Annotated in this window: 39 protein-coding genes and 1 pseudogene; 27 read left to right on the top strand and 13 right to left on the bottom strand. The window is 62.3% G+C overall.

Annotated features, from left to right (window positions below; genetic code table 11):
* Window positions 1-924 precede the first annotated feature (924 nt).
* Window positions 925-1,959 (bottom strand): LacI family DNA-binding transcriptional regulator, encoded by a 1,035-nt coding sequence (locus ACFRAU_RS11280; RefSeq protein ID WP_377999967.1) that lies wholly within the window; start codon window positions 1,957-1,959, stop codon window positions 925-927.
* Between the two features lie 329 nt (window positions 1,960-2,288).
* Between ACFRAU_RS11280 and iolG the strand changes: the two genes are divergently transcribed.
* The 17 genes and pseudogenes from iolG to ACFRAU_RS11195 all read left to right on the top strand — a co-directional run bounded on the left by iolG (window position 2,289) and on the right by ACFRAU_RS11195 (window position 24,425).
* Window positions 2,289-3,308 (top strand): inositol 2-dehydrogenase, encoded by a 1,020-nt coding sequence (iolG, locus tag ACFRAU_RS11275; RefSeq protein WP_377999966.1) that lies wholly within the window; start codon window positions 2,289-2,291, stop codon window positions 3,306-3,308.
* Complete coding sequence (locus ACFRAU_RS11270) at window positions 3,295-4,080, top strand: SDR family oxidoreductase (protein WP_377999965.1); 786 nt, start codon at window positions 3,295-3,297, stop codon at window positions 4,078-4,080. Before iolG ends, ACFRAU_RS11270 begins: the two co-directional genes overlap by 14 nt.
* The gene (locus ACFRAU_RS11265; RefSeq protein ID WP_377999964.1) at window positions 4,077-4,964 is read left to right on the top strand and encodes a TIM barrel protein; all 888 of its coding nucleotides are present in this window, start codon (window positions 4,077-4,079) and stop codon (window positions 4,962-4,964) included. The genes ACFRAU_RS11270 and ACFRAU_RS11265 overlap by 4 nt, the downstream gene beginning before the upstream one ends.
* Window positions 4,961-5,980: a Gfo/Idh/MocA family protein gene (locus ACFRAU_RS11260; protein WP_377999963.1), complete on the top strand. Its 1,020-nt coding sequence runs from the start codon at window positions 4,961-4,963 to the stop codon at window positions 5,978-5,980. Before ACFRAU_RS11265 ends, ACFRAU_RS11260 begins: the two co-directional genes overlap by 4 nt.
* Window positions 5,977-6,981, top strand: a complete 1,005-nt coding sequence (locus ACFRAU_RS11255) for a Gfo/Idh/MocA family oxidoreductase (protein ID WP_377999962.1) — start codon at window positions 5,977-5,979, stop codon at window positions 6,979-6,981. Before ACFRAU_RS11260 ends, ACFRAU_RS11255 begins: the two co-directional genes overlap by 4 nt.
* A 305-nt stretch (window positions 6,982-7,286) precedes the next feature.
* Complete coding sequence (locus ACFRAU_RS11250) at window positions 7,287-8,258, top strand: sugar ABC transporter substrate-binding protein (RefSeq protein WP_378000034.1); 972 nt, start codon at window positions 7,287-7,289, stop codon at window positions 8,256-8,258.
* A complete protein-coding gene (locus ACFRAU_RS11245) occupies window positions 8,252-9,787 on the top strand; it encodes a sugar ABC transporter ATP-binding protein (protein WP_377999961.1) in 1,536 nt (511 codons plus the stop codon). The genes ACFRAU_RS11250 and ACFRAU_RS11245 overlap by 7 nt, the downstream gene beginning before the upstream one ends.
* 1 nt (window position 9,788) lies before the next feature.
* On the top strand, window positions 9,789-10,775 hold the full coding sequence (locus tag ACFRAU_RS11240) for an ABC transporter permease (protein WP_377999960.1): 987 nt from the start codon (window positions 9,789-9,791) through the stop codon (window positions 10,773-10,775).
* A 124-nt stretch (window positions 10,776-10,899) separates the two neighbouring features.
* Window positions 10,900-12,054 carry a Gfo/Idh/MocA family protein gene (locus ACFRAU_RS11235; protein ID WP_377999959.1) on the top strand — a complete coding sequence of 385 codons (1,155 nt, stop codon included), beginning with the start codon at window positions 10,900-10,902 and terminating at the stop codon, window positions 12,052-12,054.
* Window positions 12,055-12,591: 537 nt separating this feature from the next.
* On the top strand, window positions 12,592-14,022 hold the full coding sequence (locus ACFRAU_RS11230; protein ID WP_377999958.1) for an aldehyde dehydrogenase family protein: 1,431 nt from the start codon (window positions 12,592-12,594) through the stop codon (window positions 14,020-14,022).
* A gap of 24 nt (window positions 14,023-14,046) precedes the next feature.
* Window positions 14,047-15,996 (top strand): 3D-(3,5/4)-trihydroxycyclohexane-1,2-dione acylhydrolase (decyclizing), encoded by a 1,950-nt coding sequence (gene iolD, locus ACFRAU_RS11225; RefSeq protein WP_377999957.1) that lies wholly within the window; start codon window positions 14,047-14,049, stop codon window positions 15,994-15,996.
* Window positions 15,993-16,766 carry an HpcH/HpaI aldolase/citrate lyase family protein gene (locus ACFRAU_RS11220; RefSeq protein ID WP_377999956.1) on the top strand — a complete coding sequence of 258 codons (774 nt, stop codon included), beginning with the start codon at window positions 15,993-15,995 and terminating at the stop codon, window positions 16,764-16,766. The genes iolD and ACFRAU_RS11220 overlap by 4 nt, the downstream gene beginning before the upstream one ends.
* A gap of 68 nt (window positions 16,767-16,834) precedes the next feature.
* Window positions 16,835-17,761 (top strand): NAD(P)-dependent oxidoreductase, encoded by a 927-nt coding sequence (locus ACFRAU_RS11215; RefSeq protein ID WP_377999955.1) that lies wholly within the window; start codon window positions 16,835-16,837, stop codon window positions 17,759-17,761.
* A gap of 62 nt (window positions 17,762-17,823) precedes the next feature.
* A pseudogene (locus ACFRAU_RS11210) lies at window positions 17,824-19,314 on the top strand (CoA-acylating methylmalonate-semialdehyde dehydrogenase); the annotation flags it as partial.
* A gap of 509 nt (window positions 19,315-19,823) precedes the next feature.
* On the top strand, window positions 19,824-20,852 hold the full coding sequence (locus ACFRAU_RS11205) for a Gfo/Idh/MocA family protein (protein ID WP_377999954.1): 1,029 nt from the start codon (window positions 19,824-19,826) through the stop codon (window positions 20,850-20,852).
* 327 nt (window positions 20,853-21,179) lie between these two features.
* Window positions 21,180-23,582 (top strand): phosphoenolpyruvate synthase, encoded by a 2,403-nt coding sequence (gene ppsA / locus ACFRAU_RS11200; RefSeq protein ID WP_377999953.1) that lies wholly within the window; start codon window positions 21,180-21,182, stop codon window positions 23,580-23,582.
* On the top strand, window positions 23,583-24,425 hold the full coding sequence (locus ACFRAU_RS11195; protein ID WP_377999952.1) for a pyruvate, water dikinase regulatory protein: 843 nt from the start codon (window positions 23,583-23,585) through the stop codon (window positions 24,423-24,425).
* Between the two features lie 57 nt (window positions 24,426-24,482).
* Here ACFRAU_RS11195 and ACFRAU_RS11190 read toward each other — a convergent pair whose 3' ends face one another.
* Together ACFRAU_RS11190 and ACFRAU_RS11185 are read right to left on the bottom strand one after the other, a co-directional pair.
* Window positions 24,483-24,902 (bottom strand): Gfo/Idh/MocA family protein, encoded by a 420-nt coding sequence (locus ACFRAU_RS11190; protein WP_378000033.1) that lies wholly within the window; start codon window positions 24,900-24,902, stop codon window positions 24,483-24,485.
* A gap of 77 nt (window positions 24,903-24,979) precedes the next feature.
* Window positions 24,980-25,936 (bottom strand): LacI family DNA-binding transcriptional regulator, encoded by a 957-nt coding sequence (locus ACFRAU_RS11185; RefSeq protein WP_377999951.1) that lies wholly within the window; start codon window positions 25,934-25,936, stop codon window positions 24,980-24,982.
* Between the two features lie 294 nt (window positions 25,937-26,230).
* Between ACFRAU_RS11185 and ACFRAU_RS11180 the strand changes: the two genes are divergently transcribed.
* From ACFRAU_RS11180 to ACFRAU_RS11150, 7 genes are all read left to right on the top strand, one after another.
* On the top strand, window positions 26,231-28,660 hold the full coding sequence (locus ACFRAU_RS11180; RefSeq protein ID WP_377999950.1) for a glycoside hydrolase family 2 TIM barrel-domain containing protein: 2,430 nt from the start codon (window positions 26,231-26,233) through the stop codon (window positions 28,658-28,660).
* A gap of 92 nt (window positions 28,661-28,752) precedes the next feature.
* Window positions 28,753-30,093, top strand: coding sequence for an MFS transporter (locus ACFRAU_RS11175; protein ID WP_377999949.1), 1,341 nt, complete (start codon window positions 28,753-28,755; stop codon window positions 30,091-30,093).
* Window positions 30,094-30,167: 74 nt separating this feature from the next.
* Window positions 30,168-32,414: a glycoside hydrolase family 3 C-terminal domain-containing protein gene (locus tag ACFRAU_RS11170; RefSeq protein ID WP_377999948.1), complete on the top strand. Its 2,247-nt coding sequence runs from the start codon at window positions 30,168-30,170 to the stop codon at window positions 32,412-32,414.
* Window positions 32,415-32,434: 20 nt separating this feature from the next.
* Entirely contained in the window at window positions 32,435-34,213 is a 1,779-nt protein-coding gene (locus ACFRAU_RS11165; RefSeq protein WP_377999947.1) for a family 43 glycosylhydrolase, read from the top strand.
* Window positions 34,214-34,224: 11 nt separating this feature from the next.
* Window positions 34,225-35,472 (top strand): glycoside hydrolase family 1 protein, encoded by a 1,248-nt coding sequence (locus ACFRAU_RS11160; protein WP_377999946.1) that lies wholly within the window; start codon window positions 34,225-34,227, stop codon window positions 35,470-35,472.
* Between the two features lie 32 nt (window positions 35,473-35,504).
* Entirely contained in the window at window positions 35,505-36,272 is a 768-nt protein-coding gene (locus ACFRAU_RS11155; protein ID WP_377999945.1) for an SDR family NAD(P)-dependent oxidoreductase, read from the top strand.
* 183 nt (window positions 36,273-36,455) lie between these two features.
* Window positions 36,456-39,077 (top strand): glycosyl hydrolase, encoded by a 2,622-nt coding sequence (locus ACFRAU_RS11150; protein ID WP_377999944.1) that lies wholly within the window; start codon window positions 36,456-36,458, stop codon window positions 39,075-39,077.
* 128 nt (window positions 39,078-39,205) lie between these two features.
* On the opposite strand, the gene ACFRAU_RS11145 is transcribed toward ACFRAU_RS11150, so the two are convergent.
* The 8 genes from ACFRAU_RS11145 to ACFRAU_RS11110 all read right to left on the bottom strand — a co-directional run bounded on the left by ACFRAU_RS11145 (window position 39,206) and on the right by ACFRAU_RS11110 (window position 49,172).
* On the bottom strand, window positions 39,206-40,006 hold the full coding sequence (locus ACFRAU_RS11145) for a coniferyl-alcohol dehydrogenase (protein ID WP_377999943.1): 801 nt from the start codon (window positions 40,004-40,006) through the stop codon (window positions 39,206-39,208).
* 1,423 nt (window positions 40,007-41,429) lie between these two features.
* Complete coding sequence (locus ACFRAU_RS11140) at window positions 41,430-42,473, bottom strand: TniB family NTP-binding protein (protein ID WP_377999942.1); 1,044 nt, start codon at window positions 42,471-42,473, stop codon at window positions 41,430-41,432.
* Window positions 42,474-42,476: 3 nt separating this feature from the next.
* A complete protein-coding gene (locus ACFRAU_RS11135) occupies window positions 42,477-44,489 on the bottom strand; it encodes a Mu transposase C-terminal domain-containing protein (RefSeq protein ID WP_377999941.1) in 2,013 nt (670 codons plus the stop codon).
* Window positions 44,486-45,286, bottom strand: coding sequence for a TnsA-like heteromeric transposase endonuclease subunit (locus tag ACFRAU_RS11130; RefSeq protein WP_377999940.1), 801 nt, complete (start codon window positions 45,284-45,286; stop codon window positions 44,486-44,488). The genes ACFRAU_RS11135 and ACFRAU_RS11130 overlap by 4 nt, the downstream gene beginning before the upstream one ends.
* 411 nt (window positions 45,287-45,697) lie before the next feature.
* A complete protein-coding gene (locus tag ACFRAU_RS11125) occupies window positions 45,698-46,678 on the bottom strand; it encodes a hypothetical protein (RefSeq protein WP_377999939.1) in 981 nt (326 codons plus the stop codon).
* A gap of 357 nt (window positions 46,679-47,035) precedes the next feature.
* On the bottom strand, window positions 47,036-48,469 hold the full coding sequence (locus ACFRAU_RS11120) for a HesA/MoeB/ThiF family protein (protein WP_377999938.1): 1,434 nt from the start codon (window positions 48,467-48,469) through the stop codon (window positions 47,036-47,038).
* Window positions 48,466-48,864, bottom strand: a complete 399-nt coding sequence (locus tag ACFRAU_RS11115; RefSeq protein WP_377999937.1) for a hypothetical protein — start codon at window positions 48,862-48,864, stop codon at window positions 48,466-48,468. The genes ACFRAU_RS11120 and ACFRAU_RS11115 overlap by 4 nt, the downstream gene beginning before the upstream one ends.
* Window positions 48,865-48,872: 8 nt before the next feature.
* Complete coding sequence (locus tag ACFRAU_RS11110) at window positions 48,873-49,172, bottom strand: multiubiquitin domain-containing protein (RefSeq protein ID WP_377999936.1); 300 nt, start codon at window positions 49,170-49,172, stop codon at window positions 48,873-48,875.
* Between the two features lie 503 nt (window positions 49,173-49,675).
* Between ACFRAU_RS11110 and ACFRAU_RS11105 the strand changes: the two genes are divergently transcribed.
* From ACFRAU_RS11105 to ACFRAU_RS11095, 3 genes are all read left to right on the top strand, one after another.
* Complete coding sequence (locus tag ACFRAU_RS11105; protein ID WP_377999935.1) at window positions 49,676-50,788, top strand: HigA family addiction module antitoxin; 1,113 nt, start codon at window positions 49,676-49,678, stop codon at window positions 50,786-50,788.
* A gap of 465 nt (window positions 50,789-51,253) precedes the next feature.
* Window positions 51,254-51,637, top strand: a complete 384-nt coding sequence (locus tag ACFRAU_RS11100) for a hypothetical protein (RefSeq protein ID WP_377999934.1) — start codon at window positions 51,254-51,256, stop codon at window positions 51,635-51,637.
* A complete protein-coding gene (locus ACFRAU_RS11095) occupies window positions 51,634-52,398 on the top strand; it encodes a hypothetical protein (RefSeq protein WP_377999933.1) in 765 nt (254 codons plus the stop codon). Before ACFRAU_RS11100 ends, ACFRAU_RS11095 begins: the two co-directional genes overlap by 4 nt.
* Before the next feature lie 92 nt (window positions 52,399-52,490).
* Here the strand turns inward: ACFRAU_RS11095 and ACFRAU_RS11090 are convergent, their stop codons facing one another.
* A complete protein-coding gene (locus ACFRAU_RS11090; RefSeq protein ID WP_377999932.1) occupies window positions 52,491-52,679 on the bottom strand; it encodes a hypothetical protein in 189 nt (62 codons plus the stop codon).
* Window positions 52,680-52,730: 51 nt separating this feature from the next.
* Window positions 52,731-57,203, bottom strand: a complete 4,473-nt coding sequence (mobF, locus tag ACFRAU_RS11085) for a MobF family relaxase (protein WP_378000032.1) — start codon at window positions 57,201-57,203, stop codon at window positions 52,731-52,733.
* Window positions 57,204-57,671: the final 468 nt, after the last annotated feature.

Below are 57,671 nucleotides of genomic sequence, written 5' to 3'. Positions count from 1 at the left end.
ACGTCGGCGGTTCACCTTAGCGTCAGATTGGCACGAAATTTCGTTTACTTGACAGTGACCCGAGGCTCCTCTCAGATTCCATCCTGACAATGCAGGGGCAGGAAACCGAAGGTGCGACAGCCCGCTAATCATCGAAATAGTCCGAAAAATCCTGGCTAGATGAGTTCGATTGGCCAAGGCTCAGCGATGTCCCCTGTTACGGCTCGGCAGGTGTTTGAGAACGCGAGCACAGCTCCGCCGACAGTCGAATCCTCCCTTGTCAGGCGGCCCGGACGTCAGGTTGAGGTGTACTTCACTGGCGCAGTGATCGTCGGTCGGAAGTAGGGTGCGTCGCCCGGAGTGGCGCTGAGATCTGGTCCAACGGCTGGCCGCCTGCCATAGGAGTAGGGGCGGCGCACTGGCACCACCCCTACCATCTCTTCCCTCTTGGTTTAGAGCCATGCCTACTTAATCTGCTGCAAGGACTCGGCCTTAGAGGTTTCTTCGAACTCCTCGGGGCTGCGTACCCCCTGTTTCAGGGAGAAATTTGACGCTGAAGGCGATGGCAAAAACTCCGATCGCTGCGAATACGAGGAAGGTCCCGAATCGGGGAACTACTTCGATTTCAATACCGCTGCGGACCAACTCACCACACGCTGAGCAGAAGCGCCTGTTATTCGTCTGCCTGCCGCCGACACCCGTCGCGGCAGGCGGACCCGTCTACGTCGTGGTCTACGGCATTCACGTCCGCCCGTGAACAGTCAGCAGCGCAGATACCTCAAACGCCTGTGAGATTCCCTCAACCAAGCGACCCGCTACATGATCCATGTGTCCCCTGGGCGAACCCATGACCGGAGTCGACATCGCAAAGCAAACATCAGAGGGCTATGCGACCACATGGGCGCTCCCACCCGGCAGGCTCATGAAGCAGCAGGCCAAGAACTCTCAGGCGGCAGGATCTTGCCGCGCGCTGGAGGAGCGCACGACGAGATAAGGGGCGATTATTTCGCTGCGGCGGTCGAGGTCTGATCCGTTCAGCCGTTGCACCAGGAAATCGGCCGCCCGGGCTCCCATGGTGCTGCTCTGGGGATCGACAGTCGTCAGGCCGATACGGGGGAGGGACGCGATTTCGATGTTGTCGTAGCCTGTGACGGCGACAGGAATGCCAAGGTCGTCAGCGGCACGCATGGCTCCCAAGGCAGCCAGGTCGTTGACGCACGCTAGTGCGGTTGGCCGATGGACCTTCCGTACGGCCAGAAGATCGGTGGCTGCCCGGTAACCGGCCTCCGCGGAGAAGTCCGCGGACCGAACGCTGATCCTGTCTGCGAGGCCGTGAGACCGCATTGAATTTTCGTAGCCGAGCTGGCGGCCGGCCGCAACAACGCCGCCGTGTCCGCCTATGTGGGCGATGCGCTTGTGCCCCCGACCCACAAGATGATCAATGACCATGGACATCCCGAGTTCGTCATCGCTTCGCACGGCGTCATACCGACCACCAGTGGGTTCCCAGCCAGCGAATACCACATAGTCAGAGTTGACGGTTGAGACAAACGCGTCTCCGTCTGGTACTGATCCGGCCGCAAGAATGCCGGCTACGCCGATGTCCCGCAAAACTTCCAAGGATGTGAAGTCGGTGCGGTGTGAGGAATCCGAGGAAGACAGCACGCTGAGCAGCACCTTGTAACCGGCGGCTTCGAAAACTGGGCGGGCGCCGTCGACGAGGTCGGAAGCCCAGGGCTGGCGGAGATCTCGTATGACGAGGCCGACGATCGAGTTCCGTGAGGGATCTGCTTTCAGGGAGCGCGCGGCCCAGTTGAGGTTGTAGCCCAACTCCTGCGCTGAGCTAAGCACTCGTTCGCGCCGTTCCTCGCTAACACGTGGCGATCCCTGGAAGACCATGGCTGCCAGGGACTTCGACACCCCCGCGTGCTGCGCGACGTCCCGGATGGTTGGTCGTCGTTGGTCGTCACTAGGCGTCACGAGCGGGCTCCGATCTAGGGTCATGACAACGAGAATATGCGTATTTCCGCCCCGTCTTCCCGGCCGGCTGGCCTGACAACGGCTGTCGTCTCGTTAGCGACGAGGCACTCGAGCATGTTGCATGGATCACGTTGGCGTCCTACACTAAACGAATGGACCGGTCCATTCTATCGTGGTTCGGGCGCAATATCCAGAACCAACATCCTCCCGGGAGTCATGCAAAGTTTTGAAATTGTGGGGCGCATGCCACCTTGGGCCCTTCATGTAGAAGACGGCTTATCGGACCGGTCCAATAACAATGATCGTACTTATTACCGGAAGGTGAATTCATGCAGGAGAAGCTCAGGGTTGCGCTTTTCGGGGCGGGCAGGATCGGACAGATCCACGGACGAAACATAGCCGCTCATCCCGGGCTGGAATTGGTTGCAGTGTGCGATCCGTTCGGGGATGCTGCTGAGAAGCTGGCCGCTTCCATTGGCGGGTTGGCCACTACCGACACGTCTAAGGCGTTCGCCCAGGACCTGGACGCCGTAGTTATCGGAACGCCCAACAGCACACATATCGACCTGATGTTGCAGGCCTCGGAAAAGGGTCTGGCTGTCTTGTGCGAAAAGCCCATCGACCTCAGTCTTGACCGTGTCAGGTCTGCCTGGCAGCAGTTGCAAACTTCGCAGGCACCGCTGATGCTCGGTTTCAACCGGCGCTATGATCCGAACTTCGCGGCCGTTCACTCACGGACTCAGGCAGGGGAAATCGGGAGGCTCGAACAGCTGACTATCACCAGCCGGGATCCTGCGCCGTCGCCGAAAGAGTACGTGGCTACCTCGGGTGGGATCTTCCGGGACATGACGATCCACGATTTTGATATGGCCCGGTTCTTTGTGCCGGACATTGTTGAGGTTCATGCATACGGAGGAAACGCGTTCTCCGACTACACCAAGGAACTCGGCGACTTCGACCAGGCGGTAGTAACGCTGAGAGGCGCGGGGGACGAGCTGGTGACCATCATCAATTCGCGGCATAGTGCCTACGGCTACGATCAGCGGGTGGAGGCATTCGGCAGCGAAGGCATGCTTCAGGCGGGCAACGTTCTGCCCACGACAGTGCAGTGCTCCACTGGACGCGGTACGGGCCAGGGTGACCCGAACCTCAACTTCTTCCTCGAACGGTATGCCGACGCATACCGCGCCGAGCTGGATGCCTTCGTTGATTTTGTCATCAGTGGTGTCGAGCCGTCTCCGAGCTACCTGGACGGAATGCGGGCCCTTGAGCTTGCGGTGGCGGCAGCCGAATCGGCCAAGACCGGACGCAGCGTTGGGATCGAATGGGGCGCCAATGTTCGGGCGTGAGCTCCTGAAGGACAAGGTCGTTCTGGTAAGCGGTGCTACCCAGGGACTGGGTGCTGAGATCGCCCGTGCGGCAGCACGCGAAGGTGCCGCCGGTGTCGCTATCACCGGGCGTTCCGACCGCGGCAAGTCGGTCGCCGTCGAATTGGAAGAGCTCGGTGTCAAGGCGGCTTTTTACCGCACTGACCTCGCTGATGTCTCCAGCGCGATCGATTCGGTGCGCCGTACGATCACTGACTTTGGACGGGTGGATTGTGTTGTGAACGCCGGGGGGCTGACGTCCCGCGGTTCGATGCTGGACACCACCCCGGAAGTCTTTGACCAGCACATGGCTATCAACGTGCGGGCACCGTTCTTCATCATGTCCGAGACAATCAAGCACTTGGTTGACTCAGGCCGGCCGGGCACGATCGTGAACATCATCTCGACCGCAGAGCTGGGCGGCGCCCCGTATCTCGCACCATATTCAGTGGCCAAGGCCGGCTTGGCCTGTGCAACCCGAAACGCCGCCCATGCGCATCGATGGGACCGGATCCGGATCAACGGAATCGACATCGGCTGGACGGAGACCGAGGGCGAAGCGGAGACCCAGAAGAAATTTCACGGCGCCGCCGACGACTGGGTGGAGAAGGCCAATGCATCGGTACCCATGGGCAAGCTCGGCCAGATCGATGAGATCGCCGAGTTCGTTGTATTTCTGCTGTCTGAGCGCAGCGGAGTAGTCACCGGCTCAGTCATTGACTGGGACCAGAACGTTCAAGGAGGAGCGGATTGAGCAACATCATCTCGCGGCTGGCGGCCGCACCCATCTCGTGGGGCCTGGTGGAAGTCGAAGGATGGGGTTACCAACTCGAGCCAGCCGTGGTTCTGGACGCCATAAAGGACCTTGGGTTCAAGGCCACTGAATTCGGCCCCCTCGGATTCCTGCCCACAACCCCGGACGAGCGGCGGGACTTCCTGTCGGGGCAGGGCCTGCACGGCATTGGCGGATTCTTTCCCGTCGTCCTGCACGACCCCGAGACCGACCCACTTCTGGCGATCAAGCCTGAACTGCAGGCATACGAGGCTTCCGGTGCAACGACACTCGTCCTCGCCGCAGCAACAGGCTTGCCGGACTACGACTTCAAGCCGGTACTGGACGAGACCGGCTGGAAAGTGTTGTGCAGCAATCTTGAGGCCGTCAACGAACTGGCCGCAGAACATGGGATCACCGTCGTGGTGCACCCCCACATCGGCTGCATGATTGAGACGGCGGCAGACGTGGACCGTATCGTGGCCGACACCACGGTGGCGATCTGCCTGGACACTGGCCATCTGCATTCGGCGGGGGCTGACACACTTGCCTTCACTGAACAGCACATCGGTCGCATCAAGCACACCCACCTGAAAGACGTCGACCGTGAGCTGGGCGAGCAGTTCTCCGCCGGGGACTTCAACTTCACCGAAGGAGTGCGTCGCAGGATGTTCGTCCCGTTGGGCGACGGCGCGATCCCCGTGCGCGAAATCATCACCGCGTTGGTACGAAACGGCTACGACGGGTGGTTCACCCTCGAACAGGACACCATGCTGACCGGGCCGGAGGACGCCGTCAAGGCCACCGCGGACGTGAAACGTTCCGTGGAGTTCCTGCGGGAACTGGAACGGGAGCTCGGGCAGTGACCCTGCGTTGGGGCATCCTGTCGACCGCCCGGATCGGGATCAGGCGCTTCCTGCCCGCAGTCCGGGCGGTGGGCGGGGAGGTCGTCGCCATTTCGAGCAGGCGCGAAAGCGTCACGTCTGTAGCCCGGGACCACGCCATCAGCCGCAGTTACATAGGCCACGCGGCGCTGCTCGAGGATCCGGACATTGATGCCGTATACATCCCGCTGCCGAACGCGCTGCACGCCGAATGGATCGGCCGTGCCGCTGCGGCCGGCAAGCATGTGCTGTGCGAGAAGCCCATCGTTGGATCGCGAGAAGAACTCGATGAAGCAAGCTCCGCCTGCGAAAATGCGGGCGTGGCGCTGATGGAGGGATTCATGTACCGCCATCATCCTCAACAAGCCCGGCTGCGGGTACTGATCGGGTCAGGGGCTGTTGGCGAGCTAAAGGCGCTCAGAGGACGATTCCACTTCGCCATCGACCGCGACCGCGAAGACATCCGATTCGACCCTGACCTCGGCGGCGGCAGCCTGAACGACGTCGGCTGCTACCCGGTCGACGCGATAGTCTCGCTGCTCGGGCAGGCCCCCAACAGTGCCCAGGCCGCCGGCCATTTCGAGCGGGGCGTGGATACGTATACCTCGGGTGTTCTGGGGTTCGACAACGTCGCAGCGAGTTTCGACTGCGGATTTGATGGACCCTTGGTCAATCGGCTCGAAGTCCTGGGCACCGGCGGTCGGATCGAACTGGACAAGGCATTCGACCCGCTGCCGCACGAGGCGGCAACAGTCACCGTCTGGGGCCGCGACGACGAATTGGTCTCGCGGGAGACGTTCGTAACAGACCAGTTTGCGGACGGCATCGCGGCGTTCCAGGCCTGGGTTAAATCAGGCAGACGCGGGCTGATGGACCGGGAGCTTGTGGAGGCATCGCTGCTCACGCGCGCAGCCCTCCACCGCTCGATGGCAGCACCCTCCCCGGACGCCGATCCACGACAAACGTCCATTCCGATGGACAGGAAGGTGGTCACATGAGCATCGCGATCGGCGTGATCGGCACCGGAATGATCGGTCGTGAGCATCTGACTCGATTGGCCGGCATGGACCGGGTCAGGCTCGCCGCCGTCGCCGACGCCGACCTGGCCAGTGCTGAACGGGCGGCCCGCGACTTTGACATCTCCACCATTCACCGGGACGGAAACGAGCTGATCGCTGACCCGAAAGTTGACGCAGTGCTGGTCGCCTCCAGTGGGCCGACGCACGCACCCTACGTCCTTGGCGCCGTCGAGGCCGGTAAACCGGTGTTCTGCGAAAAGCCGCTGGCCACTAACATCGCCGACTGTGAGCGCATCGTCACCGCAGAAACAGCAGGGGGAAGGCGGCTGGTTCAGCTGGGGTTCATGCGACGATATGACCCCGCCTACCAAAAACTGAAAGAGACCATCGACCAAGGACGCATCGGCCGGCCCTTGCTGTTGACCTCAGCGCACCGCAACCCGGAGGTCCCTCCCAGCTACACCGGCGAGATGCCGATTGTGGACTCGGCGGTCCACGACTTCGACATCGGGCGTTGGATCCTGGGGGAGGAGTTCTCCAGTATTCAGGTCATTCGTCCGCGGGCGCACCCCAGGGCCGGAGCGACAACTGATCCGTTGCTGATGATACTGAAAACAACGGACGAGACAGTTGTAACGGTGGAGACCTCCGTCAATATCTCGTACGGCTATGACATCCGCGCCGAAGTCGTCGGTGAGACGGGGACCGTCGCGCTGGCCGAGCACGCACCAATCATGCTCCGAACCAACGGACGCAGCGGCTTCAACGTCCCGGATGACTGGCGGGAACGTTTCTCTGACGCTTTCGACAGAGAGCTGCAGGACTGGGTGAGCCGCGTTGCGGCGGGAAGCCCTGTCGACGGCCCCAGCGCCTGGGACGGCCTCGCCGCAACCGTCGTGAGCACCGCAGGTGTTGCATCCCTGGCCAGTGGCCAGACAGAAACCATCGACATGCCAAAGCGACCAGCGCTCTACGCCTGATACAGCCCCCGCACCTTGCACGAACCTGCAGGTCGGGACCGCCCACGGCCTGCCCGGGTGGCCCGGGAGCGCCAACGCTCCATGGAGCCCATCAACAGAATTACGGAAACCTCTTGCCACTGAGACGTAATTCACCTAACCTTGAATGGACCGGTCCAATCGGCTGATAGCTCCCCATCCCAAGAACCGTGGAATCCATTTGCCACCTAAAATGGACCGGTCCGACGGAATTGGCAGTAAGTCTGACCGATCCACCCCAATGAAGTGGAGGAATTTTGAAAAATTCAGTTATTGTCACCGCAGCCATGATGGCCGCAGTCGGATCCCTCGCCCTTACGGGCTGCGGCGGTAGCCCTGCCAGCACCGGCGGCGGTTCTGGCCCCAAGACCATCGGTGTTGCTTTGCCGGACGGTTCGCAGACCTACTGGACTGCATGGAAGAACGGTGCAGAGGATGAAGCCAAGAAGCTCGGGGTGAACATCAAATTCAGCGATGCCAAGGGCGACGCCGATCAGATGAACCAGCAGGTCTCCTCGCTGATTGCCAGCGGCGTCAACGGAGTGGCCATCGCCCCCGTCGATGTCACTGCGAATAAGGTCTCGGTTACCACAGCCACCGATGCCAGCATCCCGTTGATTACTGGCAACCGCGCACTGAACATGAAGTACGGGGGTCCGGATGGTGCGAACCCCCGCCTTCACACTGGCTTCAGCGACGTCCAGATCGGTCAGAAGCAGGGCGAACTGGTCAAAACAGCCTGTGGAAACATCGACCCCTGCCAAGTCAGCATTATCGAGGGCACCCTTGGCTCTTCGCCTCAAATTGACCGCACTGCAGGACTGAAAGCAGCGATCAAGGACAGCCCGAACATCCAGGTAGTCGATGCCCAGCCCTTTGACTATGACGCCACCAAGGCCGCCGACGTCGCATCGTCAATGCTGCAGAAGTTCCCCAAGCTGAACGTCATCGCTGTTCACGACGATGCGGGCGCGGTCCCAGCGGCGCGGGCAGTCGCCCAGGCCGGCAAGCAGGCAACGATCAAGGTCGTCGGCATCGGTGGTAGCAAGCAAGGCATTGACGGAGTCCAGTCCGGGACTCTGTTCGGAACAGTGTGGGTATCACCCAAGAAGGATGCAGCGACCGCAGTTGACGCCCTGGTGGACGTGCTGAACGGCAAGCAGCCCCAGACTGTGGACCAGGACGGTCACCCAACCGTGTCGGTCGAGTCAGTCACAGTGACCAAGGACAACGTTGCGAAGTATCCCGGTGAATGGTGATGTCGGAATCCACTGCGGGATTGGCACCCCATATTCAGGTCAAGGGCGTCGTCAAGAAATTCAATGGCGTTCCCGCACTCAAAGGTGTTGACCTGCATCTCGCACGGGGGGAAGTGCTCGGTCTCCTTGGCGAAAACGGGGCCGGTAAGTCCACCCTCATCAAGGTTCTGAGTGGCGTCCACGCCTCCGACGAGGGCACCATCCACCTCGGAGGCGTAGAGCAGACGTTCCACAGCCCGTCCGCGGCGCTGGCAGCAGGAATTGCCACCGTGCACCAGCACTCGATGCTCGCCGACAACCTGACCGTCGCCGAGAACCTCGTTTTGGGCAAGGAACCCCGGGGTTTCGGACCCGTCCTGCTGCGTAGCCACATCATGGATGAAGCAACCAAAATGCTCGAGGCCAGCGGAATGGACGTTCCCCTCAAGGCCCTGGCCGGATCGCTGACCATCGCCCAAAAGCAGCGCGTCGAGATCCTGCGCGCCGCGTGGGAAGCGGACTCAATGATCATCCTCGATGAGCCCACGGCAGCGTTGAACTCCGATGAAGTCGACGAGCTGTTCGAGATCATCGCCGGACTCAAGAAGCGCGGGATCTCGGTCATTTACGTCAGCCACCGGCTCGACGAGGTGCCCAGGATCTGCGACCGGGTCACCGTTCTGCGGGACGGCGCCGTGGCGGGGCACCTTGGCCGCGACCACCTGGCTCCGTCAGACATCATCCCGCTCCTGGTCGGTCGTCAGCTCAACGACCTTTTCCCCGAACTTCCGGAGCCGACCGACGAGATCGTCCTCGAAGTTGAGGGGCTGCAGGGGGCCTCCGTCAAAGACGTCAGCCTAACAGTCAGAGCCGGCGAAATTGTCGGGCTGACCGGCAACGTCGGTGGCGGCCAACGCTCAGCTGCCCGAACGATTTTCGGTGCCGAGCGCGGGTCAGGGAAAGTGAGTCTGAAAGGCCGTCAACTTCCCCTGAACCGTCCCGATCGCGCCGTCCATGCGGGAGTCGCGTATGTCTCCGGTGACCGCAAGACAGACGGGCTCCTTCCGGTTCTGCCCGTCTGGCGCAACGTCATGACCGTGATGGAACACCGGATCGGTCGCTTCGGATTCATCAACGGACGCCGGGAGAAGAAGCGGGCGCTGGAACTTATCAAGTCCTTCGATGTCCGCTGTGCCTCACCGGACATGCCCATCTCAGCGCTCAGCGGCGGCAACCAGCAAAAAGCGCTGCTCGCCCGCTGGGCGGCCACTGAACCGGCGCTGCTGATCCTCGACGAACCGACCCTGGGAGTCGACATTGGCGCTCGACGGGAAATCTACGACCAGGTAGTTGCGCTGGCCCGCAGCGGCATGGGGGTGCTGATCGTGTCGGCTGACCACGCCGAACTCCAGGGTATGAGCCACCGCGTCCTCGTCTTCGACCGTGGCCGCGTGGTCGCAGAACTGCGCGGCGCCGACGCCACCGAAGAGGCCCTGCTAGAAGCACGCGAGGGCATCCACTCCCAGCAATCAAATATCCAGAAGGCCTGACATGACCAACGTACTCACCAACCCCAAGCAGATTGAGAAGCGGTCCCTGACCGGACCCTCGAGCCAGAGACTTTCCATTCTGTTGCGTCAGAACGGACTCGTTGCCTTCTTCGTTCTGCTGCTGATCGTTTTTGCATTCGTCAATCCTCAGTTCCTCTCCCAAGCTAACGTCCGCAGCATTCTGCTCAGCGCCTCCGTGATCGGCATCCTCGCGGTCGGCCAGACCGTGGTGATTCTGACAGGCGGCTTTGACCTCTCCGTGGCCAAGATGGCCGTCGTCTCAGGACTTATCCTGGCTCTGACTGCCAGCAATCCGGCGATCGCGATCCTCGCTGCGCTTGGATTCGCAGCCGTCGTCGGCAGCATCAATGGCACGCTCATCGCCAAGGCAAAAGTGAACCCGTTCGTGGTCACGCTTGGCATGATGACCATCCTGACCTCCGTCGCACTGCTGGTAAACAACGGCGGCCAGATCAGCGACATTCCGCAGTGGATCCTTTCGCTGACCAGCGGCCAGGTGCTGGGATTCCCGAGCATCATCTTCTGGTTTGTCGCGATTGCTGTAGTGCTGCACCTCGTAATGGCCTACTCCCGCTTCGGCAGACACGTCTACGCTGTCGGCGGCAACCCCGAGGCGAGCCGGCTGGCCGGTGTCAAAGTCGACCGTGTGCTGACCTCGGCCTACGTGCTCGCAGCCGTCTGCGCCGGCGTCGCCGGCATCCTGCTTACGTCACGTCTGCAAACAGCCTCACCGGTCGCGCTGCCGGGCGCCGAACTCGACGCGATCGCCGCAGTTATCATCGGGGGCACCCGGCTCTCAGGAGGCTTCGGCTCCATCCCGCGAACCGTGTTGGGTGTGCTGATCCTTTCGGCACTGTCTTCCGGTTTGGTGTTGCTTGGCGTCGCCGCCTACTGGCAGGACCTCGTCAAGGGCGCCGTCATCATCCTTGCTGTCGCGGTCGACGTGCTTTTCAACCGGCGCAAATAGGACACGGGCGAGATCGCACCCGAATCCCGGACATGCGATAAGGCTCCTCCGGTCCGGACACGCACCCCTCCAGCCTCACTAGAAGAAAGGACCGCGCAGCAGCAGGCTGCCGCGGGCATCCATCATGATCCAAAACATTAACGTCGGCATCGTCGGCTTCGGCTGGATGGGCCAGGTCCATGCCAAGGCCATGAGCCGCGTACTGCAGCATTACCCCGACCTGCCCGCCCGACCGCATCTGGTCGGTGTAGCAGACACATCCCAGGATGGCCGGCTTGAATACGCGCGTAACTCCTTCGGCTTCACGCAACTGACCAACGACTGGCAGGACCTGATCAACAACGACGAGATCGACCTGATCTGCGTCGCGGGACCCAACTTTACGCACAGGGATGTTGCCGTAGCGGCTGCCCGCGCCGGCAAGCACATCTGGATCGAGAAGCCGGCCGGCCGCAACGCGGCCGAAACCCGCCAGATCGCCGACGCGATCGCCGACTCAGGCGTCGCATCGGCAGTCGGCTTCAACTATCGCAACCCTCCGGCGGTGGAATTAGCCAAGGAAATGATCGCCGGCGGCCGTATCGGCGAGGTTAAACACGTCGCCTTCCAAATGCTGAGCGACTACTCCGCCCACCCCGATGGAGCACTGAGCTGGCGATTCGTCAACGAACTGGCGGGCAGCGGAGTGCTCGGCGACCTCGGCTCCCACGGTTTGGACCTGGCCGAATACATAGTCGGTCCGATCCACCAGATTCTCGCTGACGACGCCATTTTCATTCCCGAACGGCCGGCGGCTCACGGCGCAGCTTCCCATTTCTCGCGTGGAGACGCAGGCGAACGACGCCCGGTCGAGAACGAGGACTTTGTCATCGCCCTGCTGCGCTTTGAGAACGGCGCCAAAGGCGTCCTGCAGGCCAGCCGCGCATCTGTGGGTGAACAGAATTCCTACGGCTTCCAGATCCACGGCACCACCGGTGCCCTCGCTTGGGACTTCAGGCGCATGGGCGAACTCCAGGTCTGCCTTGATCAGGACTACCAGGCCGCCACCTGGTCAACTCACCGCATCGGGCCGGCCGATGGTGAGGCCGGGCTGTTCCAACCCGACACCGCCATCGCCATGAGCTACGACGATCTGAAGGTCATTGAGGCCAAACGGCTCATTTCATCGATCGCCACCGGTAAGCCTGAAGGTGCCACCATCGCCGATGTCCTGCGCGCAGCAGAATGCGTCCGGGCCGTCGGCACCTCGATCGCCGAACAGCGCTGGATCAAACTCTGAGGGTTAAGCTGCGGCACCACCGCGCATCAACGGCCCCGGACGTCCTGCCCACCAAACGGAGCTGCGCCACATCCCAAGTCCTTTAAGGAGGAAGCATGCATTCACCCCAGAAACCAGACGGCCGTTTCCCCTCCGCGGCTCATTGGCCAAGGTCAGGTGAGGTGGTACGGGCGGAACGCTGGAGCCACCTCCTCGGAGTCGAAGTCGGCGTCGAGAAATGCGGAACTTTTGTCAGAACTGGCGTCGTAGAGGCAGCCTCGCCTAATGGGGACTGCGTCTGGATTGCAGCCGCCGGGGTCGACAACCGGCTACTTATCCACGGCTCAGACGGGTACGAGCTGTGCGTGGACAAAGGTGATGTTCCATATCTGGACCCCGCCACCTGGGACCCGGAAACCCTCTGATGCGGCCGCACATCGAGCCCACAAACCCGCCCCACCCGGTTCCTGCCTTGGACAGTCAACGCTCGTTACCGCGGGACCCGCTGCCCGTGAAGAACCGGGCACCCCATCACTTAGTTAGGAACGTGGAGTAGCCATGGAAATGTTAATCGCCGGAACTTGGCGTGGTGCCGCTGACGGCCGTGAAGAGGAGGTTCGTTCGCCGTTTGACGGCAGGACGATCGATACGGTCCCGGTTGCAAGCGTTGAGGACGCGCGGGATGCCTTGGACCGGGCTGAGATCGGTGCGCAGTTGCAGAGGTCGACCCCGGCGCATGTCAGGGTGGATATTCTGCTGCGTGCTGCGGCCCTGGCGGACGAGCGGGCCGAGGACATCGCCCAGACCATCAGCGCCGAGACGGGCAAGCCCATCACCGAGGCACGGGGTGAAGCCGGCCGGTCAGGGAACATCATCAGGTTGGCGGCCTACGAGGGCAGCCAGCTGTACGGCTCGACGCTGCCGTTGGACGCCAACGCCGGGACGGGTCTAGACAAGATCGGTTTCACGCTGCGGCAGCCGGTGGGCATCGTCGTTGCCATCACGCCGTTTAACTACCCGGCCCTGCTGGTCCTGCACAAGATTGCACCGGCGCTGGCAGCGGGTAATGCCGTCGTGCTCAAGCCCGCCCGGGCAACGCCGCTGACGGCGTTGAAGCTCGCGCAGTGTTTTGTCGACGCCGGTCTTCCGCCGGAAGCACTATCCGTGGTCACCGGACCCGGCAGCTCCCTGGGCGACGTCCTTGTGACGGACCCGCGGGTCCGCAAGGTCTCCTTCACCGGATCAACAGCTACCGGAACCCGCATCAGCTCCATCGCCGGGGTGAAGAAACTCTCCCTGGAACTGGGGGCCTCCTGTCCGGTGATCATCCTGCCGGACGCCGACCTCGAACTGGCCTCCACCGCCGTGGCGGCAGGCGGTTTCATCAACGCCGGACAAGTGTGCATTTCGGTGCAGCGGGTCATCGTCGACAAGGGCATCGAGGCGGACTTCCTGGATGCCCTTGTTCCGAAGGTGGAGGCGATCGCCGTTGGTAACCCCAAGGAAGACGACACCAGGCTTGGCTCGCTGATCTCAGAGGAAGAAGCATCCCGTGTCCACTCCTCGATCACCGAGGCACGTCATTCCGGTGCCCGCGTCCTCACCGGCGGTGACCGCGACGGGGCGGTGGTGACCCCAGCGGTCGTCGCGGGCGTTGACCCGCGGTCACCGCTGAGCCGCAACGAACTGTTCGGACCCGCCGTTGCTGTCTCCTCGGCCCCGGATATGGCAGCCGCCGTCGCCATGGCCAATGACAACGACTACGGCTTGGGCGCAGGCATCTTCACGAAGGACGTGGCCGCGTCGGTGCAGGCCATGCGGCAGATCGATGCAGGCAACATCCACATCAACTGGTCCCCCCTGTGGCGGGCCGATCTGATGCCCTACGGCGGTCTGAAAGGCAGCGGGATCGGCAAGGAAGGCGTCCGTTCCGCCGTCCAGGAAATGACCGAAGAGAAGACAGTCGTCCTGCACGGACGCCCCTGGTAACCACGACTAACCGGAATTAAGGCAATGACCACACCAACGCAGACCATCAGGCTCACCACCGCCCAGGCGGTCATCAAGTACCTCTCCGTCCAGTATTCAGTGGCCGACGGCGTCCGCCGCCGCCTGGTCCCTGCAGCACTGGGGATCTTCGGGCACGGCAACGTCGCGGGCCTCGGACAGGCGTTCGATGAACTGGCCGACGACATGCCGTTCATCCAGGGCCGCCACGAGCAGTACATGGCCCATATCTCCACCGCCTATGCCAAGGCGAGCCGCCGCCAGGCAGTCCTGGCCGTGACGGCCTCGATCGGCCCCGGCGCCCTGAACCTCGTCACCGCCGCCGGCCTGGCAACCGTGAACAGGATCCCGCTCCTGCTGCTGCCCGGTGACACTTACGCAACCCGTCACCAGGGGCCGGTGCTGCAGCAACTGGAACACCCCACCGAAGCAGATGCCACAGTCAACGATTCCTTCCGGCCCGTGTCACGGTTCTTCGACCGGATCACCCGCCCGGAACAGCTCCTGACAGCGCTGCCGCAGGCCATGCGGGTCCTCACCAGCCCCACCGACACCGGCGCCGTGGTCGTTTCGCTGCCCCAGGACGTGCAGTCCCACGCCTACGACTTCCCGGCCGCCTTCTTCGAACCCCGCGACTGGAAGATCCGCCGCACCCTGCCCGACCCGGCAGAAATCACTGAGGTTGCCGGGCTCATCCGCGCAGCCAAGCGTCCGGTGATCATCGCCGGCGGCGGCATCCATTACTCCGACGCCCACGCCGCCCTCGAAGCCCTCGCAGGGCAGGCGGGCATCCCTGTCGTTGAAACCTTCGGTGGCAAGGGCGCCGTGACCAAGGACGAATGGTGGCAGGTCGGCGGCGTCGGGCTGGAAGGGAACTTCGCCTCCAACGCCCTGGTCAAGCAGGCCGACCTCGTTATCAGCGTCGGCACCCGCCTGACCGACTTCGCTACCGGCTCCCAGTCCATCTTCGAGAACCAAAACGTCAGGTTCGCGTCCCTGAACATTGTCGACGCCGACACCCGCAAGCAGGGCGCCACCGGCATCCTCGCGGACGCACGGCTCGGGCTCGAAGCCTTGGCCCAGGCACTGGAGGGCCACACCACCAGCGAAGCCTGGCAGGACACCGTCCACACCGAGAAGGCCCAATGGGCTCCCATCCGGGCCCAGTGGCTCGACGCCGACGCCGCCTTCCGCCCCGAGGACCACCCCGACGCCCCGGTCACCGGTGCAGTGCTGACACAGCCGCAGCTGATCGGACTGATGCAGGAGCACGCCCGCTCCGGCGACACCATCATCGCAGCCGCCGGGGGACCTCCCGGTGACCTGCAGAAAGTCTGGGACGCCACCGGCAACCGCAACTGCCACCTGGAATTCGGGTTCTCCTGCATGGGCTACGAAATCGCCGCAGGCATGGGCGTCCGCCTCGCCGAGGGCAACAACGACAACCGCGTGGTCACTTTCATCGGCGACGGAACCTTCCTCATGGCCCCCACGGAGATCGTCACCGCGGCCCAGGAAGGCCTGAACGTCACGGTCGTCGTCTCCGAAAACCACGGGTACCAGGTCATCCACCGGTTGCAGATGAACCGCAGCGGCAAGGAATTCGGCAACGAATTCCGTTACCGCACCACCGGCGGAAGCGTCGCCCTCGACGACGCCCCCAAGGCACGCCTGGACGGCGACTACCTCAAAGTCGATCTCCGACAGATCGCCGAAGGCCTGGGTGCACTGGCCATCCGCGCCACCACCGCGGCAGAGGTCAGAGAAGCTCTCGCGTCCACCCGTGATGCCCAGGGACCCGTCGTCATCGTGGTCCCCACCGTTCCCCACGTGGACCTGCCCGGCGGAGACGTCTGGTGGGACGTAGCCCCGGCAGAAGTATCTGGCCAGGAATGGGTCAACAAGCTGCGCTCCGAATACGAGCAGGCACGCGGCCGCCAGCGGTGGTTCGGATGACCCAGGGACCCCTGAACGCAGGCCAGCTTCGCCGCCGATTGGCCGCCGGTGAAGTCACCGTCGGCACCTTCGTCGGGCTGGCATCGGCCACCGCCACCGAGGTCTGCGCGGCATCAGGAGCCGACTGGGTACTGATCGACCTTGAACACGGGTCTGGGGGAGAGGACGCCGTCCGTGAGGGCGTCATCGCCGCCGGAGCCTACGGCGTACCAGCCATCGTCCGGGTTGAATCCGGAGACCGGATCCGCATCGGCCGCGTCCTGGACAACGGGGCGGCCGGCATCATGGTTCCCCGGTTGAACAGCGTCGAACAAGCCCAGGACTCCGTCCGGCACCTGCGCTACCCGCCCCACGGAGACCGCGGCGTGGCCACCTATAACCGCGCCTGCCGGTGGGGCATGGACCGGGAACCCCTGACGGCCAACGATCAGGAAACGGTGGGCATCATGCAGATCGAAACCCTCGAGGCCCTGGAAAACGTCGAAAACATCGCAGCGCAGGAAGGAGTCGACGTCATCTTCGTCGGCCCCCTGGACCTGTCCTACGCCCTGGGAGTACCCCTCCAACTCGACAGCCACATCTTCCAGGAAGCACTCGCCCGGGTCATCGCCGCAGCACAGCTGCACAACAAGGCAGCAGGAATCCTCGCAGTCGACGGCATGGGCGCGGCAAAATACGTCCGCCAAGGCTTCCGGTTCGTCGCCATCGGATCCGACTCCACCATCATGGCCGCAGCCCTCCGCGACGCCTTCGACACCGCCCGCAACTGACCACCACCAAAAGAAACCGGTCCGCCTTCAAGCCGGGATTGCGGCCCCACAACACCTAAGGAAACACGATGTCCCACCCCGTACAAATCTTCGTCGCTTTGGGACCAGTCGACGAAGGAACAGTGGTGCCGCTGATGGGTCCGAACCAGAAGTTCATAGCTCATCCGAATGATGACGACCTCGCCCGCGCCAATGCGGCCATTGTTCGTGCCGCCTATCGAATCGACGGCGCTGTCTTGGATCGTATGCCTGAACTGCGCGTCTTGGCGAGAACTGGGGTGGGAACCGATCTGGTCGACGTGGCCGAGGCGGAACGACGCGGTATCCCCGTGGTCATCACACCCGGAAGCAACACGTCCTCGGTGGCGGAAGGCGTTTTTACACACCTGCTGTCACTCGTGAAGCGGCTCAGTGAGCTCACCAGCATCGTCAGAGGTGGACGTTGGAATGAGCGCGACAAGATTTTGGTCGGTGATTTGGAGGGCAGGACGCTAGGGATCGTAGGGTACGGGCGGATAGGCCGAAGAGTGGAGCAAATCGCCCTCGCGTTCGGTCTCCGCGTGCTGGCCTACGACCCATTCGCGGAGATTCCAGAGCAAATAAGACGCACCAATATCGACGACCTTGTTCAGGAGAGTGACTTCGTCACGCTTCATATCCCACTAACTAAAGAAACAGCCGGAATGTTCAACTCGGACCGGCTGGCGTTGGGACGCCCGGGAAGCATCCTGATCAACTGCAGCCGGGGTGGGCTAGTCGACCTAGATGCCGCCTTGACAGCACTAAGGTCCGGGCAACTTGGAGGGCTCGGACTCGATGTTTTCGATCCGGAACCTCCCGCTCATCATCCGATATTCGACCATCCACGGGTCTGCCTCTCCCCGCACGTAATGGGCTTCACGCAACAGAGCATGGCAAATACTGTGCGCGACGCTGTCCTCGGAGCTCAAGCTGTTCTGGACGGCCGCCGTCCGCTGGCAGAAGCCAGAGCCTGAGCACATTACCGAAGCCAATCCCCCAAAGCGAACACCACCGTTTACTACAGGAGCAATAAGAAATGACCGTCATCAATCACTTCATCCGCGGTGCCGAGGCTTCAGGTACGGGCACCGACACGAAGCCCGTGTACAACCCTGCCACCGGCCAGGTCACGGCCGAGCTGCGCCTGGCCAGCCGTGAGGACCTGGATGCCACCGTGGCCATCGCCAAGGAAGCTGCCAAGTCGTGGGGCGACATTTCCCTGGCCAAGCGCACCGCTGTCCTGTTCAAGTTCCGCGAGCTCGTCGCCACCCATGTGGACGAACTGGCCCATCTGATCACGTCCGAGCACGGCAAGGTCCTCTCCGACGCCAAGGGCGAGATCGGCCGCGGGCTGGAAGTCATCGAGTTCGCCTGCGGCATCCCGACGCTGCTCAAGGGCGAATACTCGGACCAGGTCTCCACCGGCATCGATGTGTTCTCCTTCCGCGAGCCGATCGGCGTCGTCGCCGGCATCACCCCGTTCAACTTCCCGGTCATGGTGCCGCTGTGGATGGCCCCGATGGCGATCGCCACCGGCAACGCCTTCATCCTCAAGCCCTCCCACCGGGTTCCGTCCGCCGCGATGCTGCTGGCAAAGCTCTGGAAGCAGGCCGGCCTGCCCGACGGCGTCTTCCAGGTCCTCCACGGAGACCGTGAAGTCGTCTCGGGCCTGCTGACGCACCCGGACGTGGACGGCATCTCCTTCGTTGGCTCCACCCCGGTCGCCAAGCACATCAACGAAGTGGCCACCGCACACGGCAAGCGGGTCCAGGCCCTCGGCGGAGCGAAGAACCACGCCATCGTCATGCCTGATGCCGACCTGGACAACGCAGCCGATCACCTCGCCGCCGCCGCCTTCGGCTCCGCGGGCCAGCGCTGCATGGCGATCTCTGTCGCCGTGGCAGTCGGAGACGCCGCCGACCTGGTGGTCAAGAAAGTCGAAGAACGGGCACTCGACGTCCGAGTCAAGAACGGCACCGAACCGGACGCCGACATGGGCCCGGTCATCAGCTCAGACTCCAAGAACTTCATCGTCAAAACCATCTCCGAGGCCGAAGCAGCGGGTGCTGCGATGGTGGTCGACGGCCGCGACCTGGTCGTCCCGGGCCACGAGGAAGGCTTCTGGGTCGGCCCCACCGTGATCGACCACGTGAAGACCGAAATGAGCGCCTACACCGAGGAAATCTTCGGACCGGTCCTCGTTGTCGTCCGCGTCCAGGACCTGGACGAAGGCATCAAGCTGATCAATGCCAACCCCTATGGCAACGGCACCGCGATCTTCACCTCCTCAGGAGCGGCAGCCCGAAAGTTCCAGCGCTCCGTGGATGTCGGAATGATCGGCATCAACGTGCCACTTCCCGTTCCGGTGGCCTACTACTCCTTCGGCGGCTGGAAGGCTTCCCTGTTCGGTGACAAGCACATCTACGGTCCCGAAGGCGTCTCCTTCTACACCCGCGGCAAAGTCATCACCTCCCGCTGGCCCGAAGCAAGCCACGCCTCCGGCGCCTCCTACAACTTCCCCTCCAACTCGGAAGAGAGCCATGCAGTACGTCATCACGGCATTACAGACGGACTTCCTGACGAACTGTCAGAAGGTGAAGACGCGGTTCCAGGCCGAGCCGATGACGACAGCGAAGGGCGGGGCCGGCGCGACTGAACCTGTCACGTCGATGCTTCTTAAAGCCCACCCACGCTTTCGCGCCGGTAGGTTGCACGGCTGACCCAGGCACCACTGCCCCGGCATGCATCGAAAGGACCGTGCCGGGGCAGGTCGACGCTCGCCGAAAGAGTCTGCAACGTCCGCCCCGCTGCCCCCTGTGTCCCAAGCATTGGAACAGAATGGATGCCCAACCCCAACCTAAGCGTCATATCCCGTCCGTGACTGCGAGCTAATGTGGCAGACCATCCGGGCGAGTATGGGTGACCCCGCTGCCGCACTGCGCCGGCATGGGAAGCCCGAAAGGAAAGAGGGCCGCTCCCCGGGTGATCTTTCCCAGCGGACCGGAATCGTGAAGTGTCGGAGGAAAACAGAAGAAAATGGCAATTCGAATTGGCTTGGTCGGCTACGGGCTGGGCGGGAGAGTATTTCACGCACCTTTTATCCAGGCGTCAGACAAATGCGAACTTGTCGGTATAGTGACCCGCTCGCCGCAAAGGTCCCTTCAGGCGGCGGAGGACTGTCCTGGTGTCCAAATCCACCCCTCGCTCAAGTCGCTGGTGAGGGCTGGCGTTGACGCGGTCGTGGTCACGACTCCGCCAAGCACTCGGCGGGAACTTGTGATCGAAGCGATCGCATCCGGTGTCCATGTTGTCGCAGACAAGCCGTTTGCCCCATCCTCAAGTGGAGGGGAATATCTGGCCGAAGCGGCATGCACCGCCGGGGTGCTCCTCAACGTTTTTCAGAACAGAAGGTTCGACAGCGATATCGTCACCGCTCGATCGATTCTTCAAGAGGGAAAGCTGGGATCGATCCAAAGGCTCGAGCTACGATGCGACCAGGATGACCCGTCAACGCTCGATGCCGGACCCGCCGGCGGGCTGCTCCGCGATCTAGGCAGCCACGTCATAGATCAAGCCTTGCACCTCCTCGGCCCCGTGCGTGACGTAACTGCTTACCTCGACTGGTCACATGGGCCCAAAGGATCCACGAATACTGCATTTATGGTGAGCATGCGACATGCCTCGGGGGCACACTCTCACGTCTCAGCCAGTAAACTCAACCGCCTCGTGTCTAAAGAGCTCAGGCTGCTTGGAAGCGAAGGGTCATACGTCTCCAATTACAGCGACGTGCAATACGAAGCCATCCTTGCAGGCCGGCGACCCGCTAACGATCGCCCAAGTTGGGGGTTTGAAAGCGAACGACGCTGGGGCACACTGAGAGTCCGGGGCGAAGAACGGCGGATACCGTCCTGGCAAGGTGATTACACAACCTACTACGACGAATTTGCAGCAGCTATATCAACTGGCGCCCCGGGACCTGTTCCGGCCGGAGAGGCAATCGATGTGCTCCGCGTGATGGACGCTGCACAAGTGAGCGCGAACGAACAGCGCACGGTGTCGATTTGATGTGAAAGCAGCAGGTTGGGCGGAGACACTCGGACGATGCCACTCACCCCGGGAAGCAGACCGTGTGACGTTGGGCCAGCCGTCTCATGGACCGCGGGACGGGACAGGCAGAATCTTGACCGGGCTGGCTACTGTTGCCCACGTCCTCGGCAGCCACCAGCTAACGACGACGGCAGCATGATCCTGAATCGGCCGTTGCGTCTTTTCATTACAGACCTATATGTTGCAGGGATCACATCCGTTTGCTCTCGGAGAGACGCTGCCGCATCCTTTCATCACCCTATTTTTCAACGCTTGTCAGAGCGTGCCCAACGAAGGACACCATTTATGACTGACGTTCTCTGGTTCTCGGACCTTGGCCTGACCGACCTTGACCAGGTTGGCGGCAAAAATGCATCTCTCGGGGAAATGGTTCGTAGCCTCACCTCCGCAGGGGTGAAGGTCCCGGACGGTTTCGCCACCACGGCCGGTGCATATCGGCGGTTCCTCAGCGAATCGGGGCTGGATGCCCGGATTGAAAATATTCTGGACGGCCTGAATAGCGGCGACGTGGCCGCCTTGGCCAAGGTCGGCCGGCAGATCCGGGATTTGATTCGACTCACTGCGTTCCCCGCCGGTTTCGAGGAGGAAATTCGTGCCGCGTACTCCCGTCTGACGGAAGAACATGGCGGGGATGTGTCGTGGGCCGTGCGGTCGAGCGCCACGGCAGAGGACTTGCCGGATGCATCCTTCGCCGGGCAGCAGGAGACCTTCCTGAACATCCGGGGCATCGACAACATCCTCCTGGCGATCAAGGACGTCTTTGCCTCGCTCTACAACGACCGGGCCATCGCCTACCGGGTACACCATGGATTCACACATTCCGAGGTCGCGCTTTCGGCTGGTGTTCAGCGCATGGTCCGCTCCGACGTCGGCGCATCCGGTGTCATGTTCACCATGGATACCGAAACCGGATTCAACGACGCCGTCTTCATCACCTCCTCCTACGGGCTCGGCGAAGCAGTGGTGCAGGGCGCTGTGAACCCGGACGAGTTCTACGTACACAAACCCGCCCTGGCCGCGGGCCGGCCTGCAGTCCTGAAACGGGGGCTGGGGGAGAAGGCCGTGCAAATGGTCTACACCGACTCCCGTGAGGTTGGCCGGACCGTGGACTACGTCCCTGTCCCGCAGGACCTCAGGAGCCGTTTCAGCCTGACCGATGCCGAGGTGGAGCAGCTCGCCCGGCACGCCCTGGCCATCGAAGCACACTACGGCCGTCCCATGGATATTGAGTGGGGCAAGGACGGCCTGGACGGGGAACTGTACATCCTGCAGGCACGCCCCGAAACGGTCGAGTCCCGCAAGGCCGCCGGCAGCGTTTCCCGTTACACGCTGACCGAGCGTTCCACTGTTTTGGTGGAGGGCCGGGCCATTGGCCAGCGCATCGGCGCCGGGCAGGTACGGGTGCTGTCCTCGATTGACCAGATGGCCTCCTTCCAGGAAGGCGACGTGCTGGTGGCGAACATGACGGACCCGGACTGGGAACCGATCATGAAGAAGGCCGCCGCGATCGTGACCGACCGTGGCGGACGTACCTGCCACGCGGCCATCATCGCCCGGGAACTCGGCATTCCCGCCGTCGTCGGCACCGGCTACGCCAGCCAGATCCTCAAGGACGGCACCCCGGTCACGGTGTCCTGCGCCGAAGGTGAGGCCGGGCTCGTGTACGAGGGGTTGCTGGAGTACACGCTGCAGGAAACCAGCCTGGAGACCATGCCGGAAGCGCCGGTAAAGATCATGATGAACGTCGGCACCCCGGAACAGGCCTTCAGCTTCGCCCGGCTCCCACACCACGGCGTCGGCCTGGCACGCCTGGAATTCATCATCAACCGCCAGATCGGCATCCACCCCAACGCCCTGCTGGCGGTGGCCGGTGAGCTTGAGCGTCCCGCGGCGCTCGATGACTACACCGTGCGGCAGATCCGGGAAAAAACCGCAGCCTACGACGGTCCCCGGGATTACTACGTCCGGCGCCTGGCCGAGGGCATCTCGACCATCGCCGCGGCCTTTGCACCGGAACCGGTGATCATCCGGTTCTCGGACTTCAAGTCCAACGAGTACGCCAACCTCCTGGGCGGGCCGGCCTTCGAACCGGAGGAAGAGAACCCGATGATCGGGTACCGGGGCGCCTCCCGGTACCTCTCCGAGTCGTTCCGGCAGGCCTTTGAGCTGGAATGCGAAGCCCTGAAGTACGTCCGCAACGAGATGGGCCTGACCAACATCAAGCTCATGATCCCGTTCGTGCGCACCCTCGATGAGGCCAAGGGCGTCACCGACCTGCTCGCCGCGAACGGGCTGCGCCGCGGCGAGAACGGACTGGAGATCGTGATGATGTGCGAACTGCCCGCCAACGCCCTCCTGGCCGATGAGTTCCTGGAATACTTCGACGGGTTCTCCATCGGTTCCAACGACCTGACCCAGCTCACCCTGGGACTGGACCGCGACTCCGCGCTGGTCGCCGACGGGTTCGATGAACGCAATCCAGCCGTGACCAGGCTCCTGGAACTGGCCATCACCGCGTGCCGGGCCAAGGGCCGGTACGTCGGCATCTGCGGCCAAGGCCCCAGCGACCACCCGGACTTCGCCGAATGGCTCCTGGCCCAGGGCATCAGCTCCATCTCGCTGAACCCTGATGCCGTGACCGAGACCTGGCTGCGGCTCGCACGCACGGGCAGCCGCACCGCCTTCTAAATGGCCAACCAGCCCGCTGTGGGGGCGGACGGCGCTCCCGCCCCCACAGTGTTTTTCCTCTCCGACAGCACCGGCATCACCGCCGAAACCCTCGGCAACACCCTGCTCACCCAATTCCCCGCCCAACGGCTGGAGCGGCGGACGATCCCGTTTATCACCACCGTCGAGCAGGCACGCGACGTCGTGGCCACCATCGACCGGGTCGCTGCCTCCGGGCCCCGTCCGCTCGTTTTTTCAACGACCGTCAGCCCCGACGTCCGTTCTGTCTTGGCCCAAAGCGCCGGGCACTTCTTCGACCTGTTCGGCGCCCACGTCAGCCAGCTTGAGCAAGCGCTCGATTCCCCGGCCAACGGCCTGCCCGGCCAGGCACACGGCGTCGGCGACCAGGTGCGATATCAGTCAAGGATGGCAGCCGTTGAATACGCGATTGAACACGACGACGGCCAATCCCTCCGCGCGCTGGAACGGGCCGAACTGATCCTCATCGCCCCGTCCCGCTGCGGCAAAACACCGACCACCATGTACCTGGCCCTCCAGCACGGCATCCTGGCCGCCAACTTCCCCCTCGTGGAAGAAGACTTCGACACCATGGCCCTGCCCAAACCCCTGCTGCCGTTTGCGAGCAAATGTTTCGGCCTCACGTCCCAGCCGGTCAGGCTCAGCCAGATCCGCCAGGAACGCCGCCCCAACAGCAGCTATGCATCACTGCCCCAATGCACCTACGAACTGCGAAACGCAGAGGACATGTACCGGGCCAACAACATCCCCTACGTGAACTCCGCGTGCATGTCAGTCGAAGAAATCTCCGCCACAGTTCTCCAACGCATGCAACTTCACCACTGAAGACCTGACGCTTCAAAGCTCAACGCACGATTTGATGCGTGATTCTCCCGTCGAACGTCAACGGAGGCAACTGGCATGCACGGGTGTCTGCCCCAGCCGGCGATGCATTGGGTGGTAGTGGGTGTGATAGGCCTCCATCACTACGTGGTCCGCAGTCGCGGCGACCGATGCGACCTTCACCGCCGCTGCAGAGTTGCTGGCGAACGGCTTTTCGCACAGTAGGTGCTTGCCCGCGTTAATGGCGGCAATCGTCCATGCCGCATGCAGGGCCGCAGGCAACGGGACATAGACTGCGTCGATATCCGGGTCAGCCAGGAGGGACTCGTAAGAGGGATGGACCCGGCGGATACCGTGCTTGTCTGCGTATGCCCGCGCCCGGTGAGGGTCGCGGGCCGCGATAGCAGCCACTTGCACTCCGTCCACTTGGCGCGCCGGCACCAACAGCGCCTCTTCGGCTATTCGCGCAGCACCAAAAATCCCAATGCGGATATCCTGTTTCTGAAGTAATTACAGCCCTCGCAAGGGAATCCGGACTCCTGGAGTCAAAACTCGATCTACGTTGTTGCCCGCTGGATGAGGTCCATCTGGACCTCGATCATGTCTTCGCTGACGCTTTGTTTGACCAGCCGCTGGAGCACTGGCAGGAGTGAGGCCTGGGCGACGATCGCCGGGTCATATCCCATGGTGGTCAGAGGGGGGACGGTCAGCCGCGACATTGGAGTGTTGTCCATACCGATAAGAGCGATGTCATTCGGAATTTTCCACTCCTTCTCCGTGGCCGCAAAGAGGAGCGCAGTTGCCACGTCATCGTTATAGCAGGCTACGGCGAAACCCGGGCTTGCCAGTTCCTCCAGAGCAGATCGTGCGTCTTGAGGGGTGATGTCCAAGTGCAGGATGCGCGGTTCCTCCAGTCCGTTCAATCGGCATTCTTCGACAAAGGTCCGTTCACGGGGGCCACCGAATGGATCGCTGCGGGCATCACGCAGATGCGCGTAGGCAAGTTTCCGGTAGCCACGTCCGATCAAGTGCCGGGCCTGCAGCATTCCGATCTTGGCGTTGACGTCGGCGTTTTCGGATTCATCGGGCTCAATCAATTCAACACCCCGCCGCTTAAGCAGCTCCCGCTGCCCGCACGGCAACGCAGTGAGAGTAAGGACCGCCCGCGGCTTCATACCAACAACGAGCCGGTCCAGAGAAGCCTCTGTACGGGTGGACAGACGCAGAACCAGTGTGAGCCCTCGACTCGATAACTCCTCGGTAAGCAGCCCATAGATGTCCTGAAGGTTGCGACCAAACGTAGTATCGGGGATCAGCGCGATCACGATGTCACTCGAACCGCGGGCAAGCGTTCGGCCTGCCACCGACGGCTCGTAGCCCAGTTCGGCTACGGCTTCCGCTACTCGCGCTCGGGTTTCGTCCGAGAAGTACTCTGCGCGGCCATTGAGGATCTGGCTCACGGTGGAGCGCGAAACGCCGGCACGTGTCGCCACATCCTGACTTGTTGAGATCACCTCAGCCGCCTTTCCTGCATTCTGGTCATCTCCATCATACCCTTGACGCGCGACAATAAGGCTTTCCTCCGTCCTCGGTCGGGGGGAGTGCGCTTTTTGACGTGCCGCCCCCGTGGGATCCAGCGCGAAATTATCAACTGATCCCCCTCCGAGGCACTGTCGGCAAGGTCTATTGACGCGCGTCAACAATCGTGCTTTTCTTATTGACGCGCGTCAACACCACGAAGACAACGAAGTTTAAGGAGTGCCATGTCAAGGGACCTATTCAATGAAGGATGGGCCGTCCGCACTAAGGTGAGCGCCTTCGCAGAGCTGAGCGGCGCCGACTCTGAGTGGGCGGACGTTACTCTTCCGCACGACGCACTGATTTCGACGGAGCGCTACGGCGACGCACCCAGCGGAGCGGCCGGCGGCTATTTCCCCAGCGGCGCTTTTGAGTACCGCAAGACTCTTACCGTGGATGAGGCGGACCTGGGAAAGGTCTTTATCCTGGAATTCGACGGCGTCTACCGGGACGCGATGGTTTACGTCAACGGCGCACTGGTTGGCCAGCATGCCTTCGGCTATTCACGATTTACCGTGCGGATCGACCCTTTCCTCCGGTTTGGGTCTCCCAACGAGATCAGGGTGGCATGCAGGGCGCATCAGGACAGCCGCTGGTACACCGGCGCTGGCATCTACCGGGACGTGCATCTGATCGTCAAAGAGCCTGTCCACATCGCCGTCGACGGAGTCCGGATTACAACCGACGATCTGGACAGCGGCCGGGCAATCGTTGAAGTCGCTGCCGAGATTACCAACTCGGGCGCGGTCACGACCACCGTCGACCTTAGGTCATCTGTCAATGAGGAGGGGATTGCGGAGGTAGCCAGCGACGTTTCACCCATCACCCTTCTTCCGGGCGCATCAGCAGTGGTCCGGCACCGGCTGTACGTCGACAATCCGGCGCTGTGGAGTGTAGACCTGCCATCGCTGTACACCTGCGTTCTGCAGATCCGAGACGGCGGCCGTGTTATCGACAAGGAGAGCATTCAATTCGGCATTCGCCGTATTCAGGTGGACCCCAAACAAGGGCTGCGGATCAACGGCGAGGCGGTAAATCTTCGAGGCGCCTGCGTGCATCATGACAACGGACCTCTGGGTGCAGCCACCATCGCTGCAGCAGAGGAGCGCAGGGTGCGTCTGTTGAAGGAAGCCGGATTCAACGCGATCCGAAGCTCGCACAACCCAGCCAGTTCGGCATTGCTCGACGCGTGTGACCGTCTGGGAATGCTTGTTATCGATGAGGCGTTCGACATCTGGACCTCAAGCAAATCTGATTTTGATTACGCCAGCGATTTCGTTCTGTGGTGGGAACGTGACTTGGAAGCGTTGGTCGCCAAGGACGTCAACCATCCCAGCGTGATCATGTACTCGATAGGCAATGAGATCCCGGAGACCGGTGCCCGCGACGGTGGGATCTGGAGCCGGCGTCTGGCCGAAAAGATCCGATCTATCGACCGGAGCCGGCCCATTACCAACGGCGTCAATGGGTTCGTGTCGAGCCTGGACATGGTGCTTGCAGGGATGAAGCAGCAAGCTGGGTCTGACGGGCCTGGGGCTGGTGTGAACGGAATGATGACTCAGGTGGGGGACATGATGAACATGATTTCCGCCTCCGAGATGGTGAGCGAAAGGACCGCGGAATCCTTTTCCGTGCTCGATGTCGCAGGGATGAACTATGGTGACGGCCGCTACGTCCTGGACAAGACGCTGTTCCCGAACAGGGTCATCGCCGGTACCGAGACTTTCCCGGGCCAAATAGCCAAGAACTGGGACCTCGTCAAGGCCAACAAGCACGTAATTGGGGACTTCGCCTGGACGGGCTGGGATTATCTCGGCGAAGCCGGGCTCGGCTCTGTCGGCTACGCGGACGACTCCGGGAGTTCCGCGATGGTCGCCCGGCCATATCCCTGGCTATCCGCCTGGACCGGGGACATCGACATCACGGGCGAGAGGCGCCCGGCGTCCTACTACCGCGAGGTCGTTTTCGGGCTTCGCTCCAGTCCCTACATTGCCGTCCAACGGCCCGAGTTCCACGGTCGCGTTCCCCTTACGACGCCTTGGTCCTGGAGCGACGCTATTGGGAGCTGGACTTGGGAAGGGTTTGAGGGACGGCCAGTCCATGTGGAGGTCTACTCGGACGCCGAGGAGGTCGAACTCGTTCTTAACGGCAGGTCGGTGGGGAGGGTATCTGTTGGATCTGACCTGGCGTTCCGGGCGGACTTTGAACTCACCTACGAACCCGGCCAGCTCACCGCGATCGCCTTTTCAGGCGGCAAGGAGCAGTCCCGGACAAGTTTGAACAGCGCAGCCGAGTCCCTGCAACTCCAGGCCCATGCTGACCGCGATGTCCTGAATTCGGGCACGGGAGACCTGGCCTTCGTCCGCATTGCCCTCACGGACAACGGCGGCGTTGCTCACACCGGCAGGGACCGTACGGTCACGGTCATGGTCAGTGGAGCGGGGGTGCTTCAGGCGATCGGTAGTGCCAACCCGGCGACGGATGAGAACTTCGCAGGTCCCAACAGAACCAGCTTCGACGGGCGTGCCCTCGCCATCATTCGCCCGATCGGAGAAGGACCTATCGATGTGGCCATTGATGCTGACGGCTGCCAGACGGTCACGCTCCAGCTAATGTCCGTTGCCCGCGTACCGCGCGATGACCGGATGCTCGTTTCCTAAACCCCGCCTACCGCACAGCCCCCACCAATCCACCGATAACCCGCGCTCAACTAATCCATCAATAACCAAAGCTCAAGACAACGGAGTCATCCATGAAAAACAATGACATTCCCCCGACGACCGCTACGCTCAGTGGCGGTCCGGCTGAGGCAGAAGAAGAACGCACTCTTCTGACGCAACCCAAAGAAGCCAATGACCTGCCCAAGGTAGGGGCGAAGTACATCTGGTTCATCCTCCTGGGTCTGTTCGGTGCCTACATCGCTCTGGTTACGCCCATGGCCCTGTCCCTGGCTATCCGCATTAAGGAACTTGCACCGAACAACGAGGAGTACCTCGGCTATATCATCGGCTCGGCCGCGGTTATCTCCCTGTTTTCCGGCCCCATCGCCGGAGTACTGAGCGACCGCACCTGCACCCGCTTTGGCCGCCGGCGCCCCTGGCTGGTCGGCGGCGCCATTCTTGGCACCCTGGGCCTGTTTGTCATCGCCACCTCACCCAACTTGTGGATCGTCGCTGTTGGCTGGGTGATCACAACCCTGGGCTGGAACACCGTGATCGGCAACTTCACAAACTCACAGGCTGACCGGCTCCCGGAGTCCCAGCGCGGAAAAGTCGGCGGGCTCGTCGGATTCATCACCATGGCGGCTCCCGTCGCTGGCTCGATCCTCGGCGGCATGCTCGCCACTGACGCCGTGCTGCTTTTCATGGTCCCTGGCGTGATCGGCGTGATCCTCGTTCTCCTGTTCGCCTTCGTCGTCCGCGAAGAAGACAGCCGGGGACGGATCTTCACTGACAAGCTTGACCTGCGCCTTGTTCTGTCCAAATTCGCCTACAACCCCCGCCAGTACCCGGACTTCTCATGGAACTGGCTCGGACGGTTCCTGTTCTACTTCGGTCTAACACTCAACTCCACCTTCACTGCGTTCTACTTCGCGCAGCGGCTGAACCTAGAGGTCACCCAGATCGGCGGACTGGTCGCCGTTGCGGGTCTCCTCGGCGTAGCAGCTGTGATCGCCGGATCAATTGGCGGCGGTTTCCTGTCCGACAGGCTGCGCAAGCGTAAGTCATTCGTTCTGACTTCGGGCGCGATGTTCTCTGTTGGGGCCGTCATCATGGCCCTGTCTGACAACCTCCCGATGCTCCTGGTCGGTTCGGCGATCACCAACCTGGGCTTGGGCATATTCTCTGCCGTTGACCAGGCGCTGGTACTGGACGTACTCCCGGAAAGAGATACTGACGCTGGCCGGTTTGTAGGTATCAACGGGCTTGCCAATTCCCTTGCCCAGTCCGCCGCACCTCTGGTCGCTCCGCTGATCCTGGGGATCGGAGCGACCTCCGCAGCAGAAAAGAGCTACTCGCTGCTCTACTTCACCGCGGCCGCTTTCACCGTCGGCGGCGGCCTGGTCGTCCTGAAAGTCAAAGCCGTCCGCTGACCTGCCCACCGGCCCGCCTAGGCTAAGCGCCGTGTCTCATCCTGTGGGCCGCCGCCCCTATCACGAGGAATCACATGAACACCATTGATGTCACCGCCCTGACACTGGAGCAGAAAGCATCCCTGTTGACCGGAGCTGGTTTCTGGTCGACCACAGCAATCCCTGAACACCACGTCATGCCGATCACGTTTGCTGATGGTCCCCATGGTGTACGCCGTCAGAAGCACGGGATGGACCACCTCGGCCTGTACCACAGCGAGCGGGCCACATGCTTCCCGCCTGCCGTGGGCGTCGGATCCAGCTGGAGCGTGGACGTCGCTGCGCGGATTGGGGCGGCCCTGGCACGGGAAGCGCGCGCCCTGGGCGTCGACGTTCTGCTTGGTCCGGGCGTGAACATCAAGCGGTCCCCCCTGGGAGGGAGGAACTTCGAGTACTACTCGGAGGACCCGCTGTTGTCCGGAGTACTGGCCAGCGCATACGTGAACTCCTTGCAAGATCAGGGGGTCGGAGCCTCCCTGAAGCACTTCGCTGCCAATGACCAGGAGACCGAACGGATGGTCATCAGTTCCGATGTCGATGACCGGACGCTCCGGGAGGTTCACCTGTCTGCCTTCGAAAGGGTCGTGACCGACGCACAACCTGCCACCGTCATGTGCTCGTATAACAAAGTCAACGGCGTCCACGCTTCCGAGAACCGGTGGCTTCTTAATGACGTTCTCCGTACCGAGTGGGGATACGCGGGCGCCGTGATCTCCGACTGGGGCGCTGTGCGCACCAGACCGGCCGCGGTCAACGCCGGCCTGGATCTAGCCATGCCCGGCTCTGGGGAATACTCCACCGAATCCTTGATCAAAGCCGTGAAAGCCGGCGAGGTGCACGAATCAACCATCGATGCCGCAGTGGAACGAGTGCTCGGACTCGCCGCCTTCACCGAGGCTGGCTCGGCCGAGCCTGACCTGAACGCCCACCACGAACTCGCCCGTGAACTTGCCACCGAATGCGCCGTGCTGCTGAAGAACACGGACAACGTCCTGCCGCTGACGGCCAAGTCCCTGCTGGTGGTCGGCGAGTTCGCGACAACACCGCGCTACCAGGGCGGCGGCAGCTCACATGTCAACGCCACCCAGGTCGATGTCCCGCTTGAGCAGCTGAAAATTCTTGCAACAGCCAGCGGCGCAACGGTCAACTACTCTGCGGGCTTCAGCCTGCAGCATGCTGATGAAGAATCGCTTCGCGATTCAGCTGTCGCAGCAGCCAGGCTCGTCGACGTTGCCGTTATCTTTGCCGGCAACCCCGAAGAAGAAGAATCCGAGGGCTTCGACCGTACCCGGCTGGAACTTCCGGCCGCACAGGTAAAACTGATCCAGGCTGTGGCGGCCGCTGCGCCGCACACGGTCGTCGTGCTGGCCAACGGCGGCGTCGTTTCCCTGGAGGACTGGCACGATGATGTCGATGCGATCCTTGAGGGTTTCCTTCTTGGCCAAGGTGGCGGCAAGGCGGTCGCCGACCTGCTCTTTGGGCTGGAAAGTCCGTCAGGCAGGCTGGCCGAGACCATCCCTTACCGGCTCAAGGACACCCCCACCTACCTCTCCTTCCCCGGTGAGCAGGAACATGTCCGGTACACCGAAGGTGTCATGGTCGGCTACCGCTACTACGAAACGGTGGAACAGGCCGTCCGCTACCCGTTCGGCCACGGACTGAGCTACACCACCTTCGACGTGTCCGACCTTCATGCCGAAGCCACCGGACCCGACGCCATCTCGGCCACCGTCACCGTCTCCAACACCGGTGATGTCGCTGCCAAACACGTGGTGCAGGTGTACGTGGCCACCAATGCCGGACCGGTCCTGAGGCCCGAGCGGACCCTCGCCGCCTTCACCAAGGTAACGCTCCAGCCCGGTGAAACACAGACAGTCCGGCTGCACCTTGACCGGCGGGTTCTGCGGTACTGGGACATCTCCCTTTCCCGCTGGGTCGTCCCTACAGGAAACTACACCGTCCAGGTGGCAGAGAACGCCTCGGACGTGCTGCTACAGCAGGACGTCCAGCTCGACGGCGACGAGTTGCCGCCGGTGCTTTCGCTTCAATCCGACGTGGCAGAGTGGCTCACCCACCCTGTGGCCGGGCCTCCGCTCCGCGATCGGCTGAACCCGATCATGGCTGCGTCAGGCCAACGACTCGACGATGACAGCGACGGCACCAAAATGATGCTGTCCCTGCCGATGAACCAGATCCTCAGCATCCTTGGGGGCGCGATCGACGCGGACTGGCTTGTCTCATTGCTTAGCCAGCCGGCCGAACCCGCCCCAGCCACCGCATAGCCCCCTCGAAAGTAGCTCCCATGAACGAAACACACTCCTCCTCGGCAGCAATCTGCAATCCGGTGGATATTGCTTACCGGTTCCAGGACCTGCGCCCGCTTGGCGAGGAACGGTCAGTCCACCGTGAGGCGGCCGATCCGTCGGTGGTGCGCTTCCGCGGCCGCTATTTCCTCTTTGCTTCCATGGCGGGAGGATTTTGGCACTCCGAGAATCTCAGGACCTGGCAGTACAGGGCAACCGACAAGCTGCCGCCGATGGACTATGCACCGGATGTGCGTGAAATCAATGGCACCCTCTACATCTCCGCTTCCAGGACCACAGAGAGCCCCTTCTACCGGAGCGCGAACCCGCTGGACGATGACTTCGAAGAGGTCAACTCCGGCTTCCCCTTCTGGGACCCGCATCTTTTCCAGGACGATGACGGCAAGGCCTACTTCTACTGGGGATGCTCCAACAACGAGCCGATCTCAGGTGCCCGGATCGACCCAAGCACTATGGACATCATCGGCGAGACGGTGCCGCTCATCAGTGGCGACCCGGTCCGGCATGGATGGGAGCAGATCGGCGAGGACTACATCAAGGCCGAGCCGAGGACCGAACGGGAAAAGTTCATGGCTCAGTACCTCGGTGACGCGCCGTTCATAGAAGGTGCATGGATGATGCGGCACGCCGGCACCTACTACCTGCAGTATGCGGGTCCCGGGACGGAATGGAACACCTACGCTGACGGCTACTACACCGGGGACGGGCCGCTTGGGCCGTTCAGCTACTCACCGCACAGCCCGTTCTCTTCCAAACCCGGCGGTTTCATCACTGGCGCCGGCCACGGGAGCACATTTCAGGATGAACATGGGAACTGGTGGCACGCATCAACTATGCGTATCTCCGTCCACCACCAGTTCGAGCGTCGCGTTGGCATGTTTCCGGCAGGCTTCGACGAGGACGGCGTTCTGTACTGCAACCAGAACTTCGGCGACTACCCCATGCTGGTGCCAACGCGCAGAATCGACCCGTGGACTGAAACGTTCCCGGGCTGGATGCTGCAGTCACTCCGGGCCGGAGCCACCGCATCATCCGCGCTCCCGGGTCACGAGCCTGCGCTTAGCGTGGACGAGGACATCCGTACCTGGTGGGTCGCCGGCACACCTACGGCGGGGGAGTGGCTCCAACTGGATCTGCGCACCGAGCGGACAATCCACGCCATCCAAGTCAACCTCGCCGACCACGAGCTTGCCGGCATCGCACCGGAACGCACCGATGGACAGCAGTTCCCGGGAGAGTACCGGGCTCTCTACCCAGGCTCGCAACCGACCGAATTCGTGATCGAACTTTCCACCGACGGAGAGCATTGGGACATCGCCGTCGACACCAGAGCGACCGGGGCAGAGTCACCTCACGCGTTTGAAGTACTCGAGACACCCAGGCGGGCCAGGTACGTGCGCCTGACGGCAGACCGGATGCCCTTCGGGGGCCCTGTCGCGGTCAGCGGACTGCGCGTGTTCGGCGTCGGCGACGGCGTTCCGCCGCCCGCCGTCGCTCCAAAGGCAAACCGCACCGGCGACCTCACGGCACGGATCGAGTGGCCAGCCAGCGAGACGGCGCACGGCTACAACGTCAGATACGGCATCGCGCCGGACAAGCTCTACCACAGTTGGCTCATCTACGAGCAGACTAACCTGGACCTGCGGAACCTCAATGCCGGTTCCAGCTACTGGATTGCAGTGGACGCATTCAATGAAAACGGCGTTACGCCCGGCCATGTCACCGCCGTGCGCGGCGCTCTGACCAGAACGATTTGAAGGGGTACAACATGAGCGGATTTAAGCCCGATTTTCTGTGGGGCGCGTCCACGTCCCCACACCAGGTCGAGGGGAATAACGTCAACAGCGACTGGTGGGCCCGAGAAGGGCTCATCCCCGGCATGCAGCTCAGCGGAGATGCGAACGACAGCTACCACCGCTACCGCGAGGATATGTCACTGCTCGCAGATGCAGGCCTGAACTCCTACCGGTTCGGCATTGAATGGGCCCGGATCGAGACGCGTCCAGGAGTATTCTCCTCAGCACTGCTGAAGCACTACCGCAGAATGATCGACACAGCCCTCGAACTCGGGCTGAAACCAGTGATCACCCTTCACCACTTCAGCTCACCGCGCTGGTTCGCGGACGAGGGCGGCTGGAGCACACCCAAGGCTGCGGAACGCTTTGCAGAGTATGCCAAAGTGGCGTCAACCATCCTCGGCGGCGTTGGCCATATCGTCACAATCAACGAACCCAACATGCTTGCCATGATGCTCAACCTCGAAGCCGCCGCCCGACGCGGCGATCTGGACGAATGGCAAAGCCCAACGATTGAGAACCAAGGCGTCGGCCAGTGGGAACAGCCGCCGCTGCCCGTTCCGTTGCCTGAGGACGGCAAGCACATCATCGAGGCTCACCACGCGGCCCGTGAAGAACTCCGTCAGAACACTGACGCTCAGATCGGGTGGAGCGTCGCGAACCAGGCCTTCACCGCCGCACCGGGCGGCGAGGAGCGGCTGCGGGACGTTCAATGGGCCTTCGAGGATCTCTACCTCGAAGCGGCCCGTGGGGACGACTTCATTGGCGTGCAGTCATATACAACACAGCAGGTCGACGCCGACGGGCTGGTGCCCCATCCGCCGCATCCGGACAACACGATGATCGGTACGGCGTACCGGCCGGATGCACTGGCGATGACTGTGCGGCGCGCCGCGGATGTAGCCGGAACTCCTGTACTGGTAACAGAGAACGGCATCGCCACCCCGGATGACGAACGACGTATCGCCTACACGCACGAGGCGCTCCGAGCCTTGTCCACTGTGATTGAAGCCGGAGTGGATGTCCGTGGCTACCTGCACTGGAGCCTGCTTGATAACTATGAGTGGGGGCACTGGGAGCCGACGTTCGGTCTGGTGGCGGTCGATCGGGACACCTTTGAACGCCGTCCCAAGAGGAGCCTTGGCTGGCTCGGCGCCGTCGCGCGTTCTCACGGGGCTTCGCTCAATGCGCCGCTGGCGCAGGCGGTGACCCAAGGATGAGAACACAGGCCTCACAAGTGAGGAATCACGCCATGGACGGTCTGGAGGGCAAAGTGATCGTTTTCGCCGGAGCGGGCGGTATCGCGGCAAGCGCTGCGCGCTTCCTTGGCGGCGGGGGAGCGGCCGTGGTCGTCGGAGATATGGCAATGGCCTCAGCCGAGCGCTCCGTGGACGCAGCCACCACTGCAGGCGGAGAGGGGCTGGCGTTGCGTACCGATATTTCCAACGGCGCTGACGTCGCTGCGCTCATCGATGCTGCCATCAGCCGCTATGGACGTATTGATGGCCTCTTCAACGTGGCTGCAAATATCTCTCCAGCCGAGACTGTGAAAGACACCAACGTCGTCGACATCGACCTCGCAGCCTGGCAACGCAGCATCGAAGTAAACCTCACCGGGTATTTGCTGACGCTCCGGCACGCCCTTCCTCAGATGATTGCAGGAGGTGGCGGGTCTGTAGTGAACACGATGTCCGGCGCAGTCTATGCCGGTATGGAAGACAAAGTCGCCTACTCCGTCACGAAAGCCGGCATTGGGGCGCTGACCCGGCATGTCGCCCGCAAATACGGCAAAGAACGGATCAGGGCCAACGGGGTCGCCCCTGGGATGGTGCTCACGGAGCAGACACTGCTGAACCTGCCCGAGTCTTACCAGGATCTCATCCTGCAGACGACACCTTCGTTCCGGCACGGACAGCCGGACGATATCGGGGCCACGGTGGCGTTCCTGATGTCGGATCTGTCCGAGTGGATCACCGGACAGATCTACTGCATTGACGGCGGGACGACCATGCGGAACTGAGTCAGAGAAGGCAGCAACCCCATCCCCGCGGCCGACCGCCACAACTCACCAAACCGAAAGCGCGATATGCACAACCCGACCCAGCGAGACACGTTGGAACCCGCCCGGTTCCTCAACCCTGAACGATCCGACCGGCCCGGAATGCGGTGGTGGTGGCAGAGCCCCGTCCCTCCCGAAGAACTTGTGAGAGAACTCAGAGCTATTGCTGAGGTTGGTTTCGGCGAGGTGGAGATCGCGTTCTCCCCGGGGTTCTGGGCCGATGAAGCCCAACGGGAAGCCCTTGAAGCCGTTCTCGCCGAAGCCGAAATCCTTGACGTCGGGGTAGCAATGACGCTGGGCGCAGCATGGCCCCTGCAGACACCCAACACCGCAAAGGGCAGTTCCCATGCAGCACAGGAACTCCAATACGGGGTCACATTCCTCACGAACCGCTCGGTGGGAACAATCGAACTCCCAGCGCCATTTGACGACCCGGACAGTTCACGGCCCTCACGCTTGGTCGCAGTCACAGCAGCCCGCGTGGTTAACCGCGGCCCCGGCCCTAAGCTGGTGACAATCCAGGACTGGACCGGGCCGCGGGCCGTGATCGAAAACCCGACCGCACCCACGATCCTCGATTCCCGGTCCCTCGTCGACATAACAGGCGAGGTGGAAGAGGGGACTGTCCGCTGGGCGCCTCCTCACCCGGACCAGGAATGGGCACTCTTCGCGTACTGGATGCGAGACACGGAACAGGGTGTCACCAGCTTCATCGACCGTGCCGCCGCCGTCGCCGCCACGGAGTATCTCGATGAGCACCAAATCGGAGAGTCCAACGCTGCCCTACTGAGGAAATCAGGGACAGAACTGTTCGAAGACTCGCTCGAACTGAACGCGGACTCGCTCTTTTGGACCCCTGATTTCGTCCAGCGGTTCCGCGACTTCCACGGTTACGACCCCACTCCCTATCTGCCAGTTCTTTTCGCCCACGGGATGTGCCGGTATTGGGTTCCCAGCGAGGAGCCGGTTGCCGACTTCGACCTGGAAACTGGTGTCGGGTCCAGGATCCGGACCGACTACTACCGCCTGCTCACCGAGCTCTACATCAGCGACCACCTGCTCGTACTTCAAAAGTGGTCCGATCAGTACGGCCTGAGGCACAAAGCCCAAGTGGCTTATGGGCAGAACCTGGAGCCGGTCCGCAGCAACCGCGAGTTCGTCATCCACGGAGGCCGTGCCGAAGCGGAGTCCCTTAACTCAGGCGACCGGATTCCGGTGAACCGCGACCAGCACAGCTGGCGTTTCGCCCTGGACTGGCAGCGGTCCTTAGTCGGCGGCGTGCACCAGGGCGGTGAGACCCGGATCAGCACCGAACTCGGCGCCCAGTTCATGGCGGGGTACTCGTTTACCCTGGGTGACTACAAGCAAATGCTCGATAAGGAATGGGCCACAGGCATCACCAAACCCTTCGTCCATGGCTTCGGCAGCCAGGAAGAAGACGCAGACTGGCCGACTCAAAACCGCTTCAGGCACTACATCTCCGACAGCTGGAACGACCGGAACTTCCCCGAATGGCCGAACTGGCGGGCACTGACCGACTACTGGGCACGGGGGACAGTCGTCCTGGAAACGGGAACCCCCCGCACTGACATCGCCATCTATCGGGAAGGTTTCCTCACGACCGCCGCCCGGGGGACACCCGAGCTGGAACTCACGACCCCCGAACGGCTCGTGGACGCCGAAGCCCTGGAAGAGGCAGGCTTCACCTTCCAATTCCTGGACCCGACAGGTTTGGCGGACCCCGGTGCCCTTGGTGACGGGGGAGCGCTGTACCCGCAGGGTCCCCAGTATCGCGCAGTTATTGTTGATGAACGGGCAATCGCAGCGGAAGCCGCGGAGGCCCTCGTCCGTGCGGCGGGACACGGCCTGCGGGTAGTGGTTGTGGGCACGCCACCCCATCAGGACTCCGGATTCGCGCAGGGCAAGGCGGGGAACGAGCGGGTCCGCCAGGCAATGGATCGCCTGCTGGCGCTGCCTTCCGTTGCCCGAGCCCAGCAGATGTCGGACACCGCCCAGGCGTTGAACGACCTCGGGCTTGCCGCCCGGGTCACAGTTCAGGGCCAGCAACTGTTGACCCAGCTCCGAGAGACCCCAGACGGCAAACTGCTCTTGGTGTACAACACACTTTCCCGCCCTGTTACCGCGCAGATCAGCATCGAAGGTGAGGGGTTGCTGGCCGAACTCGACCTGTGGGTGGGGAGCACGTCTGCTATCCCAGCCGAAACCAGCGAAGGGAGAACCACAACTGAGCTGAAGCTGCATCCGCTTGGGCTTCGGGTTCTCCAGCTGTCCACCGCGGGAACGCCTCAGTCCACTCAGAGGGCGCAGGAATGGACTGAACTGCCTACCAGGGACTGGAGTCTTAAAGTGCGCGGCCACGGTTCCTCGGACCAAGCAGACACCTATCTGGCGAACCAGGGCCCGGCTGACTGGCGGGAGATCGAAGCATTGCAGGCGGCCTCCGGCATAGGCCTTTACTCGGTGGCCGTGGAGGTCAACGAAGGAAAGCACTTCGCTGTCGACCTTGGCGACCTAGCCGGGTCAGCGACCATCCGCGTGGGCGGCCGTGAATTCGGTCCCGCCCTTGTCTCAGGCACCGTTATTGATCTGGAAGATTCACTTGCCGCTGCTTCTCATGTCCAAATCGAGCTGCGAACATCACTGCGGAACGCTGTCATCGCCAGCGGCCTGCTCGACGCGAGCTACTCGGAAACCCGGGCGACAGGACTAATCGGGCCGGTCCGATTTCTCGCCGCAGCCGACTAAGCAACCGCCACATCCGCACTGAAAATGGGATAAAAGGAAAACCCCAGCGGGTTCCAAAGGATGTTGTTCACCTTTGGAACCCGCTGGGGTTTTGGCTCAACCGCAGTCACAAGCCCTTGAACGGAGCCCTACCAGAGCGAACCGGCGCCTTCAGCTGACCGGGATGCCCAGTAGCCGCCATCAACGGCGATATCAGCTCCGTTGATGTACGAAGCCCTGGCACTATTAAGGAACAACAGCGGCTGCACCTGCTCCTCTACGCCGGAACGACGCCCGCTGGGATATTCAGTAGCGGCAAGCAGTTCCGGCGGGAACACTTTTTCGCTGACCTCCATCAGCGGCGTCTGAACCGCACCGGGGCTGGTTGAATTCATTCGGACACCCCTGGCGATGAGGGTCGTTGACTGCTGCAATGTCCACACATTCAAGGCTTCTTTGCTGAAGGGGTAGCCGTGCCCGACAGCGTGCTCATTCTCCTCATACCACGCGACGCCGTCTTCAAACGACCGGGTTTCCACAAAGTCTCGAATTTGGCCCAAACGCGTCCTCCAGCCACAAGCGACGCTGGAAGAGACGTTCGCTATCGCACCGCCGGCGCTCATGCGCTCCACAAGATGTTCCGTGAGGAGGCGCGTGCCCAAGAAATTGACCTTCACGAGCTCGACCGATGGAACCGTCGGCGGAGCGCCTGCGCAATTGAACAAAGCGTCAATTTCCCCGTCAACACTCGTCGCCGCGGATTCAATCGACTCCACCGAGGTGAGGTCCAGAGCGTGAAACTCTGCGAGGCCGACGTCTGGGGCACGACGACTCATGCCAATGACGTCGGCACCCAGGTCGACTAGAGCACTCGCTGTCGCCAATCCGATTCCGGATGAACATCCCGTGACGACGACGCGCTTGCTCTTGAATTCGGCAAAGGCCACCATTTTCTCCTCTATAGCGATGTCCGCCCACCGATCGCATTGTGGATGGGGACGAAGATTCCACACCGCCCGCTCGGATGCGGCGGACGCTGGCACCCTAAACAATACCCGTTGACGCGCGTCAATGAAGGGCCCGCACGCCGGAAATTTTGTGGCCGCGCTGGGGCGGTACCCACGAGCGTGCGCCCACCATGCCGACCGAGCCCCAGGCGTCCATGCCAAAATCGAATAGGCGCACCGCGCGATTGACGCGCGTCAAAGCGGCTAACGTAATGAAGTGTGCTCGAACCCCTCCTAGGATGGCCGCCGCAGGGGCGTCCTAAGGCGCGCTCTCACTGAATCAGCTGCGACAAAGCAGATGACCAGATTGTAAGCGCTAACAGGAGTGCCGAAGATGCTTACGCCCACGGAAGGATCAGAATGACTCAGGCGGCTGAAATGCCGCACAGCAAATCCGAACAGCACCATCTTGATCCGGTTATGAGAACAAACCGCTTCTAACCCGCGGAACGTCGAGGGCCGGGATGTCCGTTGTCAGTTAATCTGGCAGTGTTCACGTGGGAAAATGCCAGTTCTTCTGACTGTATCCGCTGCGTTTTACTGTCACTCGATCTGGCAGTTCCGTTCGCTCTGGCAGTTTCGTTTCCGGCTATTCGGTTCTATAGCCATTCAGTCCCGTAGCTGGCGTGATTGCATAACGCCTGTTCGACCCGGGCTGCTGCTCGGGAACGGCGGTGAAGGTTTGTGGGGGCGAAAAGTGAAGCGATTTCCTGGGCGACCAGGCCGCGCCGGCGATCGGATGGGATTTCGGGGTGTTTTATCAGGGAGAGAAATCTTGGTTGTGTGATCAGGCGGGCGATCCGCAGCGTCTCGGGGTAGAGGAGCATCTCACGGTCGTCCGTGCCGATGCGTTCTGCACGCTCTTCTAGAGTCTGCAGCGTGATGCCAGCCGCGGCGCAGTCTCTGGCAACTCTCATAGATGGCGTGTTTACATGTACTCCGCGCGGAGCAAGGACTCGTCGGAAGTGTCGTTCTGCAGTGATCAGCTCCGGCAGCAACCGAACGTTGAATTGGTCGGGGCCGATCCACCGGCGGTGCCGTGCGCAGACCCATCCGGTTCGGGGAAGATGGGCCATTACTTGTTCCCCGCGGGAGCATCGGAGACATAGTGGTCGGAGCAACACGGTTTCCCCGGCGACTACCGTGGGTTGGGTGAAGGCCCTTTGCTGGAGCCCGCCCAGTTGTCGCCAGCCTTTGATCCGGTCCGGGTGGGACCGCAGGCGCGAGGCCGGCATGATTCCGGATTCCCTGAGCGCTTGGTCGATATGGGCCATGGTCGTTCCGTTGCGTCGAGCGTGTCGGGCGGCGTAGCTGTCGAGGGTTTCGCCGGCAAAAAGCCGTGTTGGAACGGGGAGTTGGCGGATGATCACGTTGCTGCTCTGAGCGCATGCTTGGCAGGCTGTGGTTGGTTCGTGGTTCTTTTCCTATGGTGCTCCTCGGCGGCGTAGTCGGTTGCCGTAGCGTCGAGGCGTCGACGGTCGATCTTTTCTTCGCCGTCGAGAATTGCCCCGAGTGCCGCGTCGACCAGGAGTGCCCGCAGCGCGCCGATGCTCCCGCCCGCGCGGTCCCATAGGTAAGTGGCATCCGCGGCGAGGGACTCGGGCGTGTGGGCGGCAAGGGGGAGGAGGTCTTCGATGCCGAGCACCAGCTCAGTCCAGGCCTCACGGGCCATTGCTGAGCCGATTCCGTAAGGGCTCATTTTGTGGAGGATCATCCGGGCTTTGACTTGACGGCCCATTTCGCCGGCGAATAGCTCTGTTGCGGGCAGGTCGATTCCCGCATAGACGAAGGTTGCATCGAGCCGGTCCGCGAACTGTTTAAGCGTGCTGGCCGCCTCGGCTCCGGATTGCCTGTTGGTCCTGAGGTTGTGCACCTCGTCGACGATCACCAGTGACGTGCCCAAGGTCCGCATCACGGTCACCACCTGCTCGGTAATCTCTGGGGTGGTTGCCTGACGGCGCAGGGGGAGTCCGAGCCAGACCGCGAAAGACTGCATGAGCATTTTCGGGGTCGTGGCGGGAGGAACCACGGAGTAGACCACCGGGGCGAATGCTGTGTCCTCGACGCGTCCGAGGCGTCGACGCTCCGACTTCTCGTGTCGTTTGCCCAGCAGTAGAGCTGTTGTGGACTTTCCCATGCCTGCAGCTCCCGAGATCGCTAGACCTCGCCGGGCCGTGGCGGTACTGGCAGCGTTTCGGGCCAGGAGTATCCGGGCCTGCCGGGACAAAGCCTGCGTGTCCGTGGTTTCAAGAACAGTGTCGGCAGCGAGCCAGGCGAAACGTGCCAGGTCGTATTGGGCCTTTGCCTCATGGGAAAGTGCCGCGAGCTCCTGGATGGTCAGTCTTTCGGGCTCAATGGGAGAGCAGGCAACGTACTGGCGCCAAGCGTCGAGTGAGTCTGGAGCTGCCACTGCTCAGTCCTCCAACAGGTCGATGCGTCGTGCTTTTCTTCGTGGCCGGATGCTGGCCGCTTCGATCGGCGTGACCGGGTCCTGGACATCTCCGCCGGTCGGTGTGGGGGCTTCCATCTGCTGTTCGGGCACTGCAGGGACGGTGGCGGCAGCACGTCCTGCGGCCTGCCTTTCCGTGCGACCGGCTGGGGCTGTCATGATTCTGTTGACGTGGGCCAGAAGTTCGTTGCCGGGCACCTGGCCGCGACGGCCGATGGCCTTCTTAGCCGCGGTGAGCACGTCCAAGGAGAACGGGCCGACGAGCTGGCGGGCCAAAGTCCACTCCGCTTCAATCCAGCGCCCTTTCCTATGGTCCTTGACGTAGATCGAACGGAGCCGATACGGGTCGTAACGAATTTCCCATCGCCCATTGGCGGGTGAAGGAAGCCCGGACGGGACGCCACGGTATTCATGCAGCGATTCGGCATCGTAGGTGAGGCCTTCAAAATTGATCCCATAGGGCTGGATGGTTCGCCAATCCAGCGGAAGGAGCGCGATGTAGTCCTCACGGGTGAGGGTAACCGGGATCTGCGGGGCGACGCCGGACAAAGCCGCGAACGCCTCGTTTGGGGTGAGGTCCTTCTTTGGCATCGCTGGATGGCGCAGGCCAGAGTGCGGGCGGTTCTGCCAAACGGCAACGAGCCACCAGTCCAAAAGGTTCTGCACCTCAGCGAGGGTGAACGCGGCCTCGGCTGCAGGGTCCTTGCCCCTTCGGACGACGTTCGGGCCCGTGTAGCCGGCTAGATATTGGGTGAAACCTGAGTTCACCCCGGCAAAGAACCGCTCGATGTGGGGTTTGTCAGTCGGAGTACGCGGAGCGGCTTTGGTGAGGCTGATCTGGAGGCGTTCGCAAGCAGCGGTAAACGTCGACCCGATAAAGACTTTGCCTCGGTCCACCGTGATGGACTCGGGCACGATGATCGGCTTGGCCGCTATGGACGCGCGAACGTCCTCGTTCCCTGGAAGCATTCCTTGCGGCAACACGGAGCGGGAGTAGGACAACGAGGCAGCCCAGCCCGGCTGCATTGGCAGAGGCGTCATAGCCCTGGCCAGCAGGATTGCGGCGTCGACCCCCTTGGTCGCCACGGGCCGCAGGATAGCCGCCAGCGGCGTTCGGGTCGCCACGTCCAAGGCCACGGTCAGATCCGCCCGGCTTGTCGTGCCGTCCGGGCACAGGACCATGACATCCAGCGGGGTGGAGTCGATCTCGACGAGTTCTCCGGGGCGGGACGGAGCCTGCCGGCCCCACGATCTGTCGGGCCGGTTGGCCTGCGTCCTGCGTGTTGTCGCGTCGCCGAATGGGTGACGGAAACGTTCGATCCTTCTGAGGATGCGGTACATAGTGGTCTCCGAAGGCACCGCAAGGCCCTGCTGGGCAGCGAGCACGCGCACCCTGTTGACGGCCCTGGACCGGGTGCCGGTGGAGAGGTTCCGCTGACCGGATACCTCCGCTTCCAGCAACGCTACGACCTTCGGCTCAGTGCGGCCCGACATACTGGCCGGACGAGTCAGACGGCCATCAACCAGCCCGGCAACACCGTCCTTGCGGTAGGCGGCAATGTGTCTGAACAACGTGCGCTCTCCCATCGGAGTGCCGGTGGCCGCGAGTTCTGCCAGCTTCGCGGCGATCCTGTCCTGGAGGCGGTTTCTGAGATCGTAGTCAGGTGTCGGCGTGGTTCCCGCCGCTGCCTCCGGCGGAATACCGTAGACCACCTCGTGCACATGCCGGTGCAACCACTTAGCCCGATCCCGTGCATCCGTATCGAGAGTCTCCAACACAGCGGCACCCTCCAGCGACGGAAACCCTCCGGGGGAGTCGGGAAGATACGAATCATCCGCCAGGAGCTCTGCGACCGGCACCCGCCGGATGCGGTTTGTTGCCAGGTTTTTCAACGCGAGCTCGGTACCGTCCTGGGCGACAACCTGCCACGACGCACTGTCGAACTGGAGGAAATCGAACAGCCTGACCGACCTCACGATGCCTCCTCGAACAGCACATCAGCCAGACACCCCTGGCTCGATGCGATCGGGGATTCCAACGACAACGGGCGGCCCAGATCCACGTCGAGCAGACCCCTGTAAGCCAGGTGCAGCACGTTCGCCTGAACCACAGAAGGGTCTGTCTTCAATTGTCGGGCGGCGCAACGCACGCCCGTGGCCATCGACGCCCCAGCCCTAAACGCTTCCAGAATAGCCAGGAGGCTCGCGGCGCTGGGAGCAAAACGGTCCTGACGGTATCCCGAGAGCCACCGGAGGTTCGCCGCGCGGGGCTCCGCCATCCCGCTGAAGACCTCGTAGTCCCACCCAACGGCCTGACACATCCTGGCGGTCATCTCGAACTGGCGTTCCGCGGAACTGAGACGATCCGGATGCCGTACATCCACAACACGCCCGCCGCCGTCCCTAAGCCTGACAAAGAAGTCAGGCACATGGCCGCGGGCAGCCTCGGTGCCATGTGGCCAGAGCACCGCAAATGGCTGAGACACGATGCCGATCACTTCGGTGTCGTGATCCGCCAGCATCAGGAAATCCCGCTCCAGCAGACTCTCAAACCCCACATGCCCGCCCACCGTGCCGGACCACCACGAGCCCTCATAATTCCGTTTCCCCGGCCAGGCAAAGAACGACCGCACAGGCAAAGCCGACTCAAACGGCAAACCCGACAGCTCAGTGGACACCAGTTCATCCCGCAGACCATCGCGGAAACGCGCCAGAATGCGAGCCGAATCCGTAAGATTCACCGGCAAAGACCTCAAAGCACCAAGCAAAGTCACGCTGCCACATTAACTGACACAATCACCGTCAACCCGTAAGCTGCCGTGTCTTCTGACAAAACTGCCAACTCAACTGACAACGGACAGCAATAGTAGATCCGCGAATCTCTCATCTAACGAGCACAACGCCGATAATTGCGATTACGTAAAGTAAGCAGGATGATAGTTGCTAACGCTAGCTATTAGTAGCATAGCTCCTCCCCCTGATTCGCCCTTGGTGGCTGTTTTCCTGCAGGCCGCAGACCTCGTGGCGTATCGGGAGAAGACGCTGAAGTTCATCGCAGCACGGGGGCGAAAGATGGCCGAGTGGGTCATGACGCACCACCCTGAGATAGAGGTTCGGCGGTAGCAGGCGACCCTCTGCAGCCCGAAGTATCGGATTCCGAGAAGTATCGCGGGCACGTTTGTGATTTACCAGAGCTTACGAAGCGCCCGCCGAATTATCCCGGGTGAGTCTGCCTGTAGGTGAGCTTCGAGTGCGGCTTGCAGTGCGACAAGCTGATCCGCCGTCGCAATGGAGGCCGTTGTTGTTTGTTGTGTCGTTGCTGGGGCGGCCTGGACTGCTGCTATCGAGGTCGGTTCTTGCGCTGCTGCGGAGAGTCGCTCAAATTTCGTCAGCATCAGGTTGCACAGCGCTTCGTACCGTTTTAGTTCGCAGTATTTCCTTAGGCCGGAGGTCGAGCGGGCCCAAAAATTGAAGTAGCTGAGCGCTAACCCGATGGCCAGCGAGACTGTGACGGGGAGGATAAACGAGGAGGCATCGGGCTTACCCTCAGGCGACCACAGCGTCAGCGTGGTGACCCACGAGAACACGACTGTCAGCAGGGGCGTTAGCAACCACAGGGATCTCCAGGGATGACCCCTGAGCGTTGCTTTTAGCATTTTGGGTGTTGTCCGGAGGGCAAGCCTTCTGAAGCGAACATCTTTGTAGTCACGACCCAGCGACTCATCTACTGCGTCTTGAAAGTCCGGGTTGAGAGATCGCTTGGACGAAACCATTGAACGCCCTCCATTTGTTGCCTCGAATCCTCTCAGCCACGCTCTGCGCCGAGCGATAGCATGCCGCTTCAGATCCTCTTCGTCCAACCATGACTTACGCAGATCGCTTTGGAGGTCATACACGGTATCGGGCGACTCACTCGCCCGTTCCAGCCGGTAAGTAATGAGCGCCGCAACGACGACAACAACCAGGGTAAGTATTGGCGTGTAGCTTGGCGGTTGGGGAGTGTTTTCTCGTCCAAGCCCTGGTATTACGAATACGATTGTTGCGAGGCTGGCCGCACCTGACGTCAGTATGACCTTAATGACGTTAGTCACGTACTGCTTGCGCTGATTCTCAGTGAAGCCTATTATACGTTGCCGAAAAAAGGCTATTTCCACAATCCCGACCAAGATAGAACCTAGAGCAAGAAAGGCGACAAAGCTCGAGGCAATTACCCCAGAGGTGAGTATTAATTGACCCATCATCTCTTTCCTGCATAGTTGAGCACCATCAGCGATGCGTTACCGACTTTATGAGACTATGCCCTGTGGCCAGCAATGGTTGAGTCGGCTTATCGGCTTGACGTCCAGTAGACGTTGCATCCGTTACGCAGCGAGGTCTAATCCCGTGCTTTAGGAGTTGCTGACAGCTCTTTACATAGTCAAGGTGCTTCGATGATCGCACTTTCCTCAGTGCAGCATTTCGCGGTGCCTCATTAAGGCCGGTGAGCGGGGACTAACCTCGCCCACCGGCACTTAGACCATGGGTCAAGCGACTTTTGGCATTTTCGTTGGAAGACGACGCCTATCACCAAGGGCGAAGCGCGACGGTCCGCACTGCGTGCAGCCGGGATCTTGACGTGGCTCATCGATCAGCACTTCACCGTTGAGGGCGTCCGCGTGGAACCACCTCACCTCCGGCGGTTCCTTTGAGAGGCCGGTGATACGCATGAGCCACTCGTTGACCGCATGGCTGGTTGCGACCGAATTGAGAGTGATGACGCTGGGGGCGTGTACTCCCGCGTCGTCCACGTACCGTTGCCGATCCAGCTGCTCCGCGGAAGTGGCTTCCTCTCGAAGCCGGTCGGGCGAAATCAAACCGTTGCACTTCAAACAAGCGCCACCTGGACCTACCCGCCGGCTCACCGCAAAGACGTCGGTGACATCGCCGGTGAGCTTGTCGACGGAGATCTTGGCGCCGACCTGTGTGACAGGGATGAGGTACTGGTGAGCGATAGCGTTGACGACTAACCGCGCGGTCGCGCTGTCCGCGGAAAGAAACACGTGGTCGCAGTCTCGCAAGAGGTGCGCGACTTCATGTTCCTCCACACCGCTCACGATCGCATCGACACGAATGTCGGGCGACGCCGTACGGGCCACCCGTCTGGCGACGTGAACCTTTTTCGCTGCCAAGTGATGGCCCAGCTGCCTCAGCCAACGGGGCCTGCGTTCGTCAGTCATCCAAGGGTGGGCGTCAGTTCGGCGGGCGCCGACAATCCTCGATAGATTGGTCGTCTCAACTACGTCGGAGTCGATCAGAACCAGGTGCCCGACACCGAGCCGCGCGAGTTGTTCGCTGATCAGGGATCCTGCCCCGCCGAGGCCCACAACGGCCACTTTCTGCCTCTTGAGGATTTCCTGGCCGCGGTCACCGAACAGCCTTGCCTGTCGTTCATACTCCTGGGAAGCACTTGGCGCTTCACGAGGAGCAGGAGTTAACACTTGGCGTACCGGATCCGTAATGACGAGATGGTCGAGTTCGAATCTCTCCCCTGTGCTTGTCCAGAGATCCCCCGCGACGGCGTCCTCGGCGAACACCAGAGCACCCACGACGGGAGCTCCGATCAGGTCGAGAAGGCCGGGGTATCCGTGCTCATGGGACTCCATATCTGTTGGCGAGAACGCCACGCTTCCGTGTCCTCCGTGGCAGTGAACCGCGAGGTAGACAGACTGGTCTTCAGCGAAGTTCAGGGCTGAATCCAGCACGAAGTCTGCTTTTAGCTTTCGATAGCCTTTGGTGCCCGGAACATAGTCCTTTCCATCAAGTGCAGGCAGGACCTCGCGGACGAGCAGTCGAACCGCTGTTGACGTTCGCCCAATGCCGCACCTCAGGATCGCACCATGTTCGTCGCTGTCGCCGGGGAACAGGTGAGCGCGGAGGGTCGACCAGTGCTCACCACCCATAGTTACCGTCCACTTCATCGGTCGGCCAGCCATTTCAGGACCTTCAGGAGCTTGCCTGCTGCCGTGTTTGTGGCGCTGTCGAGAATGTTGGTGCGGCGCGAGAGCTGTGTCGCCATTATCGTGCCACCTGTCCAGCAACCGATCGGCTGCTGGAATCCTTCGCCGTGCGGCTGTCCGTCGGCCCGGGTGAGGTCTGGTCGTATGAAGTGCGGGTATACGTCTGCTTCGGGGTAGTTGTAGGGAATGTGGAAGGCAATCCAGGTTTCCCGCTGAGGAAAGGCCGGCCCGGTGGGAACGGGTTCGACGCGCACCCACGCTCCCCCGTCCCCGGTTTCCTCGACTGTAAGTGAGGAGTCCGGGAACGAGGCGCGCAGTTCCTCAAGCGCCACCTGTACTTCTTCGGTGATCGCCATGGGAGTCCCTAGGAGTTGTCGTCGTCAGCGACGGCGGCGAATTCGATACCATCGTGGATCTCGACGGTGTCAGTGTCGCCGATCACGGTGCGATGGTTGCGGTTCTTGACCTGGAACAGCACGTAGGTCGGCTGGATGGCAAATCCCTGCGAAATCGCCGCCTGCTTGATTTCCAATCCGGAGATGCGCTCCTTCGGCAGCAGAATCGGCTTCTTGTTGAAGACGGCTTCGACCACCTTGGGGTTCTTGATGCGCCCTTCATTCGGCGCGCTGGTTTCGTTTGCAGTGTGATGCTCGGCTACAGTCATGGCCGAGGCCCCCTTTCAGGCTTCTGGGTGGCGCGATCGGGTCCAATCGGCGCGCCACCCTACGAATCGAATATAGATTTTCTATACCCGCTTGGTACAACAATCTTAGTGTACACCAAGTTGGTATAGCATTTGGGGTGTAACGGTTAGTGGAACTAGGGTTCGGCAGCCAGCATGAGGCAGAGACCTACAGTGATGTGCAACTGCTTCGGCGTGTGTACGGAGATCGCACAGGTCAGAGAATCTGGTTGCGGTTGTCGCAGATTGACGCAGCCGCGAATCTCGCGCGGCTTAGCCGACTTCCGCAGGCCCGGTGCCGGCAGCTTGCTTCCGATCACAGCCACCACTACTCGCTTGCCATTGATGACGTGCGCGTATTGGTTGTGGAGGTGGCGCAGGAGCCGGTTCCGTGCCGGTCGGACGGGACGATAGAACTCGAGCAAGTGACCCGACTCAAATTCATTGCACTGCAAGAACGGGCGCCGAAGGGATAAGGAAGGGGCATGAACATGGACACCGACATTCGGGGCGGCGGTTGGCATCCTTATCGGCCAACGGAAATCCCGGCTCCGGGTGAAACTCTCCGCGAGACCCTTGAGTCGCTCGATATGAGCCAGAGCAAACTTGCTGCCCGAACAGGGCTAACCCTGAAGCACATCAATCAAATCATCCAAGGCAACGCTGCGATTAGTCCTGAAACCTCCGTGGCGCTCGAGAGAGTCACCGGCGTCGACGCTGACTTTTGGAACTCCCTTGAATCCAGGTTTCAGGACCACAGAGTCCGAGAAGAAGAAGCTGCCAGGCTTAGCCGGCATGAAGAATGGCTGGACCGCATGCCGCTCTCCGCGCTTCGAAAACTCGGCTACATCCAGTCTGACAAGCGCAAACCGGGTGCGCTTCTTCAGGAAGCGCTTGCATTCTTCGGCGTCGGCTCTATCGAGGCTTGGGAAAAGAGCTGGAACACGCCTGCTGCAGCCTTTCTGCAATCAACGGCGTTTGATGCCGACTCTGGCGCTGTTGCCGCCTGGCTGCGCCTGGGAGAATTGCAGGCAAAAGACATAGATTGTGCACCCTTCGATAGAGTCGCCCTCAAACGCATTCTGCCTGCACTCCGTGCACTCACGGTGAGGCAACCAAAGGAATTCTTCCCTGAACTCGTCGCCCTTTGTGCGACCGCGGGCGTCTGCGTCGTCCTGGTCCCTGAAGTTACCGGGGCTCGAGCCAGCGGTGCATCTCGATTCATTTCCCCGTCAAAAGCACTGATACAGCTGAGTAATCGGGGAAAGCGAAATGACAAGTTTTGGTTTGCCTTGTTTCACGAGCTTGGGCATTTGCTGCTGCATGGAAAAAAGGAGCTCTTTGTCGAGTTCACCACTCCGACAGCTAATATTTCTGCTGCCGAAGCAGAAGCCAATGAGTTTGCATCTTCCTTGCTCATACCAAAGCAATACGATGATCAGCTTCGCGCGATCAAGACCCCTCGCGATGCAATTGATTTAGCGGAAACCATCGGAGTTGCCCCAGCAATCGTTGCAGGACGATATCAACGAGAAACAGAGGACTGGCGGTTCGGTCCGACCCTGTTTCAAAAGTTCGAGATAACGACAGGACCCTAGCGTCCGGTCGTCCAACACAGGTGACGGCGTCGCGGCCATAAGTTGTTCATGGAATTTCATCTTCCTGGCATGCGCGGACTCGCGATGGACTTCCGGACCCCGTCTCTGCGGCTGGCAGACATGTGGGCTGCCACCGGCTCCTAACGATGCGCGTAGGCTTAGCTGGGATGTTTCCAGCTCCCAGGAAGCCTGTCGGCCAAGCGCTGGCAGGCTTCCTAGTTTTGATTTAGGCTGCCCGCTGTGGTTTTGTACCCTGCAGACACTGCCGGCAGAGTTTGGATCACAAAGCGCGAATCTCGATTGGTTGCCCCGATACTGTGGCCTCTGCACGACCACGACGTGCCGATGCCATGGGGGATAATTTCCAGCCCATCCCACGGATGCATTCCGAGTATCCGGAGTGGATTTTTAGTGGATAATCGATGGTGTTACAGGTAGTGTTTACGGTATCGGAAGGAGTGTACCGTGAGCATCTCTATTGATGTTGGTGCTGCCCACAGCGGCACAGCACGCTTGGGCATCCGTGAAATCGTCCGGCAGCTTAACAGCGCGCTCGGAGCAACACTGGTGGCCGCATTGGCTGGCAGCAGGGACCCCAAAATCAGCTATCGCTGGGCGCGCACCGACGGCCCTGAACCACGGCCAGAGGCGCAGGCACGGCTGCAGCTCGCCCACCGAGCCTGGACAGCCGTCTCGAGCGTGGAAGGCGAACACGTGGCCAGGTTGTGGTTTGTTGGCGCGAATCCCTGGCTGGATGAGGTTTCCCCTATCGAAGCCATCAAGGCGATGCGCGCTAAGGACGTCATGGCGGCCGCTGCGGCCATGACTGAGGACAGGTTCTCCGGTTGACGGCAGTCTGCTCCAAGACCGGCCTGGCGTATGCGGAAGGGCCAGTCATCGGATACAGGATCGCCAAATCATCCTATGGACCTTTGAACCCGCTGCCGCGCAGCACAGGTCCTGTTGACCGGTCATCATGGTCGCGTTTCGACACTCCCGGCTCAACGGTGTACCTTGCCGGGGACCGGCGCACGGCCTATGCGGAGACGCTGGCCATGGGCCGTGTCGGGAAGGACTTCCGCGATGCGGTGGCGTTCGCGGCCGCCCAGTTCGGCATTACCGTCGAAGCGGCACGCAAGCTGATCCAGGATGACTGGACCAGAAACGGAAACATGGTCCCCGGCTGGCTCCCGGCCAACTGGCGCGACGGACGCCTCATGTACACCTTGCGGATCAACAGTCCGATCCGATGGATCGACCTGACGACAGCCGAATCAATCGCCTCCCTGAACCGCCACCTCGGGCAGCAGCTCGACGACGCCTTCGGCATCTCCACCGTCACCCTTGCCACGCTATCCGGGGAGAACCGCGAAGCGACGACAGCCATCGCCGAGTGGCTGCGCGAACAGGTCCTGGACGATGGAAACTTTGCCGCCGGCGTCCGGGCACACTCCAAATACGGTGGCGGTCTCTGCTGGGCCTATTGGCTCCGTCGGCAGGACGACCGGCTCGGACCCGACCCCGTCGAGCTCGAAGCCGAAACCGAGATCCACCGCAACGACGCCGACCTCAATTACGTGCTCGCCCTGTACGGACTGGAGTGCCGCTAACTACTGCCAGCCGGTAAGTACTTGTGAGTTTTGTGAGTTTCACGGAACCAGGCCTCCGGCCCGGCGGTTACTCAGACTCTTGGCCATGGCGATCAGGGACGCGGCAGGTCGTTCCAGTGATACGTCGACAGCGCATCCTCGGTGGTCTCGCCGCCGTTGCCGTGCCCGTGCCGCGTTGGATCTGCTGTGACGTAGGCGTGCACCGTGAACCGGTACTGACCGTAGTCTAGACAATCGTAGATCTCGATGCTGATCTGTTCGTCTTCCCGGTATCGATTCAACGGAGGCGTCCATACGGGAATCGAATAATCGACGCCTGATAACGGGATTGCTTAGCGTCCGATGCCGGGGCCGCGGTCCTGCCGGGGCGTGGGCTCGTCGATGCGGCGGGTTTCGTCGCGGCGGGCTTGTTCTTGGGCGCGGCGGGCTTTGATTTGTTCCAGGGCTTCCTTGACGGCTTCCGGGCTTCTGGTGTCGGCATCGGTCCGCTGGTTCTTGGTACGGTTTTCGCGGACTTTGCGTGCGAGTGCGGCGATGCGTTCGGCGCGTTCCTGGGCCGGGCTGAGCTGCGCTTCGGTGCCTCGGGTTTCTTGGAGGTGGTCCACGACCTGCTCTGCCGGTGTCGGGATTTCCTTTACAGCGGCCTCGACTTGGGCGGCCTCGGCCATGAGTGATGCGTCGGCGGGTGCCAGGGGTTCTTTGGCTGTTTGGGCGGTGTATTTGTGCATGGCTGTGACCCTGGCCGTGAGCTCCGCCCCGATGCCTTTTCCCTGGTGGGCGCCCGGGAGGGGCTGGGTTTCGCTGGTGGGGATCCGGTAGGTGTCCCGGTAGGTGGAGATTTCAACGGCGAGCTGGCGCCATTGTTCCTGCCGTGACGGGTCGGAGGGGACGGGTCCGAGTGCTGCTGCCCAGGCTGGGGGTTCGGCTGCGAGCTGGGCGCCGAGCCGTGTGGCTTCGGTGGCCATGAGTTCGCGGCGGGCCAGGAGTTCTTTTTGCCACAGGGCCGGGGTGTCCGGGTGGGTGACGACGTCGGCGGGTGCGAGCCATGCCGGCAGCTGGTCCGCTGCGGGTTTGGCGGCGCCGGACTGCGGCAGCTGGCGGCGCAGTTCAATTTCGGCGCGGATGCGTCGTTGGATCTGGGCGGCCGCCTGGGCTCTTGTGGCGTTCTGCTCGCGGCGGTAGTTGGTGACGGCTCCGCGTTCGTAGGCTTCATCGGCCCGGGCCTCGGGGTGCATCGCCTCGCGGAGCGCCTTTTCCTTGTGCAGGGAGGTGGCGAGCCAGCGGGTCTTCCGGGCGGCGGCTGGGTCGTTGATGGTCGTGTCGGTGCGGTTTTTCTGCTCCGCGGCGGTGATCCGTGCGGTCAGGTCGTCGTCGCTGAGGTGCCCGTGCAGGCGCCGCTGCCAGGGCGTGCCCCTGTTTTCGGCCTTCCAGCCGCGCAGTAGCGCCTTCCGGTCAGCGCCTTCCGCCGCGGGTGTCCGGGCGGTTTCGGATTTGGCGCGCATGAGCTCGCCGATGGAGCGTTGTTCGAGCCGGGCGAGGGCTTCGTCGCTCATTGCTTCGAGGGGCCGGTGTCCGGGGTCGGCGGCGCGTGCACGCCACCGGTCGAGGCGGTCTTCGATCCGCCACGCGAGCACGGCGCCGGCGTCGTCAGAGTCGTAGAAGTCTCCTTCTCCGATGCTGTCGTTCAGCAGGGTGGGGATGTTGAAGCCGTCGTTTTCTGCGGCGCGGAGATGGGTCGCGATCGCACCCCAGGCACTGGAGTTCACGAACCTGCCGGCGGTGCCTTCGCCGAGTTCGCGGCGGGCGATGTTGGCCATTCGGAGTTCGTTGGCCTGGTGGTCGATGTCCCGGTACACCTCGGACATTTCCGGCAGGGATCGTTGTTGGGCGCGGGCTGCTTCCATTTGTTCGTGGGCGGTGAGGTTCCCGTCGTGGTTGGCGGCCACAGCGGTGAGGACGTCGTCGAGGGTTTCCCCGCCGTCGACGATGCCGTAGAGCTGGTTGGTTTCGCGGCCGCGGGAGGCTGCGACGTAGGCGAGGGAGCGGGAGAGTTTGGAGCTGATCAGGGCGTGGGTGGTGTCGCAGGTGATGCCCTGGGTGCGGTGGATCGTGGCCGCGTAGCCGAGCATCGTCTTCTCGCGGACATAGTCGGCGGGGAGGGTCACGGTCCCGGCGTGGGTGTCGTGGCGGACGGTGATGGACCCGTCGGGGTGGACTTCGCGGACGGTCCAGACGTCGTTGTTTTTCACGAAGTCTTTGCCGCGGTTGGTGGCGAGCCGGCGGTTGTTTTCGCGGGTGACGATGATGTCCCCGGCCCGGGCGGTGAGACCGTCGCGGAGTGTCGCGGCCGGTCCGTCGGTGAGGTCCCCGTTGCCGAGTCGGTAGGCCTGGGCGCGGGCGTTCAGGTCGGTGACGGTGGCGTTGTCGAAGGCCATCATGATCGAGTGTTTGCCGTTATCGGTGTCCGCCTGCCAGGCGGCGAAGACCTGGGCGGTCATGGTTTCGGCGTCACCGCCGACGACGCGGCGGTTGTCCCGGTAGAACGTCCACGGGTCATCTTCCCCATGGGTTGGCGGTTCGCGGAGCGCGAGGGTGGCGTCGGCTTCGGCGTCGTTGGGTGTGCCGTCCGGGTTGCGGAAACGGTGCAGGTCTTCCAGATGAACGGCTCCGACGGTGTTCTTCAGCAGGCGCAGCGCGCCGCCTGATCCGACGGCGGAGAGCTGCTGGTCATCGCCCAGGGCCCGGACCACGGCACCGTACTGGTCGGCGATGGTGACGGCGGCAGCGAACATCTGGGTGCCGACCATGCCGGCCTCGTCGATGATGATGACGTCGCCGGGGTTTGGGATGACCTTCTGCGGGGTATCTGTCTGGTGTCCGAGCACGAACGAGTCGATCGTGGTGGCCTTGGCGCCGAGTTCGGTGCCCATCACGGAGGCGGCGACGGCTGTCGGTGCGAGGCCGATGACGCGGCCGCCGGCTTCCCGGACGGTGTCTGCGGCGAGTTTGAGGGCGGTGGTTTTACCGGCGCCGGCGGGGCCGACACCGACCATGAGCAGGCGGTCGCTGCAGGCGAATTCCTTGGCCATGGCCAGCTGGCCCGCGTCGAATCTCTTGTCCTGTTTCGCGAGGGCGGCGTCGAAGGATTCGGTGGTGGCGGCGGGGATGACGATGCGTTGCGCGGCGGTCAGCAGCCGGTCTTCGCTGTGCAGGATCCCGGACGAGGTGTAGAGGGTGGAGTGGGCTTTGCCGTACTTGGACGCCCCGTTCTTCAGGCGCAGCGCGGCGATCTCGGGGGCCGGTGTGTCGGGGGTGATGCGCAGGGAGAACTGGTCGATCGCGCGTGCCTTGACCTGCTCGATCAGTGCCGGCGGGATGGGGAGTTCACCGAAGCGGGAGCCGAGCCGGCGGCGGGTTTCGGCGTCGACGTGGTGTTCTCCCCAGACCCCGCGGGACTTCTCGAGGGTGTGGATGACGGCCTCTGCTTCCCGGGCGGGGTCGATCTCGTCGGCGTGCGCGACCATCCACAACGGGTCGTCCGCATCGGCCTTTGCCCGGGCGTCGTGGCGGTGTGCCCGGGCCTTCTGAATGGCGGCTGGCCCGGTCTCGACGTCGGGGATACTGCCGAGCTCTTCGGTCCACTCCCCTACCAGCACTGAGAGCTGGCGTGCTTCTTTCTTGGCGGCGCGGGTGTCCAGTGTGGCCTGCTGTGCGAGGGCGATCATGGCCTTGGTGTTGGGGGCGTAGCCGTGGTCTTCGGTGAAGTCGGCGACGAGCCGGTCGAGGACGGGTTTGATGCCTTCGCGGCGGGAGGAGGCGGCTTCGATGGCGGCGACGTCGACGCCGGCGATCTCGATCACCGGCCGGTCGCCGGCGACTTTGCGTTCGATCAGGCCGACGCCGAGGCGGGTGCAGATCTTCTCCATGACGGTGCGGTTGTAGTGTTCTGAGGCGGCCACGTTGAACTGGTACAGCAGCCGCCCGTCCAGCGACGACCATTTGCCGTCAGCGCCCAAGACCTTGTTGGAGACGACGACGTGGTCGTGCAGTTGGGGGTCGCCGTTGCGGGAGTCGTAGTGCCGGAACTTGGTGTAGATCAGTCCGCCGTCGACGTCTTCCTGGCGGACGCCGTTGCGTCCCCGCCGCGTGTACGTTGCTTCCCGTTCGAGGTACTGCATGGTCTCCTCGATCGCCTCGTGGTGGGCGTCTTCGATCTGCTGCCGGGCTTCGTCTCCGCCGATGGCCCACAGCACGGACGCGGACTTGGCCGGGGCAAAGACGAGGTCGTATCCGGCGACGGCCTGGGATCCTGGCTTGGTGTGGGCGGTGACGAAACGGCCGAGCTCCTCCTTGTCGGAGGCGTTGCGGCCGTTGAGTTCGCGGAAGTACTGGCCGCCTTCCTTCATCCGGATCTGCCGGCGGGTGTCGGCGTCCGGTTCGCGGTGGTTCATCCGCTGGTAGTCGCCCAGGGCCCGGTTGACGCGGGCTTTGAGCTCGTTGTCTTTCTGCCCGTAGCGCGGGTACCGGGCGCCCAGCCGGACATCCGCCTTGGGGTCAGCGGCGAGCATTGCCTCCGCGTTCGGGTGCAGGCCTTCGCCGAACAGTGCTGCCATCTGGGTTTCGGTGACCTCCCCCGTGACGCCCAGATGGGCCACTCCCCCGCCGCCCCACTGGCCGGGCGGGTTGCCGTCCACGGTGTAGTAATCGCCCAGGGCACGGTCGCCTGCGCGCAGCTCATCACCTGAGGCGACTTCACGGGTGTAGTACGTGTATCCGTCGCCGGCACTGAGCTTGTGCACGGTCATCACGGATGCCAGCCTACCCGGACAGGGGCCTCACTCGTCGATGATGCATGAGGTGTGACAGATTTGTGCCGTTTCGTGTTCTGCGGTTCGGTGGACACGACGGAGGAGGTAGCCGGGAGCAAGGACAGGAAACGGTAGGATCGGGCCATCAAGGTTTTGATGCGGTTCTGCACATGAGAATGGGCGGTGGGTAACACGCTTTTCCGTTATCCACGGTGCGTTCGATTGTGTGGAACCGCCGCCCCGGGTTATCCACGGGTGGGCAGCGGAGAGACGGTGGGTTTCTCGGAGCCGTCCACGGGTGGGCAACCCGGGGCACTACCAGCCCGAGCGTAAGCGAGGACCGTTGCGGCGCACGCCGCCGGGCGGGGGGGGGGCCCCCCCCCCCCCCCCCCCGGCCGGGGGCGGCCCCCCCGCCCCGGGCGGGCGCCCCCCAAAAAAACACCACCCACACACCCCAACACCCCA

It is taken from the genome of Arthrobacter sp. NPDC056691, from assembly GCF_042791415.1.
Lineage (GTDB): Bacteria > Actinomycetota > Actinomycetes > Actinomycetales > Micrococcaceae > Arthrobacter.
Note: the sequence above shows the minus strand (reverse complement) of the source record. Positions and strands in the feature narration are given on the sequence as shown.

Excerpts from the sequence above, each read along its gene's own strand:
- iolG (WP_377999966.1), top strand. The coding sequence starts at position 2,289 with ATGCAGGAGAAGCTCAGGGTTGCGCTTTTCGGGGCGGGCAGGATCGGA.
- ACFRAU_RS11270 (WP_377999965.1), top strand. The coding sequence starts at position 3,295 with ATGTTCGGGCGTGAGCTCCTGAAGGACAAGGTCGTTCTGGTAAGCGGT.
- ACFRAU_RS11255 (WP_377999962.1), top strand. The coding sequence starts at position 5,977 with ATGAGCATCGCGATCGGCGTGATCGGCACCGGAATGATCGGTCGTGAG.
- ACFRAU_RS11250 (WP_378000034.1), top strand. The coding sequence starts at position 7,287 with ATGATGGCCGCAGTCGGATCCCTCGCCCTTACGGGCTGCGGCGGTAGC.
- ACFRAU_RS11245 (WP_377999961.1), top strand. The coding sequence starts at position 8,252 with ATGGTGATGTCGGAATCCACTGCGGGATTGGCACCCCATATTCAGGTC.
- ACFRAU_RS11240 (WP_377999960.1), top strand. The coding sequence starts at position 9,789 with ATGACCAACGTACTCACCAACCCCAAGCAGATTGAGAAGCGGTCCCTG.
- ACFRAU_RS11235 (WP_377999959.1), top strand. The coding sequence starts at position 10,900 with ATGATCCAAAACATTAACGTCGGCATCGTCGGCTTCGGCTGGATGGGC.
- ACFRAU_RS11230 (WP_377999958.1), top strand. The coding sequence starts at position 12,592 with ATGGAAATGTTAATCGCCGGAACTTGGCGTGGTGCCGCTGACGGCCGT.
- iolD (WP_377999957.1), top strand. The coding sequence starts at position 14,047 with ATGACCACACCAACGCAGACCATCAGGCTCACCACCGCCCAGGCGGTC.
- ACFRAU_RS11220 (WP_377999956.1), top strand. The coding sequence starts at position 15,993 with ATGACCCAGGGACCCCTGAACGCAGGCCAGCTTCGCCGCCGATTGGCC.
- ACFRAU_RS11215 (WP_377999955.1), top strand. The coding sequence starts at position 16,835 with ATGTCCCACCCCGTACAAATCTTCGTCGCTTTGGGACCAGTCGACGAA.
- ACFRAU_RS11205 (WP_377999954.1), top strand. The coding sequence starts at position 19,824 with ATGGCAATTCGAATTGGCTTGGTCGGCTACGGGCTGGGCGGGAGAGTA.
- ppsA (WP_377999953.1), top strand. The coding sequence starts at position 21,180 with ATGACTGACGTTCTCTGGTTCTCGGACCTTGGCCTGACCGACCTTGAC.
- ACFRAU_RS11195 (WP_377999952.1), top strand. The coding sequence starts at position 23,583 with ATGGCCAACCAGCCCGCTGTGGGGGCGGACGGCGCTCCCGCCCCCACA.
- ACFRAU_RS11175 (WP_377999949.1), top strand. The coding sequence starts at position 28,753 with ATGAAAAACAATGACATTCCCCCGACGACCGCTACGCTCAGTGGCGGT.
- ACFRAU_RS11170 (WP_377999948.1), top strand. The coding sequence starts at position 30,168 with ATGAACACCATTGATGTCACCGCCCTGACACTGGAGCAGAAAGCATCC.
- ACFRAU_RS11165 (WP_377999947.1), top strand. The coding sequence starts at position 32,435 with ATGAACGAAACACACTCCTCCTCGGCAGCAATCTGCAATCCGGTGGAT.
- ACFRAU_RS11160 (WP_377999946.1), top strand. The coding sequence starts at position 34,225 with ATGAGCGGATTTAAGCCCGATTTTCTGTGGGGCGCGTCCACGTCCCCA.
- ACFRAU_RS11155 (WP_377999945.1), top strand. The coding sequence starts at position 35,505 with ATGGACGGTCTGGAGGGCAAAGTGATCGTTTTCGCCGGAGCGGGCGGT.
- ACFRAU_RS11145 (WP_377999943.1), bottom strand. The coding sequence starts at position 40,006 with ATGGTGGCCTTTGCCGAATTCAAGAGCAAGCGCGTCGTCGTCACGGGA.
- ACFRAU_RS11120 (WP_377999938.1), bottom strand. The coding sequence starts at position 48,469 with ATGAAGTGGACGGTAACTATGGGTGGTGAGCACTGGTCGACCCTCCGC.
- ACFRAU_RS11115 (WP_377999937.1), bottom strand. The coding sequence starts at position 48,864 with ATGGCGATCACCGAAGAAGTACAGGTGGCGCTTGAGGAACTGCGCGCC.
- ACFRAU_RS11110 (WP_377999936.1), bottom strand. The coding sequence starts at position 49,172 with ATGACTGTAGCCGAGCATCACACTGCAAACGAAACCAGCGCGCCGAAT.
- ACFRAU_RS11105 (WP_377999935.1), top strand. The coding sequence starts at position 49,676 with ATGAACATGGACACCGACATTCGGGGCGGCGGTTGGCATCCTTATCGG.
- mobF (WP_378000032.1), bottom strand. The coding sequence starts at position 57,203 with ATGACCGTGCACAAGCTCAGTGCCGGCGACGGATACACGTACTACACC.